The following is a 49,350-nucleotide window of genomic DNA, read 5'->3' on the forward strand; positions in this document are numbered from 1 at the left end:
CTCATCGTCCGACAACATCAACTCGGCCTTCGGCCGCCCCGTCCGCGCCACAAGCTCAGTCTACATTTATGAATGAAATTCCAGACTCAGGACACTAGGAGTTGTCTTCAAAGGGCACTCGGGAGGTCGATTCAGGGGCGCGGGGGGCACCTCCCGGCCGCCAGGCTGGGGGAGAACTGCGCAGTCCGGGATCGGTGCTCCTGACCAGTCCGGCTCACCCCTGGTCCGCACGGTGGCCCGCATCCGAATCGCGCAGTTCCCCGCGCCCCTGTGCGGCATCCGTCGCCTTTGAAGACACGCCTTAGCAACCGTCCCCGGCGGCGCTCGGGCGGTCACGTCAGCGGCGCGGAGGCACCTCCCGCATGCCGGCCGCGGACAACTCCCGGGCCCTGGCACGTGGACGCGGGCCCCGGTCGGCGCCGCCGTCCGGGCGCGGGCGCCTACCATCGCGGCATGGTCGCCTACCTGCTCGCCGCCGTCCTGCTGGTGCTGTTCGCGATCGGTGCCGCGCGGGACCTGCGGCGGCTGAGCAACGCGGTGCTGCTCGGGCTCGCCGTGGCGGCCGCGGCGGCGGGCCTGCTGGGCGAACTGGAACGGCTGCCGCCGGGCACGGCCCGCGCCGTCGCCGACGCCCTGCCGGTCGCGGCCCTGCTCGCCGCGCTGGCCGTCGCCGCGCTGCTGGTCGGCAACGGGGTGCTGATGGTCCGCCGGGCCGGCGGCAGCCCCGTCCACCTGCTGCCGCTGCTCGCCGGATCGGCCGGGCTCGTGCTCGTCGGGGTGCTGTGGACGGCGGCCCGGGTCGACTCCCGGCCGCTGCACGCGGCCGCCGCGGCCGCCCTGCTGATCGCCGGGTACCTCGCCTTCCTGCTGCTCTGCTGCCTCGGCTACTCGGCGCTGTACGGCCGGATCCCGCCGCCGCGGCAGGTCGACTTCGTGGTGGCGCTCGGCGCCGGGCTGGACGACGACCGGGTGTCGCCGTTGCTCGCCGCCCGGCTCGACCGCGCCCTCGGGCTCCGCTCCGAGCAGGAGCGCAACGGGCCGCCGGCGCCCGTGCTGGTGGTCTCCGGCGGCAAGGGCACCGACGAACAGCTCAGCGAGGCCGAGGCGATGGCCCGCTACGCCGCCGACCGGGGCGTGCCCGCCGCCGCGGTGCTGCGGGAGGACCGCTCCCGCAACACCGCGGAGAACCTGCGGTTCAGCGACCGGCTGATGCGCCAGCACCGGCCGGACTACCGCTGCACCGTGGTCACCAGCAACTTCCACGTGCTGCGCACCGCCGTCGAGGCCCGCCGGGCCGGCGTGCCCGGGCAGGTCGTCGGCGCCCCGACCGCCGGCGTGCTCTGGCCCGGCGCCGTGCTGCGCGAGTTCGGCGCCCTGCTGCTCTGCTACCCGCGGACGAACGCGGGCGCGGTGCTGCTGCTCGCCGTCCTCGGCGCCACCGCCGGCTGGCGGCCCTGACGCCGCGGCCGATCCGTGCTGGGACGATCGGCCGCACCGACGGCTCAGCGGCCGCCGACCGGCTCCAGCACGAAGACCGGGATCTCCCGCTCCGTCCGCTGCTGGTACGCCGCGTAGTCGGGGAAGGCCGCCACCGCGCGCTCCCACCACTCGGCCTTCTCCGCGCCGCCGAGCTCGCGGGCGGACATCTCCTGCCGGACGGGCCCGTCCTGCAGCTCGACCAGCGGGTTCGCCACCACGTTGTGGTACCAGACGGGGTGACGCGGGGCGCCGCCCATCGAGGCCACCACCGCGTAGCTGCCGTCGTGCTCGACCCGCATCAGCGGAGTCTTGCGGATCTTGCCGCTGCGCGCACCGAGGGTGGTGAGGACGACCACCGGCATGCCCCGCAGGGTGGTGCCCCGCGTGCCGCCGGAACTCTCGTACAGCTCCACCTGGTCCCGCACCCACTGCTCCGGACTCGGCTCGTACTCGCCCTCCATGGGCATGCCCGCCATCCCGTCTGCCGTCGGACCCGGGCCGCGCCGGACGCCGCCCGGCCGGGGAACGCCTCCCCGGACACCCCCCGGCCTACCATCCGCCGCGCCCCGAGTCACGCCCCGGCGGACCGGCCAGCGTGTCGCACCCGGCCGGCCCCCGCCCCGCCGCGGCGCGGGCGTGTCGGGCACCGGCGGCCCGGCGGCGGCCGGATACTGCGCTGGTGACGCACCCTCAGCAGCCGCTCCGGCGGCGGACGTTCCTCGCGGCGGGCGCCGCCCTCGCCCTCCCGCTCGGCAGTACGGCGGACTTCCGCCGCCCGGCCCGCCCCGGCCCGGACCGGTTCCGGCCCGCCGCGGGCCGCCGCGGACTGGCCGACCTGTTCGGCGAGGAGGTCCGGCTGATCCCCACCGGCGACCGGGTGGTGGCCCTCACCTTCAACGCCGCCTGGAACGACGACGGCATCGACGCCGTCCTCGACGAACTGCGCGGCCGCGGCGTCCCCGCGACCTTCTTCCTGACCGGGCAGTTCGCGGAGGCGAACCCGGAGGCGGCCGCGGCGCTCGCCGCCGAGCACGGCGTCGCCAGCCACTCCTACGACCACCCCGAGCTCGCCGACCTCGACGCGGCCGGGCTGCGCGAGCAGGTGGAGCGGGCCGACGAGGCGATCCGCGGGGCCACCGGCACCGAGCCGCTGCCCTTCTACCGCTTCCCGTACAGCGAGACCACCCCGTCGGCCATCGCCCAGGTCAACGCGCTCGGCTACGCCGACATCGAGTTCACCGACGACACCCTCGGCTACCTCGGCGAGGGCGGCGGCGTGGGCGTGGACGACGCGGTGGACCGGGCCGTCCGGGCGATCCGGCCCGGCACGATCCTGCAGATGCACCTCGGCTCCACCGAGACCTCGGGCCCGAACGTCGACTCCCGCGCCCTGCCCGCCGTCGTCGACGCCGTCGAGTCCCGCGGCTACACCGTCATCGACCTGGCGTCCCTGGTCTGACGGACCGCCGGCCCGGCCCCGTCCCGGCACGGGATCCGGCAGGTTGCCCGCCGCGGGCGGTCCGGCGTGGCAGGGTGGACGCATGTGCGGTCGCTTCGTCTCCACCACCACCCCGGTCGACCTGGTCGGACTGCTCGGCGAGATGCGCTGGGACCCGGCCGAGGCACTCGCCCCGAGCTGGAACGTGGCCCCCACCCACCCGGTGCCGGCGGTGCTGGAACGGCTCGACCGGGAGACCGGCGAGGTGGTGCGGCAGCTGCGGCCGCTGCGCTGGGGCCTCGTCCCGTCCTGGTCCAAGGACCCGGCCGGCGGGGCCCGGATGATCAACGCCAGGGCGGAGACCGTCCACGAGAAGCCGGCCTTCCGCAAGGCCTTCGCCGCCCGCCGCTGCGTGATCCCGGCCGACGGCTACTTCGAGTGGCGGCCGGTCGAGGCCGCCACCGGCCGCAAGGCGTTCAAGCAGCCCTACTACCTCAGCACCGGATCGGTGCTGCTGATGGCGGGCCTGTACGAGTTCTGGCGGGACCGCTCCGTCCCGGACGACGACCCCGCGGCCTGGCTCACCACGACCACGATCATCACCACCGACGCCACGGACAGCGCGGGCCGCATCCACGACCGGATGCCGCTCACCATCGCCCCCGCCGACCTGGACGTCTGGCTCGACCCGGACCGCTCCGACGCCGCCGACCTGCACCACCTGCTGCACACCCCGGCCGGCGGCGAGCTGACCGTCCGGGCGGTGTCCACTGCGGTGAACAGTGTGCGCTCCAACGGCCCCGAGCTGCTCGACCGGGTGGACGACCCGCTCGGACTCGCCGACCCGGCCGGCCCGCCCGCCGGCTGACGGCGGACGGACGGGCGCGGTCGGGGCCGGCCGGCGGCGTCAGGCGCCCACGTAGGCGGCTAGGTGCTCGCCGGTGAGGGTCGAGCGGGCGGCGACCAGGTCGGCCGGTGTGCCCTCGAAGACGATCCGGCCGCCGTCGTGGCCCGCGCCGGGGCCCAGGTCGATGATCCAGTCGGCGTGCGCCATCACCGCCTGGTGGTGCTCGATGACGACGACCGACTTGCCGGAGTCCACCAGCCGGTCGAGCAGGCCCAGCAGCTGCTGCACGTCGGCGAGGTGCAGACCCGTGGTCGGCTCGTCGAGGACGTAGACGCCGCCCTTCTCCGCCATGTGGGTGGCCAGCTTGAGCCGCTGCCGCTCGCCGCCGGACAGCGTGGTGAGCGGCTGGCCGATGGCGAGGTAGCCGAGCCCGACGTCGGCGAGCCGTTCGAGGATCCGGTGCGCGGCCGGGGTGCGCGCCTCGCCCGCGCCGAAGAACTCCGCGGCCTCGGTCACCGGCATCGCCAGCACCTCGCTGATGTCCCGGCCGCCGAGCCGGTACTCCAGCACCGAGGCGTCGAACCGCTTGCCCTCGCAGTCCTCGCAGGTGCTGGACACACCGGCCATCATCGCCAGGTCGGTGTACACCACCCCGGCGCCGTTGCAGGTCGGGCAGGCACCCTCCGAGTTGGCGCTGAACAGCGCCGGCTTCACGTCGTTCGCCTTGGCGAAGGCCTTGCGGATCGGGTCGAGCAGCCCGGTGTACGTCGCCGGGTTGCTCCGCCGCGAGCCGCGGATCGGCGCCTGGTCGACCGCGACCACACCGTCCGCCCCGGCCGTCCGCCCGGCGAACAGGGACCCGCGGACCAGCGAGCTCTTGCCCGAACCGGCGACACCGGTGATCACGGCCAGCACCCCGAGCGGCACGTCCACGTCGACGTCCTTCAGGTTGTGCGTCGACGCGCCGCGGATCTCCAGCCTGCCGCTGGGCTTGCGGAACTCCTCCTTGAGCGCGGCCCGGTCGTCGAAGTGCCGGCCGGTGACGGTGCCGCTGGCCCGCAGGCCGTCCAGGGTGCCCTCGAAGCAGACGCTGCCGCCCGCCGTGCCGGCGCCCGGACCCAGGTCGACGACGTGGTCGGCGATCGCGATCGTCTCCGGCTTGTGCTCCACGACGAGCACCGTGTTGCCCTTGTCCCGCAGCCGCAGCAGCAGTTCGTTCATCCGCTGGATGTCGTGCGGGTGCAGGCCCGCGGTGGGCTCGTCGAAGACGTAGGTGACGTCGGTGAGCGCCGAGCCGAGGTGGCGGATCATCTTGACCCGCTGCGCCTCGCCGCCGGAGAGCGTGCCGGCCGCCCGGTCGAGCGAGAGGTAGCCGAGCCCGATCTCCACGAAGGAGTCGAGCGTCTGCTGCAGCGAGGCGAGCAGCGGCGCCACCGAGCGCTCGGTGAGGCCGCGGACCCACTCGGCGAGGTCGCGGATCTCCATCGCGCAGGCGTCGGCGATGCTGATCCGCCCGATCTTCGACGCCCGGGCCCCCTCGCTGAGCCGCGTGCCCCCGCACTCGGGGCAGGTCGTGAAGGTGACCGCGCGGTCCACGAACTCCCGGATGTGCGGCTGCATGCCCTCGCGGTCCTTGGAGAGCATCGACTTCTGGATCCGCGGGATCAGGCCCTCGTAGGTCATGTTGATGCCCGCGATCTTCATCCTGACCGGCTCGTGGTGCAGGAAGTCGTGCAGCTCCTTCTCCGTGTAGTCGCGGATCGGCTTGTGCGGGTCGTAGAAGCCCGACTCGCTGTACAGCCGGTGGTTCCAGCCGCCGGACTTGTACCCGGGCACGGTGATCGCGCCGTCGGCGAGCGACCTGGCGTCGTCGTACAGCTCCGCGCGGTCGATGTCGGTGACCGAGCCGCGGCCCTCGCAGCGCGTGCACATGCCGCCGGTGCGGTTGAAGGTCGCCTTCACCGTCTTCCGGTCGCCGCGCTCGACGGTGATCGCCCCGCTCGCCCGGACGGACGGCACGTTGAAGGCGTAGGCACTGGCCGGGCCGATGTGCGGCTCGCCGAGCCGGCTGAAGAGGATGCGCAGCATCGCGTTGGCGTCCGTGGCGGTGCCGACCGTCGAACGGGGATCGGCACCCATCCGCTGCTGGTCGACGGTGATCACGGTGGTGAGCCCTTCGAGGACGTCGACCTCGGGCCGTGCCAGCGTCGGCATGAAGCCCTGCACGAAGGCGCTGTACGTCTCGTTGATCAGCCGTTGCGACTCCGCGGCGATGGTGTCGAACACCAGCGAGCTCTTGCCCGAGCCGGAGACGCCCGTGAACACCGTCAGCCGGCGCTTGGGGATCTCGATGCTGACGTCCTTGAGGTTGTTCTCGCGCGCACCGTGCACGCGGATCAGGTGGTGCCGGTCGGCACCGTGCACCTCGGGCGCCCGCCCGTCCGTCCCCGTGGCCCTGCTCATCGTCTCTCCGTCCGTCGGGCGGGCCGCGTCCGCGGCCCCGCCGGCCCTGCCTGATCCGATCCAACCAGTCCGGGCGCCGCACCCGGTGCACTTCCGCCGGGTCGGCCGCGGTCCGTCCGTCGCCCGGAGGGACGGACCGCGGCCGCCGGGCGGCTCAGCCGATCTGGTTGAGGCGCACCAGGTTGCCCGCGGGGTCGCGGAAGGCGCAGTCGCGCAGCCCGTACGGCTGGTCGGTCGGCTCCTGGACGAGCTCGGCGCCGCCCGCCGCCAGCTTGTCGTGGACGGCGTCCAGGTCGGCGGTGGCCAGGGTGATCCGGGCGTAGGTGCCCTTGGCCATCATCTCGGTGATGGTGCGGCGCTCGTCGTCGGTGATGCCCGGGTCCATGCCGGGGGGCTCCAGGACGATCGACATGCCGGGCTGTCCGACCGGGCCGACGGTGATCCAGCGCATCGTGCCGTTGCCGACGTCGTTGCGGACCTCGAAGCCGAGGAGGTCGCGGTAGAAGGCCAGCGAGGCCTCGGGGTCGGTGTGCGGGAGGAAGGTCCACTGAATGGTGATGTCCATGGCTGCAACGCTAGCCACGCGGCATCGACCGGGGCTTCTCCATTCCTGACCGGTCCGCGGCGCCCGCTCGGGCGGGTCCTCCGGGAAGCGGCCCGGTCCTCCGGGGAGCGCAGGGCCGGCGGCGACGGCCGGACGCGCATGGTGAATTCGCGTCAGTTCCGGTGCCGTGGGCGCCCGGTGGCCGGGACTCCCTTGACGCCGGACATTGGTCCAGTCCAATCTGTGGGGGATGCGACGTGTACGCCGTAGCCGACGGCGGACGCGTCCCTCCGGGCTCCCACCCGCACCCGGCTCCCCGCCGGTCCACCCGGACCGCTGCACCGCCGGCCCCCACTCCCGGAGGACACCCCCATACTCGAACGAGCCGTGCCCCCACGCCCGGCAGCACCCGCCGCCCGCCCCCGACGGCGGGCCGGTGCCCTGACCCTCGCCGCCGCCCTCACCGCGGGCAGCGCGGCGGCCCTCACCACCCTCGGCGGCGCCGCCTCCGCCGCGCCGGTGGAACTCCTCACCAACCCCGGCTTCGAGGCCGGCAGTACCACCGGCTGGACCTGCCCCGCCGGGTCGGTCGTCACCACCCCCGTGCACAGCGGCGGCCACGCCCTCGCCGGCGCCGTGACCGCCGCCGACACCGCCGAGTGCCGGCAGGCCGTGGCCGTCCAGCCGAACACCAGCTACACGCTCTCCGGCTGGGTGCAGGGCGGTTACGTCTACCTCGGCGCGACCGGCACCGGTGTCAACGCCAGCACCTGGGCTTCGTCCGCCGCCGACTGGACGAAGCTCACCACCACCTTCAAGACCGGGGCCTCGACCACCTCGGTCACCGTCTTCACCCACGGCTGGTACGGGCAGGGCACCTACCGGGCCGACGACCTCAGCCTGACCGGTCCCACCGGCGGCACCGGCAGCCCGACGCCGTCCTCCTCGTCCACCGGTCCGACCGGGTCCGCGAGCCCCACCGGCTCGGCCGGCCCGACCGGCTCGGCGAGTCCCACGGGTTCGGCCAGTCCCACGGGTTCGGCCGGCCCGACCGGTCCGGCGGGTGACGGGAAGGTGTCCACCCCGGTCGGGGTGACCGCAGGCCGCACCACCGCCCGTACCGCGGTGCTCTCCTGGCAACCGTCCACGGACTCCTCGCAGAACGGCGACGTGCCCGCCTACAAGGTGTGGTCCGACGGACAGCTGGTCGCCACCTCGATGGGCACCACCGTCGCCGTCAGCTCCCTGCTGCCCGGCACCACCCACACCTTCACCGTGCAGGGCTACGACCGGGCCGGCCACGCCTCCGGCCAGTCCGCCCCGGTGACGGTCACCACCGCCGCCGCACCGCCCGCGAAGCCGTACGCCTCGGCCTACTTCGACCAGTGGGGCATCTACGAGAACGCGTACTTCCCGAAGCAGATCGGCACCAGCGGCGCCGCCGGCAAACTCGACGTCGTCACCTACGCCTTCGCCAACATCCACCCCACGAGCCACACCTGCTTCGAGGCGGTCAAGGCCTCCGACGCCGCCCACGAGGACAACCCCAACGCCGGTGACGGCGCCGGCGACGCCTACGCCGACTACCAGGCCGACTACGCCGCGGCCGACAGCGTCGACGGCACCGCCGACACCTGGGAGCAGCCGCTCAAGGGCAACTTCAACCAGCTGCGCCAGCTCAAGGCCAAGTACCCCGACCTGCGGCTGACGATGTCCATCGGCGGCTGGACCTACTCCAAGTACTTCTCGGACGCGGCCGCCACCGACGCCTCCCGCAAGGCCTTCGTCTCCTCCTGCGTCGACATGTTCCTCAAGGGCAACCTGCCGACCGGGGTCGCCGGCGACCCCTCCGGCGGCCAGGGTGCCGCGGCGGGCCTCTTCGACGGCATCGACCTCGACTGGGAGTACCCGGGCTCGGCCGGCGGGCACACCGGCAACCACTACTCGGCCGCGGACAAGGCGAACTTCACCCTGCTGCTCAAGGAGTTCCGCACCCAGCTGGACGCCTACGGCGCGAGCGTCGGCAAGCGGTTCCTGCTCACCGCCGCGCTGCCCAGCGGCCAGGACAAGATCGCACTCCTGGAGACCGACCGGATCGGCAGCTACCTCGACTACGCCGACATCATGACCTACGACATGCACGGCGCCTGGGACGCCACCGGCCCCACCAACCACCAGGACCCGCTGCACGACAGCCCCGCCGACCCGACGACCCCGATCACCCCCGGCACCCGCAAGTACAACCTCGACACCACGCTCGCCGCCTACACCACCGGCCTCCCCGAGTACGGCATCCCCGGCGGCTTCCCGGCGGGCAAGCTCGTCCTCGGCATCCCGTTCTACTGGCGCGGCTGGACGGGCGTCCCGGCCGGGAACGCGTACGGCCTCTACCAGTCGGCCACCGGCCCGACCGCCGCCAAGCCGCTCAGCCAGGAGGCCGGCCTCGCCGCCTGGAAGGAACTCGCGCCGACCGCCGCCACCACCCACTGGGACCCGGTCACCGAGTCCTCCTGGGTCTACGACGGCACCAACTTCTGGACGGGCGACACCCCGCAGGCCGTCCAGGCCCGCGGCGCCTACGCCCGGTCCAAGGGCCTGGCCGGCATGTTCGCCTTCTCGCTGGAGAACGACGACAGCTCCGGCACCCTCCTCAACGCGATGGCCACCGCACTCGGCTGACCCCGCCCCCCGGTGCCCCGCCGCAACACACCGCGGCGGGGCACTGCCCGCTCCGCCGGCGTGCCCGGATGACCGACACGGAACCGGATCCGGCCCGGCGGGAGTTCCTGCGGTCCTTTCCGGTCAACAGCGGCCTGGTGGACGGCGGACGCCGCCCTGACCCGGCTCCGCGCCGACGGCTTCGACGTTCGGGACGAGGACGTCGCCCGGCTCTCGCCGTTCGTGCGCCACCACGTCAACATGCTGGGCAGGTACTCCTTCCAACTGCCGGAGTTGTCCGGGGACCTGCGTCCCCTGCGTGACCCGGGTGCCGTCGGCCAGTGGTGAGCGCCTTCCCCGCTAAAGTCATCGAAGGTGGTCGGAGCCAGCTCCAATGGCTCCGACCACCCTCATGTGCAGCCCAGGTCAGCTCGCGACGGCCTGCCCGGCCAGGGCCAGGGTCTGGGCCGCCAGGTGCCGCCAGTGTTCGGCGGCCTGCTGGAGGTTCGCCTGCAGCTGCTCAGCGATGGTCTCGGGGTCGATGGCCAGCGGCTCGATGGCCCGGTTGCCGGCTGTCTGCGCGGTTGACTCGTGTTGGAGTCTTTTCACTGCGCAGCTCGGCGCCGCCCAGCCTGCTGTATGGCCAGACGGCTCCGTGCTTTACCGGGCTGACGTGGCCGCTGTGTCGGGATTGTGGACGTGCTGGGTGAGGAAGAGGGCTGCCCGGTCCAGCGCCTGGTCGGCCTCGTCGAGAACGCCGGCGAAGGACTGGAACACGTGGGGTACGTCGGCGGTGATGTCGAGGATGACGTCCACTCCGGCTGCACGGGCGCGGGCGGCCACGCGGGTGGAGTCATCCAGGAGCACTTCGTTGGTGCCCGCCTGGAGGAGCATCGGCGGGAAGCCTGTCAGGTCGGCGAGGACGGCGGGGCTGAGCGTGGGCTGGTGCGGGTCGGCTCCCGCCAGGTACATGTCCCCGGTGTGTCCCAGGCTCTCGCGGGTGAAGAACGGGTCGATGCCCGCCTTGGTGTCCATGCTCTCGCCCGTCCGGGTGGCGTCGAGGCCGGGGGAGAAGGCCACGATGGCGGCGGGCACCGGGAGGCCGGCGTCGCGGGCGGCGAGGCAGGTGGTGACGGTGAGGCCGCCGCCGGCGGAGTCCCCGGCGAACGCGATGGTCGAAGGGTCCTCGCCGCTGTCGAGGAGGGCGCGGTAGGCGCTCAGTGTGTCTTCGATCGCGGCCGGGAACGGGTGCTCGGGGGCGAGCCGGTAGTCCAGCGAGTACGACCTGAAGCCGGTCTTGGCCGCGAGGTGACCCGTCAGTGACAGTGCGGTCTCGGGGGAGCCGAACACGTAGCCGCCGCCGTGGAAGTACAGGATCGTCCCGGTGTGCGGGCCGTTGTCCGGCTCGATGTGCAGTGAGGGCCGGCCGCCGAGCGTCGTCTGCGTGATGCGGATGCCGTCCGGGACGGCCATCTGGGCCATCATCGCCTTGAATCCGGCTCGGATCGCCTCGACCGACTGGGGACCCTCGGGTCGGGGCTGCCGCAGCATCGCGTTGACCTGCGCGCGCTGTTCCTTGCTCATGTGTGTGCTCCTGCTGTAAGTAACTTCCTAGGCACTATATGCCGCGGCATTTAATGTAGACTATATGCCGTGGCATCTAAAGCAGGCGATGAGACGGTCGATCTCCCGGGCTTCTTCGCCGACCTCGTCCGATGCGAGACGCGTCTGTACAACGCCCTCAGCGACCGTCTTCGAGAGCGGCACGGGATCGTCACATCGCAGTTCGAATTCCTGCGCTACCTCCGCGACCGTCCCGGATCCCGGGTGGCAGACCTGGCCGCCGAGTTCGCCGTCGGCATCGGGGCCACCAGCAAGGGCATCGACCGCCTGGAGAGACAGGGATGGGTTGCCCGTCGGCCGAATCCGTCCGATCGCCGGTCGTCGCTGCTGGCCCTGACCGGCGACGGCCTGCAGTTGGTCGACGCGGCAGAACGGACCTTCACCGAGCGGTTGGCCGAGTTGATCCCGGATGCGCTCAAGGCGTCGCCCTTCACGGCCGCAGCGCAGGCCCTCTCGGAGCTGCGTTCCCTCCTGGAACGCGACCAGATCGGCACACCCACAGGCTGACGCGTTTCACAACCCGGTCGAACCGGCCACGTCGTGGTCAACCCCGGGCATCATCAGGGTCCGCCCCGGACTGACGCCTCTTCGCTGTCCGCAGCTTCTGGCCGTAGGCCGGGACGCGCGCTCATGCTTTCCGGCCTGGCTTCCGGGGCAGCCCACCCGCCAAACCGTGACGACCAGCCGACCTCACACACCGTCACCCGCTACCCAATGGCCGATCACGAGAATGGCGAAACTCCAGTCGTACCCGCTGTCGCGTCATTCAGCGCCGGCTGTCGCCGGGGGCAAGCAGGCTGGTGACCTCGGCGATGGCCTCGGCGGACGGCTTGAAGTACCGGCGGACGTTCTCCGCCTTCTTGTGCCGGGACTTGGCCATCAGCATCAGCTCGGAGGCGCCCTGCTCGCCAAGGCGGGTCAGGGAGGAGTGGCGGTACTCGTGCAGGTCCCAACCGGTGCCCGGCCCGGCGAGGGCGGTGTGCCGGTCGAGCAGCGCGCGGGCCTGGCCGTACGAGAGGCGGGCCAGCCCGGTGTTCGGGCAGACGTCGCGCGGGGAAAGCACCTTGCCGGGGCCGGGGCGGCGGTGGGTGACGAACACCGGGCCGCGGGTACGGCCCTTGAGCAGGCGGGGCAGCAGCCGGGCGGTGCCGGCGTCCCAGAACACCGTCTCCAGCACGTAGTCGGCACACGGGGGGCGGCGGACCTTCGGCTGGGCGCCCTTGGACTTCACCGGGCAGCGGCGGCCGGCCAGGTCCAGCTCCTCGATGTTGACATCCAGGATCTCCTCGGAGCGGGCGCACGTCTCGTAGAGCATCCGCCACAGCGTCTTCTCCCGCAGGTGGACGTCCCGGCGGGCGATCAGCCGGTCGATCGCCATCTTCGAGCGCACCGGGGTGTCGGAGTCCGGCGGCGGCAGCCGCTTCGCCCAGGCGGGGACCACCGGCCCGTCGTAGCCGCGCTCGGCGCACCAGCCGGTCCAGGAGAGGACCGCGCCGCGGCGAGCGTTCCAGGTGTTCACCGCCGAGCTGCCCCAGAGCAGTTCCAGCGCGCCGCCGACCTCGTCGTCGGCGACCGCGGAGAGCTGGCGGGCCTCGCCCAGGTGCTCGGCGGTCTTCCCGACCGCGATGCCGTAGTTCCGGACAGTGTTCGGGTTGGTGAGCGAGTCGAGGAAGGCGTCGGCCGCCGTCCGGACCGTCAGCGCCTTCCCGGTCGGCAGCAACAGGATGGGCACCGGCTTCCCCTTGCCACAGATAACAGGTCCGCTTCGCGCAGCGGCCCGGCGGCGTCGCCGCAGGTCGCGATCGGCGATGCCGCAGATATTAGGGCGTTATCTATGGAACGACGTCACCACCGCTCCGGCGCCAACGACCCGTCAGGCGCCCACCAGCAGCGATCCGGGCCTAGCGCCGGTTTTCGCTCCGATGTTCCTCAGCCCCCGTTCTCCGCTCAGCCACCCACAGCGGCGGCCGCCGCGAGCAGGGTGTCCGCGGCCGCCGTGCGGGCGTACAGCACGGCGCGGCCGGCGCGGTGGGCCGTGGTCAGGCCGGCGGCGCGCAGCGCGGTCAGGTTCTCGGAGACCGCGGCCGGCGACAGGCCGGTGCGGCGGGCCAGTTCGGTGGTCGACGCGGGGGAGTCCAGCTCGGCCAGCAGCCGGGCGCGGGTACGGCCCAGCACGGCCGCCAGCGCCTCGCCCCCGCCACCGGACGGTGCCTCCCAGAGCGAGCCGATCCCCCGGGCGGGGTAGGCGAGTTGCGGCGGGTCCGGTGGCGTCACCCGGGTGAACGGGACGGGGCCGGTGAAGACCGACGGGATCAGCAGCAGCCCGTGACCGGCCGTCGGCCGGGAGAGCGAGCTCGACCGGCGCAGCAGCCGCAGGGTGTCCTCGTCCCACCGCACCGAGGCGTGCAGCCCGCCCAGCAGGTGCGCCGCGCCGCGCTCCGCGACCTGCCGGGCCCGGTGCGCCACGTCCGCGTCCAGCACGGCCCGGATCCGCGCCCAGTACGGGGCGAGCGCCAGCTCCCAGTACAGCCGGATCTCCTCGGCAACCCCCGCGAGCCGGGCCTCCGGCCGGGCGTACAGCGCCTCGGTGCGCGGCCCGAGCCCGCCCTGCTCGCGGCGCAGCCGGTCCAGGTCGCGGCGGACCCGCTCCGGCGGGGTGGCCAGGATGCCGTCCACCTCCTCGGCGAGCTCGGCGACCGGCGCCGCGGGCGTCGGATTGAGGAAGTCCGGCACGTACCCCGACGGCTGCACCAACTCGGCGAGCCGGCCCCGGTCCAGACCCGCCGCCGCCAGCCGCGGCCGCACCTGCTCGGCCCACCGCCGGTGCACCGGATGCACCACCCCCGACCGCAGCAGCCGCAGGCTCGGACCGACCTCCCACATCGGCGACACGGCGAACCGCATCTGCGCCAGGTCCCGCACCGAGAAGACCAGCTCCGCCACCCGCGCCCCCGCCCGGATTCGCCCCTGCCCGAATCACTGGCGGCCACTCTACGGCCCCGCCGATGATGCCGCGCATGACCTCACAGACCATCACCGCGGCGGCGGCCGGCACCTGGACGCTCGGCGACCTGACCGTCAACCGGCTCGGCTTCGGCGCCATGCGCCTGCCGCAGACCGGCCCGGCCCTGGTGCGCAGCGCCGTGCCCCGCGACCGCGGGCAGGCGATCGCCGTGCTGCGCCGCGCCGTCGACCTCGGCGTCGACCACATCGACACCGCCGCCTTCTACTTCTCCCCGCTGCGCTCCGCCAACGAGCTGATCAACCGCGCCCTGGCGCCCTACCCGGACGGGCTGGTCATCGCCACCAAGGTCGGCCCCGGCCGGGACCGCTCGGGCCGCTGGCTGCCGCACGCCACCCCCGAGCAGCTGCGCGGCCAGGTCGAGGAGAACCTGCGCCAGCTCGGCCGCGACCACCTCGACCTGGTCAACCTGCGGGTCGTCGGCACCGACCCGGTCGCCGACCGCTTCGGCGCCCTCGCCGAACTCCGCGAGGCCGGGCTGATCCGCCACCTCGGCCTCTCCAACGTCACCGCCGACCACCTCGCCGAGGCCTCGGCGATCGCCCCGGTGGTCTGCGTGCAGAACCCGTACGGCATCGGCGGCCCGCCCGAGCAGGACGCGCTGCTCCGCGCCTGCGGCGAGCGGGGCGCCGCCTTCGTCCCGTTCTACGCGATCGCCGGCCCCGGACGGCAGGCCGGCACCACCGGGGAGGAGCCGCCGGAGGTGCTCGCCGTCGCCCGCCGCCACGGCGCGAGCCCCGCCCAGGTCCGGATCGCCTGGACGCTGCACCGCGGCCCGCACGTGCTCGCCATCCCCGGCACCGGCGACCCGGACCACCTGACCGCCAACGTGGCCGCCGCCGCGCTCCGGCTCACCGCCGAGGACCTGGCCGTCCTCGGCGCCCTCCACCACCGGGAGGGCTGAGGCGTGCCGGGGCAAGGGCCCACCGCGGGTGGCAGGATGCTTGCGACAGTCGTCGTTCGGGCCACCCGCGGGGGAGCGGACGACCAGTGGCCGCGCCGTGCGCAGGAGGAGTACCGATGGGTCGCCGGAACCACCAGGTCGCGGTGCTGGTGCTGGAGGGCGCGAAGCCGCTCGACGTGGGCATCCCCGCCCAGGTCTTCTCCAACCGGCCGAGCATGCCCTACGACGTGCGGGTCTGTGGAGCCGCACCGGGGCTGGTGACCGGCGGCGACGGCCTCTCGTACCACGTGGCGGACGGACTGGAGGCCTTCGAGCAGGCCGACACCGTCTTCATCCCCGGCTACCGCGAGCCGGCCACCACCGAGCCGCCGGCCGCGGTCGTCGCCGCGCTGACCGCCGCCCACGCCCGCGGCACCAGGCTCGCCGCGATCTCGACCGGCGCCTTCGCCCTCGCCGCGACCGGCCTCCTCGACGGCAAGCGGGCCACCACCCACTGGCACTACACCCGGGCCCTCGCCGAGCGGCACCCGCTGGTGCGGGTGGACGCCAACGTGCTGTTCGTCGACGAGGGCGACGTGCTCACCTCGGCGGGCGCCGCCTCCGGCATCGACCTGTGCCTGCACCTGCTCCGCCGCGACCACGGCGTGGGCCTCTCCAACCACGTGGCACGGCGGCTGGTGGCGGCGCCCTACCGCAGCGGCGGGCAGGCGCAGTACGTGCCGCGGAGCGTCCCCGAACCGCTCGGCGACCTGTTCGCGGGCACCCGCGAGTGGGCCCTCGCCCACCTCGCCGAACCGCTGACCCTGGAGGACCTGGCCCGCAACGCCCAGGTATCGGCCCGCACCTTCTCCCGGCGCTTCGTGGAGGACACCGGCTACACGCCGATGCAGTGGGTGCTGCGGGCCCGCGTCGACCTGGCGCGCGAGCTGCTCGAACGCACCGACCTCGGGGTCGAGCAGATCGCCGACCGGGTCGGCCTCGGCACCGGCGCCAACCTGCGCCTGCACTTCCACCGGATCCTCGGCACCTCCCCGACGGAGTACCGCCACACCTTCTCGGCCTGACGGCTCCTCGGCCCGGCGGCCGGATCCGGGCACGACGGGCGCTGCCGCAGGTCCCGCCGGCCGGGGTGGCGAGATCCTTGCGAGCGTTGGCGAAGGATCTGGCGAGATCCTTGCGCACGCTGTCATCCGGGCCACTGTCCGGCGGTGGCCGCGACGCCGACCATGGTTGCGGGACGACTTCGAGAGGAACCTCCATGACCCGCATCGCCGTCAACGGATTCGGCCGCATCGGACGCAACACCCTGCGCGCCCTGCTGGAACGCGACAGCAAGCTGGAGGTCGTCGCCATCAACGACCTCACCGCCCCGGACGCGCTCGCCCACCTGCTCAAGTACGACAGTGCGCTCGGCCGGTTCGGCCGCTCCGTCGAGATCGACGGCACCGACCTGGTCGTCGACGGCCGCCGGATCAAGGTGCTCGCCGAGCGCGAGCCGGCCAACCTGCCGTGGGCCGAGCTCGGAGTCGACATCGTGCTGGAGGCCACCGGCCGCTTCACCGCCGCGGACGCCGCCCGCGCCCACATCACGGCCGGTGCCCGCCGCGTGCTGGTCAGCGCCCCCTCCGACGGCGCCGACGTCACCCTCGCCTACGGCGTGAACACCGACGCCTACGACCCGGCGCGGCACGTCATCGTCTCGAACGCCTCGTGCACCACCAACGCGCTGGCCCCGCTGGCCTCCGTCCTCGACGACCTGGCCGGCATCGAGCACGGCTTCATGACCACCGTGCACGCCTACACCCAGGAGCAGAACCTCCAGGACGGCCCGCACCGCGACCTGCGCCGCGCCCGCGCCGCCGGCGTGAACATCGTGCCGACCACCACCGGCGCCGCCAAGGCGATCGGCCTGGTGCTGCCGCAGCTCGACGGCAAGCTCTCCGGCGACTCGATCCGCGTGCCCGTCCCGGTCGGCTCGATCGTCGAGCTGAACACCACGGTCTCCCGCGAGGTCACCCGCGAGGAGGTGCTCGCCGCCTACCGCGCCGCCGCCGACGGCCCGCTCAAGGGCATCCTCGACTACGCCGACGAGCCGCTGGTCTCCGGCGACATCACCGGCCAGCCGGCCTCGTCCATCTTCGACGCCGCCCTCACCCGGGTCGACGGCAAGCACGTGAAGGTGGTCGCCTGGTACGACAACGAGTGGGGCTTCTCCAACCGCGTCATCGACACCCTCGAACTGCTCGCGGAGAACTGAGCACCCGCCACGTGCAGCTGCGCCCGACGGCGCGGCCGGGTCCGCCCGGCCGCGCCGTCGGGCGCTTCGCTCGGTGTCCCGCGGGGTCCCGCTCGGTGTCCCGCGGGTCGGGTCAGGTCAGGGTGATCCGGATGCCGACCGTGCCGCGGTCGCCGCGGCGGACCCGGCTGCCCAGCAGGGTGAGGACGCCGAGCAGGCCGTACTTCTGCCGCAGCAGGGTGCGGTAGGCGGCGGTCCGCTCCGGCGGACAGATCTCGGCGGTGCCCGGCACCTGCTCACCGGTCGGCCTGCCGCGGACGTCGCAGGGGCCGACCAGCACGTCCGCCCGGTTGCGGATCCGGCGGACCTTCCAGGAGTCGGCGACCGTCCAGACGCCCAGGGCGTCGCCGTCCCGCACCACCCACACCGGGGTGGGGACCGCCGTGCCGTCCTTCTTGAAGGTGGTGACCAGCAGGTAGCTGCCCGAGGCGAGACGGACGAGGCGTTCGAGCCGGTCATCCGGCGTGGCGTTCATGCCGCGCAGTCTAGGCCTTGGCCGGCCCGCGGTGGATCACGGTGCCTCGTGCGGCTCCCGGTCGCCGGCCTCCGGGCCCTCCTCGGGCAGGACGCCGGCGGTCGGCTCGGACCGGCGCGGGCCGGGCACCCGGCCGAGCGCGGAGCGCGTCGCACCGAAGCCGGTCTCGTGGTCCCACACGTGGGTGCAGCCGGGGCACTGCAGGTGGAGCAGGCTCCCGGTGTTGGAGATCAGGTAGCGCCAGTGCTCGGAACAGGAGCGGCGCTCCCCGCAGGGCACGCAGTCGCGGGCGTCGTCGCAGTTGGGGCAGGCGATCCACGCGCGGCGACCGATGTCGGCCTGCGGGTCAATGGGCAGCATCGGTCCACTCCTCCACGGGCAGCACGCCCGCCGTGACGAGGTCGTCGTAGAGCCGCTGCTGCTCGGCGTCCAGGCCGGAGTACAGCAGGGCGTGGGCCTCGGCCTCGCGGCGCTCCTCCTCGGCGATGTCCCGGGTGGGCCCGAGCGAGGCGGCGGCCAGCGACCGGCGGCGGATCTCGTCGGCGGTGATGTCGAAGACGAAGGTGGTCGACGACCCGGGGCGGTCGGCGTCCTCGGTGCGGTGGTGCGACTGCGGAGACATGCCAGCAGAACTTAGGTAACCCTTCCTTCGCTGTCAAGGTGATGTGAGCAACCCGTTCACCAGCTGAGATGCGCCCGATACAAGGGCCCTGCGTGGACGAAGTTGCCTCGCGCGGGCCACCGCGCACGGCGGCCCGTCAGGCCGTAGGCCGGGCGGCCGACCTGAGGACCCGTCGGCGCGCAGGGCACGGTCTGTCTTTCGGCGGAGGGGCGCCGGTCCCGGGTCCGTCCAGCGGCGTACACCTGGCGGACGATCCGGGCGAGGTGGGATTCCTCATCCGGGAGGACGGGCCGGTCGCGGACCGTACCTAGGGTGGTGAGCATGGCAGAACTCGGAGAACTCGTCCGGCGGACCGCCGACCGGCTGGCGGAGCAGCAGGTCGGCGCGGTCGTGGTCGGCATCGCGGACGGCGCTGCGGAGATCCGCGGCGCCGGGCGGGCCGGCGGCGCGGTGACCAGCCCGCCCGGCCCGGACACGCTCTTCGAGATCGGCTCGGTCACCAAGGTCTTCACCGCCCTCGTCCTGGCCCGGACGGTCCTCGCCGGCGACGCCGCCCTCGACGAGCCGCTCGCCGACCTGCTGCCCGGCAGTACCGTGCCCGAGCGCGACGGCCGCCGGATCACCCTCCAACAGCTGGCCACCCACACCTCCGGCCTGCCCCGACTGCCGAGGGGCATGCTGCTCACCGCCCTGCTCACCCTGCGCAGCGCCGATCCGTACGTCGGCTGCACCGCCGACCGGCTGCTCGCCGGGCTCGCCCGGACGCGGCTGCGCTCGGTGCCGGGCCAGACCTACCACTACTCCAACCTCGGCGCCGGGCTGCTCGGCCTCGCCCTCGCCCGGCGCGCCGGCACCGACTACGCGACGCTCGTCCGCCGCGAGGTCTGCCGGCCGCTCGGGCTCGCCGACACCGCGGTCGTGCCGGCACCGGAGGCCGCCGGGCGGCTCGCCGGCGGCCACAGCGCGCGCCGCCGGCCCGTCGCCCCGTGGCACCTCGCCGATCTGGCCGGCGCCGGCGGCCTGCGCTCCACCGGCCGCGACCTCGCCGCCTTCCTGCGCGCCCACCTCGGCGAGGCACCCGCGGGCCCGGCCGAGGCGATCGCCCTCACCCGGCAGGTCGAGCACCGCACCAGCCCGTTCTCCTGGATGCACCTCGGCTGGTCGGCGCACCGGCTGCACCCCGAGCACGGCGGCCACCTGCAGGTCTGGCACAACGGCCGCACCGGGGGCTTCGCCTCGTACACCGGATTCGACCCGGAGACCGGCACGGCCGTGGCCGTCCTCGGCAACACCGACCGCTCCGTGGACGCCCCCGGCGCAGCCCTGCTGCGCACCCTTCAGGACGGCGCTGCCGGGCGGGGGCGCCGTGGTCAGTAGCGGTCCGTCCTGACGGATCGCCAGGTGCCGCCCTGCACCGTGTAGACGGTGAGCTGCCGGTTCTTCGTGTCGCCGTACGTGTCGAAGGAGACCGGCCCGGTCATGCCGTCGAAGGAGACCCCGGCCATGGCGCTCGCCACCGCGGCCCGGGTGTCGGACGGCAGGGTGCCGCCGTTCGCGGACACCGCGGCCTTGACCGCCTCGATCAGCGCCCACGCGGCGTCGTAGGCGTAGGCGCCGTACTGTCCGGCCTCCTCGGCGTAGCCGGCGGCGCCGTAGTCGGTCAGGAAGGCGTTCCCGCCGCTGAGCTCGGTCGTCGGGGCGCCGACGGAGGTGGCCAGGTCGCCCTCGGCCCGGTCGTTCAGCCGGGTGTACTCGGTGTCGAAGATGCCGTCGCCGCCCACCAGCGGCACCGTCGCACCGCCCTCCTTGAGCTGCCGGGAGAGCGGCGCCGCGTCCGGGTACTCGCCGCCGTAGTAGACCGCCTCGGCGCCACTGGCGCGGACGGCCGCCGCCAGGGCGGCGTGGTCGTGGTCGCCCGGGGCGACGTGCTGCGTGCCGACGACCGTGCCGCCGAGGGCCGCGACCTCGCCGGTGAACCCGTCGGCGAGGCCGGCGCCGTAGGTCTTCCCGTCGTCGATCACGAAGAACTTCGTCTTCTTCGCGACCTCGACGAGGTACCGGGCGGCGAACGGACCCTGCAGGGCGTCCGTGGTGGTGGTGCGGTAGTAGACGCGGTACTGGCGCGCCTTGGCGCCCTTCTGCCAGTCGCTGCCCAGGGTGAGCACGGGGTTGGTGTTGGCCGGCGAGACGTCCACCAGGCCGGCCGCCGCGAAGCCGGGCAGCATCGACTGCGCGACGCCCGAGTTCAGCGGACCGACCACGCCGACCACCCGGCGGTCGGCGACGAACGTGTCGGCGTTCTGCCGGCCGACCTGCGGCTGGGCCTGGTCGTCCAGCGCCTTCACCTCGAAGGTGACGCCCGGCACGGACTTCCGCCGGTTCGCCGTCTTCACGGCGAGGTCGGTGGCGTTCCTGATGCCGGCACCGAAGCTCGCCAGGCCGCCGGTGAGCGGGGCGTCCACGCCGATCACCACGGTGGTGGTGGCCCCGACGCCCGAAGTGCGTCCGTCGGCGCTGTTGCCGCCGCTGCCGTGGCCGGTGGTCTCGACCGTCCAGGCGAGGACGCCGCCCGCGGCCAGGGTCGCCAGCGCCCCCGCCAGCACGGTCGCCCTGCGACCCACCGGCCGCCGCACCGGCCGATCGGCCGTCAACTCCTCGTACCGGCGGGTCTCCGGTGCCTCGGCAGGCATCCCGTCGGCGGGTGTCGGGTCGGCCGGCGTCCGGTCGGTCGGCTGCGGGCGCTCGGCGGCCGGGGGAGTGGCGTAGGGGTTGTCCGGCACCGGGCGGCCCTGCGGCAGGTGCGCGGGCACCGCCGGGGGCGTGGTCGGCGGTGCCGGGACGGGGACGGCGGGCCCGGACTCCTCGGCGGGAGCGTCTGCGGATTCCGCCTCGAACGCCTCCTGCGACGGGGGCGGCACCCGGCGGTCCGCCCTGTCGGGAACCCGGTCCGGTGCGGAATCGAGCGCGGTCGGCGTGTGCGGTACCGGCACGGGTACTGGCACCGGCACCGGCACGGGCGGCGCCGGATCGGGGGCGGGCCCGGCCGGCGCCGCGGGGTCGCCGCCCCGGAGTACCGCCGCCAGCAGCTCCTCGGCCTGCGCGACGGTCGCCCGGCCCGCCGGGTCCTTGGTGAGCAGCGCCTCCAGCACCGGGGCGAGCGGACCGGCCAGGACGGGCGGCCGGTGCGGCTGCGCGAAGATGGCGATCGCCAGCGCGTGCAGGCCCTCGGCGTCGAACGGTGTCCGGCCCTCCACCGCGTGGTACAGCGTGGCGCCGAGCGCCCACAGGTCGTTGGCGGCGGTCGGCCGCTTGCCCTCCAACTGCTCCGGCGGCATGTAGTGCGGGGTGCCGATGACGGTGCCGCTGTGGCTCAGCCTGGTGCCGGCGTCCGCGAGGTGCGCGATGCCGAAGTCGGTGAGGACCACCCGGTCCTTCGTCAGCAGCACGTTGTCCGGCTTGATGTCGCGGTGGACGATGCCGGCGCCGTGCGCCTCGGCGAGGGCGCCGAGCATGGTCGCGCCGATCTCGGCGACCCGGCGCACCGGCAGCGGCCCCAGCTCGCGGATCTCGGCGGCGAGCGACCGGCCGCGGACGAACTCCATCACGATGACGGGTGAGCCGTTGTGCTCGACCACGTCGTGGACGGTGATGATGCTGGGGTGGTTGAGGATCACCGCGGCCCGCGCCTCGGCGGTGAAACGGCGCAGCAGCACGGCGCGTTCGTCGTCCTCCAGCCCGGGCGGGAAGAGGATCTCCTTGACGGCGATCTCCCGGCCGAACAGGTGCCGGTCCGTCCCGCGCCAGACGCGGCCCATGCCGCCCTGCCCGATCCGTTCGACCAGCTCGTAGCGGCCGGCGATGAGTTCCGCGTCGTCCTGGGTCACGGCGGACACTCTAGGGGGCTCGGTGCCCGTCCCGGGAAGCGATCGCACGCCCTGTGATCGAACTGCGCCCGGGCGTACACGGACCGCCCGTGAACCCGCTGCCGCCCTGGTCAGGCCGGGTGTCGGCCCAACCGGGGCGGCAGCACGTCGTGGTGGCGGGGCCGCCGTCGCACCGACCCCGCGAGACCGTGCGGACCGGGCCGCTCCCGCTGAGCTCGCCCACTGCCCGCAGGCCGTCGGGGCGGCCGCCCCGACGATGCCTCTTCGACGAACGAGCGCCGGCGGAAGCGCCGTAGCGGCACGATCGAGGACCCGGTGCAGGAGCACTTGCACGCCCCGGGGCCCTGCAGGCCCGGTGCACGAGCAGCCCGACGGGTCGGACGACCGGCGTCGTCCGGACTCCCCTGAGCTGGGGGAATTGCGCGGAGGAGATCAAATGTCGTCACTGCCGCTGCCCTGCTTGGGCTAACCAGGCGGCGTGGAGTCGCTGCGCGGCCGAGCATGTCCAGTGGGTCGTCGACGGACCGCCTTCAAATGGACCGGCCGATTTCGCGGCTGAGGTGCCGGGCGACTCAACGGGGCGCGTCGAGCCATCGCTTCGCGCCGATCCGGTACTCGAATGCACCGGAAAACCTTCGATCTCCAGGGAGTCTCCATGCCTGTGCCCGATCTGAAAGAACTGCGGAATCTGATCAAGGGCTCGCACGCCAATTGGACCGTGTCCGAGAACAACATCACATCCCTCGACGACGAAGCCCGGAGCCAGCTGCTCGGTGTGGTGATCGACCGGCAGGCCCTGGCGGAGATCGCCGCGCGGCCACGTGCTGCCACGGTGATCGCGGGTGTTCCCGCTGCCTTCGACTGGCGCAATGTGGGCGGCCGGAACCACGTCTCCCCGGTGAAGGACCAGCTCAACTGCGGTTCGTGTGTGTCCTTCTGCGTATGTGCAACCACCGAGTCGATGGTATCCATCGCGGCAGGCGAAATGGTCGATCTGAGCGAGGCCGACCTTCATTTCTGTTCCTCGCACGGTTCCAGCTGCGGGGGCTGGTGGCCCTCGGACGCCATCGGTGAGGCGCAGCGTCGCGGCATCACGACAGAAGCGCTCTTCCCTTACGTCAGTGCGTTCGACAATGCAGGCAACCCGAGTTGCCGGGTGGATCCCCACCGTGACCAGCAGCTGTACCGGCCCAGCGGGCTCTCGACGCTGACGACCATGGCGGAGCGGAAGCAGTGGCTGGCGTCCCGTGGGCCTGTGTGCGGGGTTTTCCACGTGTACGACGACTTCTTCCCTCTCCACGGCGAAGTCTACCGGCACCTGACGGGCGGCCATGCCGGCTACCACTGCGTGGAGATCGTGGGATATTCGGACGCCGATCGTTGTTGGATCGCGAAGAACTCGTGGGGCCAGAACTGGGGGGACAACGGGTTCTTCCGGATCGGATACGGCGAGTGCGGCATCGATGAAACAAGCACCGACCGCGACCCGGACGGCTCGCTCAATCAATTCCCGATGTTCGGAATCGAGGGAGTCCTGGTTCCGGGAGGATGGAAGGGATTCGAGCTGGCGGGTGCCGGGTCGGCCTCGCTGACCGGTGGTATTTCGGCGGTGTCGCGCATTCCGGGCAGCATGGAGCTGTGGTGGGTCGGCGGGAACGGTGGTATTTCGGCGGTGTCGCGCATTCCGGGCAGCATGGAGCTGTGGTGGGTCGGGGCGAACGGTTCGGTGCAGGCCGCGTACTGGTACGAGGGCGGCCAGTGGCAGCGCTACGAGCTGGCTCCCGAGGGGAGCGCTTCGCTCACCGGTGGTATTTCGGCGGTGTCCCGGATCCCCAACAGCATGGAGCTGTGGTGGACCGGTGCGAACGGTTCGGTGCAGGCCGCGTACTGGTACGAGGGCGGCCAGTGGCAGCGCTACGAGCTGGCGGGTGCCGGGTCGGCCTCGCCGGCCGGTGGTATTTCGGCGGTGTCCCGGATCCCCAACAGCATGGAGCTGTGGTGGACCGGTGCGAACGGTTCGGTGCAGGCCGCGTACTGGTACGAGAGGGGAGCGCCTCGCTCACCGGCGGTGTCTCGGCGGTGTCGCGCATTCCGGGCAGCATGGAGCTGTGGTGGGTCGGCGGGAACGGTTCGGTGCAGGCCGCGTACTGGTACGACGGGGGCCAGTGGCAGCGTTACGAGCTGGCGGGTGCCGGGTCGGCCTCGCTGACCGGTGGTATTTCGGCGGTGTCGCGCATTCCGGGCAGCATGGAGCTGTGGTGGGTCGGCGGGAACGGGCATCCCCAACAGCATGGAGCTGTGGTGGACCGGCATCAACGGCACCGTCAGGGACAACTTCTGGTATCAGTGAACCGGCCTGGTGACCGGGTGTTCCACGGCTGTTGGATTCCGGTCCTGAGGCCTTGAAAAGAGTGAGGGCCTACCGGCCCGGTATGGATCGCGACATCCGTACCGGTGAGCGGTGGGCCCTCATGCCTGACCGCGACGCAACGCTGACCGAGTGCCACGCAGAAGGCCCGGCCTTTTCGCCGGCCGCGGCCCCGGTCCGGCGGATCCGGCGAGGTTCCCCTTTCGAAGTGCCCACGCAAGCATGCGTCGCAGTGCCGGATGTAGGCTTCCCTAAAGGACTGCGGTCCAGGAGCCATTCGGTGCAGGGAACGCCGTGTTCTCGGATGGCGCGACATCAGAGGTCCGGGGCGCCTGAAGTGACAGCGCAACAGCATGGTCACCTCGCGATGTCACTCAGTGATCGACCGGCCTCATGATGCGGAAACACGGCGAACCTCCCGGACGGAGGCGGGGTGCATGAGGCCTCGGATGGAGGCGGAAGATGACCCGCGAAGGTCCGACCTCTGAAGTGACTGCGCTCGACGGATCGGTCGACATCGTATTCCCGGAATCTCCGACGACCGGGTATCGCTGGGAGCTCGAGGGCGAGAACGATCGCGCCCGCGTGACCGGTTCGATCTTCGAAGAAATCCGCTCCTCCGAGCGGCTGGTAGGCGGTGCAGGAATGCGAATATTCCGCCTCGACCTGTCCGGTACGGAACCCCTCCGGCTCAGTTTCGGACTCCGACGCCAGTGGGATCCCGAACCGATCGAACGGCGAGCCGTCCTCGTCGTGTTCGCCTCCTGAATCCGGCGGCCGCCCACCGTGCCGGTCCGTGGCGCGGGCCGGCCGGCTGCGCCCGCCCCCGTTGATCTCCAGGTGGCAGCGACAGGAGCCCCGTGCCACGGCGTTCCGAGCCGGACGGGCGTCTCGGGGGGAACGGGCCGGTCGGTCAGCCGGGACCGGAACCGGGAGCGGTGTCCGGGGGGTCGGGGACCGTCTCCGGGCGGTCGGTGGCGGCGAGCAGGGCGTGGACGGCGGTGGCCATGGTGCGGCGGGCGGCGTCCACGTCGAGGCCGGCGCTGCGCCAGTGGTGCCAGGTGCTCCAGGTGGTCACGGCGTCCAGGGCGTTGAGCAGGTCCGTGCGGCGGGCCTCGGGCAGCCGGTCCAGCTCCGCGGCGAAGACCTCGGAGATCCTGGTCCGGCCGTAGTCCAGCATCATCCGCACCGCCTGCTGGACGCGCTCGGACGGGTTCTCCAGCCGCAGCATCGCCAGCCGGGTCGGGGTGAGCCACTCCAGGATCCGGCCGCGCTGCTCGGCGAGCGCGGCGACCCGGACGTCCCGCGGGCCGTCGGTGGGCAACGGCTTGATCTGGGCGAGCAGTTGGTCGATCCGCCGGGTGACGGCGGTGTCGGTCAGCTGCGCCATGTCCGCGAAGTGGTGGAACACCAGGCGCCGTGACACACCGGCCCGTTCGGCCACCCGTTCGGCGGGGAACTGCACCAGGCCCTCGTCGAGCAGCGAGAGCACCGCGTCGGCGATCTTCTCGCGGGTCAGCCGCCCGCGCTCGGTGCGGCCGTCCGCGGGGCCGTCGGCGCGGGTGTCCGCGGTCGGTCCGGTGCGGTCGTCCGCGGGCTGTGCGGGGCCGGGGTTGCGCGGCATGCCGGGGCCTCCTTCGGTCACGTTGACATTATTGCACCGCCAGTGCAACGTACTGATTGCACGGAGAGTGCAATGAGTTCGGCGGGGGGCCCGGTGCCACCCGTCCCCGTACGGAAGGCCGGTGTGCCGATGTTCACCGCCGTGGGGCGCTGGTGCGCCCGCAGACCGAAACGCGTGGTCGCCGCCTGGCTGCTGCTCCTGGCCGCGGCCCTCGCCGCCGTCGGCGCGCTGGGCAGCGTCACCACCGAGGCGGTGTCCATCCCCGGCAGCGACAGCCAGGCCGCCCGTGACCTCGGCGACACGGCCTTCACCGGCTCGGCCTCCGGCCGCCAGCCGCTCGTCCTGCACACCGCCGCCGACGGACCGCTGCTGACCTCGCCCGCGAGCACCGAGGCCGTGAAGCAGGCGGCCGCCGCGATCGCCCGGGTCGACCACGTCGTGGCCGTCACCACCCCGTACGACCCGGCCGGCGCCAAGGCGATCTCCGCCGACGGCCGTACCGGCTACCTCTCGGTCGAACTCGACGTCACCGGCCGCGAGATCACCCCCGGGATCACCGACCGGATCACCGCGGCCGCCGCGCCCGCCACCGCGGCCGGCATCGAGGTCACCCCCGGCGGCTTCCTCGCCGCGGCCGTCGACAAGGGCTCCACCGGCCACAGCGAGGCGATCGGCCTCGCCGCCGCCTTCGTCGTCCTCGCCCTCACCTTCAGCGGCCTGGTCGCGGCCGGCCTCCCGCTGCTCGCCGGCGGTCTCGGCCTCGGCATCTCGCTCTCGGTGCTCGGGCTGGTCGGCCACCTGGTCGACATGCCCTCCTCCGGCGAGACCATCGCCGCGATGATCGGCCTCGGCGTCGGCATCGACTACACGCTCTTCGGACTCACCCGCTTCCGCGAGCTCCTCGCCGCCGGGGTCGACCGCGTGGAGGCCGCCGTCCGCACCACGGCGGGATCCGGCAAGGCGGTCGCCTTCGCGGGCAGCGCCGTCGTGGCCGCACTCGCCGGCCTCGCCCTCGGCGGCATCCCGCTGCTGTACGCCCTGGCGCTCGCCCCCGGCATCGCCGTCCTGGTCGCCGTCGGCATCAACCTGACCCTGCTGCCCGCCGTCCTCGTCCTGCTCGGTCCCCGGCTCGCCGCGCGGCCCCGGCTCGCCGCGCGGCCCCGGCGCGCCGCGAAGGCGGAACAGGCCGGCCCGCGCGGCTGGGGACGGACAGCCGAGGTCGTCGCGGCCCGCCCCTGGCGCTGCCTGGTGGCCGCGACCCTCCTGGTCGGCGCCCTCGCGCTGCCCGCCGCCCAGCTCGCCTTCGGCCAGCTCGACGCGGGCTCGAACGCCACCGGCTCCGCGAGCCGCACCGCCTACGACCGGCTCGCCGCCGCCTTCGGCCCGGGCATCAACGGCGCCCTCCAGGTCACCGACACCCTCACCACCCCGGCCGAGGGCGTCGCCGACGACCGCATCGCCGCCGTGACCAAGGCCCTGCAGGGCACCCCGGGCGTGGCCGCCGCCGGGCAGCCGCAGCTCTCCACCGACCGGCGCTCCGTCCGCTGGCAGGTCACTCCGTCCACCGCGCCCTCCGACCCGGCCACCGCCCACCTCGTCGACCGGCTGCGCAGCGGGACCCTGCCCGCCGTCGCCGGTCCGGGCGACACCCTCCACGTCGGCGGCACGCCCGCCGCCCAGGCCGACCTCAACGACCGGCTGGCCCACCGGATGCCGCTGGTCGTCGGCTTCGTCCTCGCCATCGCCGGGGTCCTGCTGCTGCTCGCCTTCCGCGCCCCGGTCGTCGCCGTGAAGGCCGCCGTGATGAACCTGGTCTCCGTCGGCGCCGCCTACGGCGTGCTCACCGCCGTCTTCCAGCAGGGCCACGGCGCCGGACTGCTCGGCCTCGACGGCCCGGTGGCGATCCCCGGCTACGTGCCGCTGCTGATGTTCGCGGTGCTGTTCGGACTCTCCATGGACTACGAGGTCTTCCTGCTGACCGCCGTCCGTACCGCCTACCTCAGGCACCGCGACAACCGCCGCGCCGTCGTCGAGGGTCTCGGCGGCACCGGACGGATCATCAGCTCGGCCGCACTGATCATGGTCAGCGTCTTCCTGAGCTACCTGCTCTCGGACGACCCCGTGGTGAAGATGTTCGGCATCGGCCTGGCCACGGCCGTCGCCCTGGACGCCACGGTGGTGCGCGGCATCCTGGTGCCCTCCACGATGGTGCTGCTCGGCCGCGGCAACTGGTGGCTCCCGCGCCGCCTGGACGCGCTGCTGCCGCACATCGACATCGAGGGCGACGGTACGGAGGAACCCGCGGCAGCGGACGCGGGACCGACCGTACGCGCCGAACGGCCCGCCGACGCGGGGCCGGATTACCAGGACCGGTCGGACTCCCAGGACCGGCCGGTCGCGGCCGCGGAGGACGCCGTGCCCACTGCGGCGGGTGCACCGTGACGCCCCCGGCGGCGGTCGGGCGCCGCACCCCGGCACCGGCGCGGCGCCCGCGGCAGGCGGGCACGCGGGGCCTGATCCGTCCGCGGTGGGTGGCCCTCGCCGCCCTGGCGGGCCTCGCCGCCGCGGCCCTCGGCACCGACCGGGTCGCCGCCGGCGCCGCCGAGGACCGGCTCGCCCACCGGGTCGCCGCCCGGCAGCCAGCGGTGGTCGGCACGCCGGAGGTGACCGTCGAGGGCTTTCCCTTCCTGCTGGAGGCGGCCCGCGGAACCTTTCCCGCGGTGTCCGTCCGGGCCGACGCCCATGCCACCGGCGGTCTCCCGGTGACGGCCCGGGTCGACCTGCGGGACGTCTCGGAACGGTCCGGCCACTACACCGCGGCCGGGGCCGATGCACGGTTCACCGTCCCGTTCGACGCGCTGGCCTCGTCCCTCGGCCCGGGCTCCGAGGTGACCGCCGACCACGGCCGGCTTCACCTCGCCCGCAGCGTGCTCGGCCTGCCGCTGGACGTCACCGCCGACGTCGGGCTCAGCGGGCACACGGTGACCGTCCGGCCGGTCACCGCGACCCTGGCGGGCCGCCCGCTCGACCCGGCGGACACCCGCTTCGCCGCGGTCTTCCAGCAGCGCGACCGCACCCTGCCCCAGCTGCCGATCGGCCTGGCCGCGAGCAGCGTCTCGGTGGACGCAGACGGTCTCACCGTCCACGCCCGCGCGGACCGCACCACCCTCACCTGAACCGCCACCGGACGGACCCTTCGCCGGACGGACCTTTCGCCGGACGGACCTTTCGCCGGACGGACCCGCCGACCCCGGCCCGGTCCGTCCGGCGGCGGCCGGGTACGTCCGGTGGCGACACGTCCGGTGGCGGCCGGGTGTCCGGTTCGGCACCCGTCTCCCGACGCGGCCGCGTTCCGCGCGGGCCCGAGGGGTAGGGGCCTGGCAGCATGCCCTCCAGGCCCCTGCTCGCCGTCGCCGAAGGAGAACCGCCTCCGATGACCCCGCCGACACAGCCGACCCCGCCGACAGGTCCGACGCAGCCGGATGCGCCGCACCGGCCCGCTCCCGAGCCGCCCGGCCGCCGCACCCCGGCCTGGCTCGCCGACGCCGTGATCTACCAGATCTACCCGCAGACCTTCGCCGACTCCGACGGTGACGGCATCGGCGACTTCCCCGGCGTGCTGAGCCGCCTCGACCACCTGGCGCAGCTCGGCGTCGACGTGGTCTGGTTCAGCCCCTGCTTCACCTCGCCCTTCGGCGACGCCGGCTACGACGTCGCCGACTACCTCACCGTCGCCCCGCGCTACGGCACCAACGACGACCTCGTCCGCCTGGTCGCCGAGGCCCGGCGCCGCGGAATCCGCGTCATGCTCGACCTGGTGGCCGGTCACACCTCGCACCGGCACCCCTGGTTCACCGCCTCGGCCGCCGACCCCGACGACGACCGCTACATCTGGTCCGACCGGATCGGCACCCCCGTCTCGCACTGGATCCCCGCCCCCGGCGCCCGCGACGGCTACTACCTCGCCAACTTCTATCCCGTGCAGCCCGCCCTCAACTTCGGCTACGCCCGGCCCCACCCCGACGAGCCCTGGCGGCAGGGCGTGGACGCCCCCGGCCCGCAGGCCAACCGGGCCGCCCTGCGCGAGATCATGGCGTACTGGTTCGACCGCGGCATCTCCGGCTTCCGCGTCGACATGGCCTTCTCCCTGGTCAAGGACGACCCCGGGCTCGCCGAGACCGGCAAACTCTGGACCGAGATGCGCGAGTGGATCGACTCCAACCACCCCGACTGCGCGCTCATCGCCGAGTGGGGCGACCCGGCCGTCTCCGTGCCCGCCGGCTTCCACGCCGACTTCTTCCTGCACTTCGTCGGTGACGCGCTCCGCTCGCTCTGGGGCAATGCCCAGGGCAGCCACCGCGCCGACTGGGGCACCGCCCCGTGCTTCTTCGCCCCGGAGGGCGGCGGCAGCATGGAACCCTTCCTCGCCGCCTGGCAGGCCGCGTCCGCCGCCGTCGCTGGCACCGGCCACGTCGCCCTGCCCACCGCCAACCACGACTTCTCCCGGCTCGCCTGCGGCACCCGCACCCGCGACATGACCGCCCCCGCCTTCGCCTTCCAGCTCACCTGGCCCACGCTGCCGACCATCTACTACGGCGACGAGATCGGCATGCGGTACGTGCCCGGCACCCCCGACAAGGAGGGCGCGCAGCTCGGCGACGGCCAGGTCCGCCAGGGCTCCCGCACCCCCATGCAGTGGGACGACGGCCCCAACGCCGGCTTCTCCACCGCCCCCGCCGACCGCCTCTACCTGCCGGTCGACCCGGCCGAGGACCGCCCCACCGTCGCCGCGGCCCTGGCCGACCCGGGCTCCCTGTTCCACCGCGTCCGGCGCCTGGTCGCGCTGCGCCGCGCCCACCCCGCCCTGGGCACCGGCGCCGGAGTCGAAGTCCTGCACAGCGGCTATCCGTTCGTCTACCTCCGCGGCGGCACCCACCTGGTGGTGGTCAACCCGCGGCGCGATCCCGCCGAGGCCGACCTCGCACCCGGCACCGCCCCGGCCGGCGCCCACCCCCTGGAGGTCGACCGGGTCACCCTCGACGGCTCCCGGATCCGCGCCGAGGGCTTCTCCTACGGCGTCTTCGACCTCCGCACCTGACACCGCCGGGGAGCGGGGGCACCCTCCCGGCCGCATCGCGGTGAGGACCGCGTGGTCCGGGAGGGGCAGCCCCGGCGCGACCGAGCGGCCCTCGTCCGCACGGCGAACCCGACCCGAACCGCGCCCCCGCCGAGCCGTCTACGACCGTGCGGCGGCGTCGCCGGTGCTGTCCATCCGGCGCCAGACGGGGAAGACCAGCGGGCAGAGCGTGATCAGCAGGTACGTTCCGCCGAGGAGCACGAGGGCCGCCGTCAGCCCCGCCCGGTCCACCAGGTAGCCGCAGGCGAGGCCGCCGACCGGGGTCGCCAGCAGCACGCCGGCCGCCAGGACGCCCGTCACGCGGCTGCGCAGGGCGTCGGGCACCAGCTCGTACAGCACGGTGGAGACGATCGTGTTGAGGATCCCGGAGGCGACGCCGGCGACGGCCAGCGTGACGCCCAGGGGCAGCAGGCCGGGCGCGAACGCCGCGACCAGCATCCGCGGGCTGCCGCTCACGAGGAGACAGCCGGCGTACAGCGACCAGCGGGGGAGCCGCGGCCCCAGCACCGCGTGCAGCAGCGAGCCGCCGAGCGCGCCCGCCGCGAACAGCCCGGCGAGCAGGCCAAGGTCGACCGACCCGCCGAGGTCGCGTCCGGCGTGCACCGGCAGCAGGACCGACCGCCATCCCTGGTCCAGCCCGTTGGTGACCATGAGCACGGCGGTGAACGCGAGCAGCAGCCGCCGACGGAGCAGGAAGACCAGACCCTCGCGCAGGTCGTCGCGGTACCCGCGCAGACTCGCGGGCGGCCCGTCCCGTCGGGGAGCGGCGGCGGGGACGTGCCGGACACCGAGGGCGACCAGGAGCGCCGAGACGCCGAAGGTCGCCGTGTCCAGGAGCAGCACCGGCCCGGCCCCGAACAGGGCGATCAGCACACCGGCGGCCGTCGCTCCCACCAGCCGTGCCCCCCGGGACGCACCGGTGTACAGGCTCATGGCCCGGGCGAGCGGCACGCCGGCACGGTCGGCGAGGTCCGGCGTGAGCACCTGACGTGCCGTCTCGCCCGGTGCCTGGAACAGCCCGTTCAGCGCCATCAGCACGCACAGCTGCCAGAACCGCAGGGCCCCGGCCCACTGGAGGACCGGGACCAGCCCGACGGCCGTGCCGCACACCACGTCCGACAGCACCGACGCGCGCAGCCGTCCGATCCGGTCGATCACCGGTCCGCCGGCGAGCGCCGACACCGCCAGCGGCAGCATCTGGCAGAAGGCCACCAGGCCCGCCCGGGAGGCGCTGCCGGTGGTCTGCAGGACGAACCACGGCACGCCGATGCCGGCGAGGGCGTTGCCGGTGATCGAGACGAGGTTCGCGGTCAGCAGGGCGCCCAGGGGCCGCCGGTCCGGGACGGTACGGTCCTCGTCGGCCCGGGAGCGGGCGGCGACGGTCATGGGCGTCCTCCGGACGTTCGGCGGGGTCGGTTCCTCGGGCTCAGTGCTTGGGGGTCGGCTCGTCGACGTCGGCTCTCGGGAGGGGGAAGGCGTGCAGGTGGACGCGGGCCGCGACGGCCCCGTCCTCGTCGGCGGCCCGGTCGCGGAAGCTCTGCACGAGTTCGTGCGCCCGGGCGGCGAACTCCCGCGCGAGCTCGGGCGTCAGGTGCAGGGTGAAGTCGCTCATGTCCCAGCTGCGGCGCCACTCCTCGGGCCACTCAGCGGTACTGGCGAGCCACTCGCCCAGCTCCCGGGCGTGGACGGCTGCCACCTCCTTGAGGAACACGTCCATCGCGCCGCGCACCTCGGGGTCGGGGTTCTCCAGGAAGTCCTCCAGCCGGTCGAACCGGTGGCCGCGGTGCTCGGCCCGCCACCAGCGCTCACGGGCCGTGCCGAGTCCCGGGTCCTCCGCGATGAAGCCGTGCACGCCGAGCTGCCGCAGGTGGTAGCTGACCGAGGCGGACGACTCGCCGAGCCGGGCGGCCAGCTTCGTCGCCGTCGACGGGCCGCCCTGCCGCAGCGCGGCGAGCAGCTGCATCCGCAGCGGATGCGCGAGACCGCGCAGGGAACGGGCGTCGAGGCTGCGCACGGCGGGCTGAGGTTCCGTCATGAACGGCACCCTAGCGATTGCCACCATTTCTTTGCAACGAAGTCTTTGCATCTGTGGCGACCGCCGGCCACGACCGTGCGGCGGCCCCCGCCCGGTGTTCTGACTGCCTGTTAGGGTGCGGGGATGGGAGATCCCGGACCGGTGGCCTGGCCGCCCGCGCCGATCGGCACCGAGCGGCTCGTCCTGCGCGGGGCGGAGGCGCGGGACCGTGCGGCGTTCATCGAACTGCTCGCCTCACCGGAGGTGCACACCCACCTCGGCGGTCCCCGGGCGCGGGACGAGCTGGAGCGTGAGACGCCCGAGGTGCCGGAGCGCCGGCCCGGGAGCTTCGTCGTCGACCTCGACGGGGCGATGATCGGCCAGATCCTGCTCAGGAGGGCGACGGAGCACCGCCGCCCGGCCGCCGCGGGCAAGGCCGACCTCGGCTACCTCTTCCTGCCGCACGCGTGGGGACGCGGATACGCCACCGAGGCGTGCACGGCGGCACTCGGCTGGCTCGCCGACGCCCTCCCCGGCGAGCCCGTGGTGCTCACCACCCAGACCGCCAACCTCGGCTCGATGCGTCTCGCGGCCAAGCTGGGCTTCACCGAGGTCGAGCGGTTCGAGGCCTGGGGCGCCGAACAGTGGCTCGGCATGCGCACCCCGGGGACCACCGCTTGATCACAACCGAACACGCTCCCTAATAGGAGCCGTGGAACGGCACCAGCGAGAGCAGTGCGCCGGCGAGGGCGGCGAGCAGGCCGAGCCTGATGCCGCCCCGACCCCCGGCGCCGGACGGGGCGCTGCGCCGGGTCTCCACCGGGGCGGTGTCGATCTTGGCGAGGGCGATCCTGCCGGCGAACTCCGCGCCCGGCCGCCGGCGGACCCGTACGTCCCACGGCCGCTCCGGGTCGTGGTCGACCACGACCGTCCGGCCCGCCCGGTAGTCGTCCAGGTCCATCAGGTTCACCACCGCGGTGGCGTGCGCGCGGTACGCGGAGCTGCCCGTCGGCGCCACCGTCAGGTCCAGCTGCAGCGGGATCTCCGGACCTTCGCCGACTGCCCGGGACGACTCGATCCGGGCCATCGCAGCCTCCGTCCGCACCGGTCCCGCCGCGACCTCCTCCCGTCGCCGGCGGCCCGCGAGCAGCAACGCGAAACCGAGCATCGCCGTCCACGGCGCCAGGTTCGCGCTGATCACGATCATCGGCACACTGGTGTCCGCGATCCCCGCGGCCACCGCCCCCAACTCGCCACCGAACAGCACGCACAACGCCAACCCGGCCCAGTACACCGCGGCTCCCCCCAGTCGTCCGGCGTGCATCGTACCGGCCGCCCGCTGCACCGGATCCGGCCGTGGACGAAGGGCGGAGACACCGCCCGGGAGGCCCTCCGGGCGCGGGCGTCGCCCCTCAACGCCCACTACCACCGCTGGATACTGCGGCAGCTGCCGAGGCGCTTCGACCGCGCGCTTGACGTCGGCTCCGGCGCCGGCGACCTCGCGCGGCTGCTGGCGGGCCGGGCGGAGCAGGTGGTCGGGGTGGACGCGGATCCGGCGATCACCGAGCGGGCCCGGCAGCCGACTCCGCCGGCGGCGCGGGTGGTCTTCACCGTCGCCGATGCCACGACGGGGCTTCCGGCCGGCCCGTACGACGTCGTGACCTGCGTGGCCACCGTGCACCACCTGCCGTTCGCCGAGGCGCTCGCCGAGTTCCGCCGACGCCTCGCGCCCGGCGGGGCACTGGTGATCGTCGGCCTGTCCCGCGCCGACACCCCGGTGGACCACCTGCTCGGCCTCGCGGCCGTCCCGCTCAACGCCCTGACGGGCTACCTGAAGAACCGGGGACGGCCCGCCCCGCGCCCGGTGGCGATGACGGCTCCGACCCGGGCAGCGGAGACGACCTTCCACCGGATCGCCACCGAGGCCCGTACCGTCCTCCCCGGTGCCCGGCTGCGGCGGCGGCTCTTCTGGCGCTACACGCTCGTGTGGCGGAACGGCTGACGACGTGGATCCCCGCACGGACGCCGGCACCGCTGCGCCGGCAGAGGGGCGCTCGACCGGCGCCGTACCGGGGGGGCACTGGAGCAGGCCGTCCGCCGGGGCCACGCCGCCGAGGTGGCCCGGCTGTTGGCGGCCGGGGCCGACCCGGAGCAGCCGATCGGTGAGTACCGCGAGACGACCCCGCTCTGCTCGGCGGCGGCGTCCGGGCACACCGCCGTCGTCCGGGTGCTGCTGGAGGCCGGTGTCCACCCCGATGCCCGGAACCGGCTCGGCCACCTGCCCCTCGTCCTGGCCGCGACGGCGGGCCGGTACGGCCACCCGTCCACCGTCGACCTGCTGCTGGACGCAGGGGCCGACATCGAGGCCCGGACGAGGGGCCGGACGGCGCTCGAATGGGCCGAGGGCTTCGGTCTGGCGGAGACGGTCCGCCGTCTGCGCGGCCGCGAGGCCCAATGCGCCGGGGCTGGGAGCCCTCAGCCTGAGTGAAGGACCCGGAAGCGGTCGGGCGCCGCCGGGTCCCGGTCGACGACCTGGACCGGCGGCCAGGCCCACTGCCGTACGCCGATGCCCGGCACCCGGGAGAACCGGATCGTTCCGCGGGTGCCTTCGACGGCGACGTGCGGCCAGGATCCGGAGACGCCGGTCCGCCCGGTGCCGTGGGTGCGCAGCACCTCGGTCAGGACGGCGATCGTGTCGTAGCCCTCGAAGGCGACGAAGGAGGGTGCCTCGCCCAGTCGTTCGCGGAGGGCCGCCCCGACACGGGTGCCGAGCGGGCCGAGCCGTTCGGGCAGGTAGCGCAGGAACGGGATCGCGGCACCGTCATCGCCCAGCAGCGCCGCCCAGTCGGCGAACTCGGGCTGCCCGGCCGGAGCGCCGATCAGGAACCCGGCGAGGCGCGGGTCGCGGCGGACGGCCCGGACGATCGGCACCGCCGGTTCAGGACTGCCGACCAGGAGGAGGAGCGCCGTGGCGCCCGAGTCGGCGAGTTGCCCGCACAGGTCCGCGGGGGAGAGCGCCCGCATGTCGCACCCGACGACCGTCCCCCCGTGTGCGGCGAGATGGTCCCGGAGGATGCCGGTGCCGGTCGCCCAGTAGACGCTCGGTTCGGTGGCCACGGCGATCCTCCGGTGGCCGGCGCCGACGAGGAAGTCGGCGTAGATCCGCCAGCCGTGGGACTGCGCCGGGGCGAGTCGGGCGACGACGTCGGCCGGCTGCTCGGTGAGCGCGTCGAGGACGGCGGACGAGCAGAGGAACGGCAGGCCCAAGGCGTCGGCCCTGGCCGCGGCGGCGCGGGCGACGACGCTGTGGTACTCGCCCGCGAGGGCGGCCACGCCCAGGCGGCCCAGTTCGTCCACGGCCGCCGCGGCCCGCTGCGGGTCGGCGGCGGTGTTCCGGACGAGCAGTTCGAGCGGCCTTCCGGCGATCCCGCCGGAGTCGTTGGCCTCCTGCGCGGCCAGCTCCAGCCCGGCGAGCAGGTGCCGGCCCGCCTCGACCCAGCCGGGCCGGGTCAGCGGGACGAGGGCGCCGATCCGGACGGGCGGTCCGTCGGTCCGCTCCGGTTCACGTGACGATGCCGGCGTACTCATGCGTGGGCGTCTCCCGGGTGACGGTCCGTCATCCGGGCAGGCTACCCGCCGCCGGGACCGGGCGGTGGCCGGTGGGCCGGGTCGCCGGGTCGGCCTCAGACGGCCGTCGACACGCCGGCGGGCTCGGGCGGCACGTCCGCCGCGGCGAGCCGGAGCCGGCGGTCCCGGAGCCGGGCGAGCGGAAAGTAGAGCAGGAACGAGCCGGCGACGACGACCACGCCGTACGTCACCGCCTGGGTTCCGCTCTCCAGGTACTGCTGCCAGGCGGCCCAGACCGAGATGCCGAGCAGGCAGACCACGATGCCGGCGATGCCGAACATCCCGCCGGGGACGCGGTACGGGCGCTCCAGTTCGGGTTCGCGGACCCGCAGGGCGATCAGGGCGGCGACCTCCAGCAGGATGCCGATGTTGGTGAGGAAGACGTCGAAGATCACCAGGTTGGCGAAGCTGCTGAGGCAGAACAGCGCGTAGACGGCGGCGGAGCCGACGATGGAGACGACGGGCGCCCGGTAGCGCCGGCCCTCCTTGGCCATCCACTGGGGGAAGTAGCCGTCCTGCGCGAGGACCAGCGGCAGCCGCGAGTTGGAGGCCAGTAGGGCGGAGAACATCGCGACGGCGGCGAACATGCCGCCGACGGTGACCGACAACTGGAGCCAGGGCCCGGCGAGTTCGCGGGCGACCTCGGAGAACGAGCCGGCCTCCCAGCCCCGCCAGCCGGCCTCCCCGTCGGCGCCGGTGGCCAGGGCTGCGATCGACGGCAGCAGGTATCCGACCATGATGAGGACGACCGAGACCGCCAGCGCCCTGGGGAGGTGCTTGCGCGGATCCTCCATCTCCCCGGCGACGTTGGACACGCTGTCCCAGCCGGAGTAGTTCCACATCACGATGAACAGGCCGGCGCCGAAGGCCGTCCAGGCGGACTGGTCGGTCGTGGCCGTGGCGGTGGAGACCGGGTTGGTGCCGTCGCCGATCAGCCGGGCGGCGCCGACGACGGTGAGGATCAGCATGGGCGTCAGGCAGATGGCGGCGAAGGCCACCGAGGACTCGCCGACCCAGCCGGCGCCGAGCAGGTTGAGCAGGGTGAAGACGGCGATCACGGCGAGGCAGATGAACCAGTTCAGGTCGAACTGCAGGTGGCCCAGCCGGAACAGCACGTGCCGGCCCGGGGCGACGAAGCCCGCGACGCTCTGCAGGTAGCTGGTGAAGAGCACCGGGTACAGCGCCATGTCGACAAAGCTGCAGATCCACTGGAGCAGGCCCTGCTGGAAGCCCCAGAACCTGCCGAGGCCGCGCTTGACCCAGTGGTAGTACCCGCCCTCGACCGGTATCGCGGTGCCGAGTTCGGCGCAGACCAGCGCGTGCGGAACGCTGTAGATCAGCGGGGTCACCACGATCAGCAGGAGGGCGATGCCAGGCCCCGAGGTGGAGAACAGCTCCTCGATGCCGTACGCGCCGCCCGAGACGCTGAAGAAGATCAGAGCGACCAGCGGGAGCAGGCGCACCCGCCTGGGCTTGCTCAGGGACAGGGCGGTCATCGTCACCTCGGTGGGGGTCGGCCGGCGGATTCACGGTGCCCGGGTCGCCTGGGCGCGCGCCCCAGCCGGCCGTCGACGCGGTGTCGCCGGCGCGGTGGCCCCCCGGAAGATCGGCCGGGCCCTGGCGGCCCGCCGACGTCCCTAGAGTCTCGGGCCCCGGCCCGACCGGGGCAATCGCCCACCCTGGCAGGGAGAGTCGCCGACCTTTGACACTCTGCTGACACCCCGCCAGCGCCCTTGCCGCCGCTCCCCGTGCCGCGGGCCGTCGACGACCGCCCGCACCTCCCCTATCCACGCGTCGAGTTCGCCGCCGAGCGCGTCCCGGGCGGCGGGCCGGTGATGCGGCGGGCCGGTGATGCGGCGGGCGGGGGAGCGGCTCGGGCGGGCCGGCCGGTGACGCGGCAGGCGGGTCAGTGGCGCGCGGTTCGCCGGCCGGCGAGCAGGGCCGTACCGGCCACGGCCGCGACGGCGCCGGCGGCCATCAGCCCGCGGGAGGAGCGCCAGGACAGCACCGACCAGCACGACCGGGCGGAGAGCAGCGAGCCGGTGCTGAGCCAGGAGCCCACCGAGACGAGCGAGAGGGCGGAGCCGATCGAACCGGCCGAGAGAGCGCTGCCGACCGAGCCGACGGAGAGCACCGAGCCCACGGACCCGATCGAGAGCGCCGAACCGGTCGAGGCGATGGACAGTACGGAGTCCTTGGACCAGAGCGACAGCAGCGAGTCCGCGCGGGCGGGCGTGCGAGCGACCATGGCCCGATCGTAGTCCGGGGGAGGCCGTGGGGGCGGTGGAAACCGGTCGAACGAAGCGGACCGGCAGCGGACCGGCACGAGAACCGGACGAACATGTTCGTCACGTTCTTGTTCGTAACGAACATGTTCGTTACAGTGGAGGCATGACCGCACACCCCGATGCCCCGCGCAGCCGCCGCGAACGTCCCGCCAAGCCGGCGCTGAGCCGCTCCGGGATCGTCGCCACGGCCGTCGAGCTGATGCGATCCGAGGGCCTCCAGCGGGTCACCATGCGCCGCCTGGCGCAGGAGCTCGACACCGGCCCCGCCTCGCTGTACGTGTACGTCCGCAACACCGCCGAGCTGCACGCCGCCGTCCTCGACGACCTGCTCGGCTCCGTCGACCTCACGCCCGTCACCACCCCCGGTGACTGGCAGGACCGCCTGGTCCGGGTCCTCACCTCGTACACCGACCTGCTCTTCGCGCACCCCGGTCTCGCCCAGTCCGCGCTGGTCGCCCGCCCCTCAGGCGAGCGCTACCTCGACCTGGTGGAGGCGGTGCTCGCCCTGCTCGCCGAGGGCGGCGTCCCCGGTGACCGGGCAGCCTGGGTGCTCGACCTGCTGCTCCAGTTCGCCACCGCCACGGCCGCCGAGCACGCCCCCCGCGGCGGCGCCCCGAGCGGCGAGGGCGCACGCACCGAGGAGTGGGCCGCGCTCGCCACCGCCCTGAGCGGCGCCGGCGCCGACACCCGCCCGCACCTCGCCGTGCTCGGCACCGAACTGCTCGCCGGCCCCGGCGAGCAGCGGCTCGCCTGGGGGTTCCGCGTCCTGCTCAACGGCGCGCTGCACACCCCGCGCTGAACGACCGCGCGCCGAACCGCCGCGCGCCCTCGTCCGCCCTCGTCCGCCCTGCCCGGCCCCCGTCACCTCAGGAGTTCCGCCATGACCACCACCACCGCCACCCACCACCCGATCACCGTCGTCGGCGCCGGCCTCGGCGGCCTCACCCTCGCCCGGGTGCTGCACGTCCACGGCATCGACGCCCTCGTCCTCGACCTGGACGCCTCGCCGACCGCCCGCCACCAGGGCGGCATGCTCGACCTGCACGAGGACACGGCGCAGGTCGCGCTGCGCGCCGCCGGTCTGTACGAGGAGTTCCTCGCGATCGTCCACCCCGGCGGCCAGGCGATGCGCATCGTCGACCGGCACGGCTCCGTGCTGATGGCGGACGACGAGGGCGACGAGGGCGACCGGCCCGAGGTCAACCGCAACGACCTGCGCCGTATCCTGCTCGACTCGCTGCCCGCCGGCACCGTCCGCTGGGGCGCCAAGGTGACCGCCGCCCGGCCGCTCGGTGACGGGCGGCACGAACTGCGGCTCGCCGACGGCGGCGTCCTCACCACCGACCTGCTGGTCGGCGCGGACGGCGCGTGGTCCCGGATCCGCCCGCTGGTCTCCGCCGCCGTCCCCGCCTACGCCGGCATCTCCTTCGTCGAGACCGACCTCCCCGCGAGCGCCGCCGCCCACACCGCCACGCTCGGCCTCGCCGGCCGAGGCATGATGTTCGCGCTCGGCGACGACCGTGGCATGCTCACCCACCTCGAGAACGACGGCACCGTGCACAGCTACACCGCCCTGCGGGTGCCGGAGGACTGGGCCGCCGGCGTCGACTTCGCCGACACCGACGCCGCCCGGGCGGAGGTCCTGCAGCACTTCGACGGCTGGGACGCGCGGCTGCGCGCGCTGATCGCCGACGCCGAGGGCGCCCTCGTGCCGCGGCCGATCCACGCCCTGCCGATCGGGCACCGCTGGCCGCGCACCCCCGGCGTCACCCTGCTCGGCGACGCCGCCCACCTGATGTCCCCGTTCGCCGGCGAGGGCGCCAACCTCGCCATGCTGGACGGCGCGGAGCTCGCCGCCGCGATCGCCGCCCACCCCGGCGACCCGGAGGCCGCCCTCGCCGCGTACGAGCGGGAGCTCTTCCCGCGGAGCGAGTCCGCCGCCGCGGAGTCCGCCGCCAACCTCGACCTCTGCTTCGCCGCCGACGCCCCGCAGGGCCTGCTGGAGCGGATGGCCGGCTACCGCGCCTCGGCCTGACCCGCGGACGGTCCGCGACGGGGGAGTCCGACGTGATGCCTCGGGGCGGTCCGGCCACCGGAGCCGCGGCGTACGGATGCCTCGGAGGGGGCGCGCGGGGTCACCGCCCGCCCGAAGGCCGGGGGGAGAACCGCGCGCTCCTCCCGACCGCCCTCTCAAGCCGACGCCTGGTCGGCGAGTCGGAGGACCTGGCCGGGGACGATGAGGTCGGGGTCGTCGCCCACGACGTCGCGGTTCAGTTCGTGCAGGGCCTGCCAGCCGCCCGCGACACCGTGGGCCTCCGCGATGCCGGCCAGGTCCTCGCCCTCCTGGACGGTCCACCGGAGCTCGGGGCCGGCGTCGGCGGGCTCCGGTTCGGTGGCTTCCGGTCCGGTGCTCTCCGGTTCGGCGGCCGGTGCGGGCGCGGCCGTCTCCACCCGTGGCGCCCCGGCCGACGCCGCGCCCGGTGCCGCCCCGCGGCCGCCGCAGACCGGCCACGGCTTCAGCCCGCGGCGGGCCGCCAGCCGCTCGGCGACGGCGATCTGCTGCTCCCGGGTGGCGAGGTCGGCCCGCGGTGCGAAGGCCGTCCCGCCGTTGGCCTGCCAGGTGGTCCGGTCGAACTGCAGGCCGCCGAAGTAGCCGTTGCCGGTGGCGAGGTGCCAGCGGCCACCGCTCTCGCAGGCCGCGATCCGGTCCCAGTCGACGCCCCCGCTGCGGGCCGCGGCCGCGGCGTCGGCGTGGCCGACCCCCCCGGTGCAGGCCCAGACCCCTGCCGCACTCAGGACGGCCAGCAACAGGTGCAGCGCACGGCGGTGCAGCGACTCGGTGGACGGCACAGGGCACTCCGGACCTCGGGGACAGGACGGCGGCACCCGCGGGCGCCGCCCTTCCACCGAGACACGGCCCCCGCCCCGATCCGCGGCCGACACGGCGGCGGGATCACCCGCCCGGCCCCGCAGCGGCCCCCGCTCGGCCCACACGCCCACCCGTCCGGCCGCCCGCCGGGCGTGCCGGGTCCGGAACCGCCGACCCGCCGGGCCCCGCGGTCCCCACCCGCACCCCCGCCCACAGGCCGGGGTGCACAGGCGTTTACCCTGAGGGATGAACACGCGTACACCCCTCCCCGCCTGCCGATCAGGGAGCACGATGACCGAGACCGAACCACCCGGCGCCGGACCCTCCGCACCCCCGTACCTCGTCGCCGTCCTCGCCTTCTGCGGCGTCGTGGTGGCCGTCATGCAGACCCTGGTCGTCCCGCTGCTGCCGCACGTCCCGCAGCTGACCGGCAGCACCCCGACCGCCGCCAGCTGGCTGGTCACCGTCACCCTGCTCACCGGCGCCGTCTGCACGCCGCTGCTCGGCCGGATCGGTGACATGTACGGCAAGCGCCGCGTACTGCTCGCCTCGCTGGGCGTGCTGGTGCTCGGCTCGGCGCTGTGCGCGGTGAGCTCCCACATCGGCGTGCTGATCGCGGGCCGCGCCCTGCAGGGCGCCGCGCTGGCCGTCGTGCCGCTGGGCATCAGCATCATGCGCGACGAACTGCCGCCCGCCCGGGTGCTCCCGTCCGTCGCGCTGATGAGCTCCACGCTCGGCATCGGCGCCGCGGTCGGCCTGCCGGCCGCCGCGCTGGTCGTCGAACACGCCGACTGGCACACCATGTTCTGGGTGTCCGCCGGCCTGGGGCTGCTGGACATGGCACTGGTGCTGTGGAAGGTCCCCGAGTCGCCGGTGCGCACCGCCGGACGCTTCGACGTGCTGGGTGCGCTCGGCCTCTCCGCCGTGTTGGTGGCCCTGCTGCTCGCGGTGACCCAGGGCGCGCAGTGGGGCTGGACCTCCGGCCGCATCCTCGGCCTGATCGCCGTCGCCGTGGTGCTCGCCCCGCTCTGGCTGCGCCACGAACTGCGCCACTCCAGCCCGATGGTGGACGTGCGGGTCTCGGCCCGTCCCGCGGTGCTGCTCGCCAACGTGGCCGCCCTGCTGATCGGCTTCGCCTTCTACGCCAACTCGCTGGTCACCGCACAGATGGTGCAGGAGCCGAGGAGCACCGGGTACGGGCTGGGCGCGTCCATCGTGGTCAGCGGCCTGTGCCTGCTGCCCGGCGGCCTGTCGATGGTGGCGCTCTCGCCGGTCTCGGCCCGGATCTCCGCCGCCTTCGGCCCGAAGGTCACCCTCGCGGTGGCGGCGGGCGTGATGGCGGTGGGCTACGTCGTCCGGTTCTTCACCAGCCACCAGCTGTGGATGATCATCGCCGGGGCGACGGTGGTCTCCGCCGGCACCGCCATCGCCTACAGCGCACTGCCCGCCCTGGTGATCCGGGCCGTGCCGGCCTCCGAGACGGGTGCGGCGAACGGCCTCAACACCCTGATGCGCTCGCTCGGCCAGGCCGTCTGCAGCGCCGTGGTCGCCGCCGTGCTCGCCAACCTGACCTTCCAGGTCGGCGGCCGCACCGCCCCGACGCTCCACGCCTACCTGTTGGTCTTCCTGGTCGCCGCCGCGGCCGCGGTGCTGGCCCTGCTGGTGACCCTCGCCCTGCCAGGGCGGCAGCGCGCCGCGGCCACCGGCCCGGCGGACGGCGCGGCCGCGCCCGGCGGACGGGCGCCCGCGGCGGTCGGGGAGCAGCGGGCATGACCGACCCCGCAGCGACCGGCAGCCGGCGGACGATCCTGCGCGCCGCCCGCAGGGCCTTCGCCGTCCAGCCGTACGCGCAGGTCACCCTGCGCGGCATCGCCGCCGAGGCCGAGGTCAGCGCCTCGCTGATCGTCAAGCTGTTCGGCAGCAAGGAGGAACTCTTCGCGCAGACCGCGGACTTCTCCGCGGACCTCGACGAGCTGCTCGACGCCCCGCTCGACCGGCTGGGCCGCCACCTGGTGCTCACCCTGGTCCGCGTCCGTCGGGAGCGCCGCACTGACCCGCTGCTGCGGGTGGTCCTCTCGCTCGGCATGGCCGACGAGCGGACGCTGATCAGGGACCGGTTCCGGGACCAGGCCACCCGCCGCCTCGCGGCCCGACTCGAAGACCCGGAGGCGGAGTTGCGCGCCGAACTGATCCTCGGACAGCTGCTCGGGCTGGGCGCCACGCTGAGCATCCACCGGGACGGCGGCGCCGCTGAGCGGACCGCCCCCGAGCGGATCGCCGACCTCTGCGCCCCGGCCCTGCAACAGCTGATCGACGGCACCTGATCGACGGCACCTGAGCGACGGCGTCCGACCGCGGTGCCCGACCGAGGCACCCCACGCCAGGCCCCGGCGAACCCCCGCCGGGGCCCTCGTGTCGGCGCCGCAGCGCCGGCACGGCGACATCGGCGCCGCAGCGCCCGCACCGCAACCCCGGCACCGCAACGTCCGCACGGCAACGTCGGCACGGCAACGTCGGCAGACCCCACCGCAAGGTCCCCGGCGTGGCACGGCCCGGGCCGCCGGCGCGGCCTACGGTGGAGTGACGGGGGGCGGAGGGAGCATGCCGAGATGGTCCGGACACCGTCCCACCTCACGGTCGTGGTGCTGGCCCAGGCCGGCGGCCCGCTGGTGCGCGTCGCGGGGACGATCGACCGCGAGACCGCGCCGCGGCTGGCCGACGCGCTGCGGCAGCCGTGGGCCTCGCGCAGCTCGCCGCCGACCGTCCGGGTCGACCTCGCGGCCGTGGCGTTCTGCGACTCCAGCGGACTCAACGTGCTGCTGGACGCCGACCGGCAGGCCCGCGACCGGGGCAGCACCCTGCTGCTGGAGAACCTGCCGGACCAGCTGCGCAGGCTGCTGGCGGTGACCGGCACCGACGAGATCCTCACCCTGCGCCCCGCTCCGCCGTCCGGGGGGCCCGCCCGTCCGGCCCCGCCTACCGTGGAAGGCGGGTGACGGGTCCGTGGCCGGTCCGCCCGGCCGCCCGGTGCGCCCGCGAGGGGACGGTGAGGACATGTGCAGATGGCTGGCCTACTCCGGGTCGCCGATCGCGCTGGCGGAGCTGCTCTACAAGCCCCGGCACTCCCTGATCGACCAGAGCCGCCACGCCCGGATGGGCGTCGAGACCACCAACGGCGACGGCTGCGGCGTCGGCTGGTACCCGGACGTCGGCGGCGGCACGGACGACGCCGAGCCCGCGATCTTCCACGCCACCGGACCGGCCTGGAGCGACCGCAACCTGCTCGAACTCTCCCGCTGCGTCCGCTCCCCGCTCTTCCTGGCGCACATCCGGGCCTCCACCGGAACGGCCGTGCAGCAGAGCAACTGCCACCCCTTCCGGTACGGCCGCTGGCTGTGGATGCACAACGGTGCGATCAGCGGCTTCCCGGAGCTCAAGCGCGACCTGGCGCTCACCGTGGACCCGTCGCTGTACCCGTTCATCGAGGGGTCCACCGACTCGGAGCTGATGTTCTACGTGGCGCTGACCCTCGGCCTGCAGGACGACGTGCCGCGCGCCGTCGAGCGCATGATCGGCACGATCGAGGCGGTCGCGCAGCGCCACGGCGTCCCGGACCCGCTGCAGATGACCGTCGCGGTCTCCGACGGCCACCGGCTGTGGGCCTTCCGCTACTCCACCGAGCGCCACTCCCGCTCGCTGTTCTTCAGCACCGACGTCCGGACCCTGCGCACCCTCCACCCGGAGATCGAGGCCCTGCAGGAGGTCGCGGACGGTACGCGGATCGTGGTCTCCGAGCCGCTCGGTGACCTGGAGGGCGCCTGGCACGCGGTGCCCGAGTCCTCCTACGGCGTCGTCGAGGACGGGCACGGCGAGCTGCACACGTTCAGCCCGCTCGTGCCCTGACCCGTTCCTGACCGCGTTCCCGACCGCTCGTCCGTCAGAGCGCCGCGGCGAGGCGCGTGCCCTGGTCGATGGCGCGCTTGGCGTCGAGCTCGGCGGCGACGTCGGCCCCGCCGATCAGGTGCGCCTCGATGCCGAGCCCGCGCAGCTCCTCGTGCAGGTCGCGGCGCGGCTCCTGACCGGTGCAGAGCACCACGGTGTCGACCGGCAGCAGCTGCGGCTCGCCGTCGAGCTCGAAGTGCAGCCCCCGGTCGTCGATCAGCGTGTAGGTGGCGCCGGCGACGGTGGTGACGCCGCGGTGCTTCAGCTCGGTGCGGTGGATCCAGCCGGTGGTCTTGCCGAGGCCGGCGCCGACCTTGCCGGTCTTGCGCTGCAGCAGGTGGACGCGGCGCGGGGAGGCGCTGCGCACCGGCTCGGCGAGGCCGCCCGGGGTGGTGTGGTCGGTGTCCACGCCCCACTGGGCGAAGAAGACGTCGGCGTTGTGGGCGGCCTGCTCGCCCGGGTCGGTGAGGAACTCGGCGACGTCGAAGCCGATGCCGCCGGCGCCGAGGATCGCGACCCGCTCGCCGACCGGTGCCCCGTCGCGGAGCACGTCCAGGTAGCCGACGACGCTCGGGTGGTCGACGCCCTCGATCTCCGGGACGCGCGGGGTGACGCCGGTGGCGAGGACGATCTCGTCGTAGCCCTCGGAGGCGAGCGCCTCGGCGGTCGCCGTGGTGCCCAGGCGCAGCTCGACGCCGCGGGCGTCCAGCTGGTGGCGGTAGTAGCGGACGGTCTCGTCGAACTCCTGCTTGCCGGGCACCTTGCGGGCGACGTTCAGCTGGCCGCCGACGGTGTCGGCCGCGTCGTAGAGGGTCACGGCGTGGCCGCGCTCGGCGGCGGAGACGGCGAATGCGAGGCCGGCCGGGCCGGCGCCGACCACGCCGATCCGCTTGCGCAGCACGGTGGGGGAGAGGACGAGCTCGGTCTCGTGGCAGGCCCGCGGGTTGACCAGGCAGGAGGTGATCTTGAGGCTGAAGGTGTGGTCCAGGCAGGCCTGGTTGCAGCCGATGCAGGTGTTGACGGCCTCGGGGGTGCCGGCGGCGGCCTTGGCGACGAAGTCGGGGTCGGCGAGCAGCGGCCGGGCCATCGAGATCAGGTCGGCGTGGCCGTCGGCGAGGATCTGCTCGGCCAGCTCGGGGGTGTTGATGCGGTTGCTGGTGACCAGCGGGATGCCGACCGAGCCCATCACCTTGCGGGTCACCCAGGTGAAGGCGCCGCGCGGCACCGAGGTGGCGATGGTGGGGATGCGGGCCTCGTGCCAGCCGATGCCGGTGTTGATGATGGTGGCGCCGGCGGCCTCGACCGCCTTGGCGAGCTGCACCACCTCGGCGAGGGTCGAACCGCCGGGGACGAGGTCGAGCATGGAGAGCCGGTAGACGAGGATGAAGTCCTCGCCGACCCGCTCGCGGACCCGGCGGACGATCTCGACCGGGAAGCGCATCCGGTTCTCGTAGGAGCCGCCCCAGCGGTCGGTGCGGTGGTTGGTGGGGGCGGCGATGAACTCGTTGATCAGGTAGCCCTCGGAGCCCATGATCTCGACGCCGTCGTAGCCGGCCGCCCGGGCGAGCTCGGCGCAGCGGGCGAAGTCCTCGATCGTCCGCTCGATCTGCTCGTCGGTGAGCTCGTTCGGGGTGAAGGGGCTGATCGGCGCCTTGAGCGGGCTGGGCGCGACCAGGTCCTGGTGGTAGGCGTACCGGCCGAAGTGCAGGATCTGCATGGCGATCCGGCCGCCGGCCGCGTGCACCGCGTCGGTGACCACCCGGTGCCGGGCGGCCTCCTCCTCGGTGGCCAGCATGGCGCCGCCCTCCCACGGCCGGCCGGCCTCGTTGGGGGCGATGCCGCCGGTGACGATCAGGCCGACGCCGCCGCGGGCGCGCTCCGCGTAGAAGGCGGCCATCCGCTCGAAGCCGTCGGGCGCCTCCTCCAGGCCGACGTGCATCGAGCCCATGACCACCCGGTTGGGCAGCGTGGTGAAGCCCAGGTCGAGCGGGCTCAGCAGGCGGGGGTAGGCGGTCATCCGGGGCCTCCAGGGCGGGGTCGTCGTGCGCCCTTTGTAGACCGCCGGGGGCCACTTGTGCAACTGGGTGCAAAACGTGAGCGCTTTGGCACTGAGTACCTTTACGTGACGGCACCAAGTGCCATACGGTCGCGGGACCGAGCCACCGCCGGGTCCCACCCGGGCAACGGCGCGGCACGATCTCGAGAGGAACGGCATGGGAACAAGTCGAATCGGCGTCGTCGGCTGCGGCCTCATGGGCGCGGGCATCGCGGAGGTCTGCGCCCGTGCGGGCCTGGACGTGCTGATCGCCGAGCACAGCCTCGAGGCCGCCGACCGCGGCCGACAGCGGATCGCCGCATCCATGCAGCGCGCCGTCACCCGCGGCCGGCTCGACGCGGCGGACGCCGAGACCGCCCTCGCGCGACTCACCTTCACCACCCGCATCGAGGACTTCGCCGACCGGCAGCTGGTCGTGGAGGCCGTGGCCGAGGACGAAGCCCTCAAGACCGAACTCTTCGCCGCACTGGACCGCATCGTGGAGGCACCTGACGCCGTCCTCGCCTCCAACACCTCCTCCATCCCGATCATGAAACTCGGCACCGCCACCCGCCGCCCCGAGCGGGTGATCGGCATCCACTTCTTCAACCCCGTACCGGTGCTCCGCCTCGTCGAACTCGTCCCCTCCCTGCTCACCTCGGACGACACGCTCCGGCAGGCCGAACACCTCGCCACCGACCTGCTCGGCAAGACCGTCGTCCGGGCCTGCGACCGCGCCGGCTTCGTGGTGAACGCCCTGCTGATCCCCTACCTGCTGTCGGCCGTCCGGATGATGGAGTCCGGCCTCGCCTCGGCCGACGACATCGACACCGGCATGGTGCTCGGCTGCGCCCACCCGATGGGCCCGCTGCGCCTGGCCGACCTGGTCGGCCTGGACACCGTCCAGGCCGCCGCCGAGGCGATGTACGAGGAGTTCAAGGAGCCCCTGTACAGCCCGCCGCCGCTGCTGCTGCGCATGGTCGACGCCGGCCTGCTCGGCGAGAAGAGCGGCCGCGGCTTCTACGACCACACCGCATGACCCCGCACCGTCCCGCACCGCACCCACGAAATGGAGTGGCCACCATGCCCGAGGCCGTCATCGTCAGCGCCGCCCGTTCGCCGATCGGCCGGGCCTTCAAGGGCTCGCTGAAGGACGTCCGCCCGGACGACCTCACGTCCCAGATCATCGCC

At 73.9% G+C, this 49,350-nt stretch carries 43 protein-coding genes and 2 pseudogenes; 25 read left to right on the forward strand and 20 right to left on the reverse strand.

The genetic code is table 11. The features are described from left to right. Positions 1-453: 453 nt before the first annotated feature. Positions 454-1,458 (forward strand): YdcF family protein, encoded by a 1,005-nt coding sequence (locus IE98_RS0138320; RefSeq protein ID WP_030276922.1) that lies wholly within the window; start codon positions 454-456, stop codon positions 1,456-1,458. Between the two features lie 44 nt (positions 1,459-1,502). Here IE98_RS0138320 and IE98_RS0138325 read toward each other — a convergent pair whose 3' ends face one another. Continuing rightward, complete coding sequence (locus IE98_RS0138325; RefSeq protein WP_030276924.1) at positions 1,503-1,946, reverse strand: nitroreductase family deazaflavin-dependent oxidoreductase; 444 nt, start codon at positions 1,944-1,946, stop codon at positions 1,503-1,505. 212 nt (positions 1,947-2,158) lie between these two features. Between IE98_RS0138325 and IE98_RS0138330 the strand changes: the two genes are divergently transcribed. Further along, positions 2,159-2,938 (forward strand): polysaccharide deacetylase family protein, encoded by a 780-nt coding sequence (locus IE98_RS0138330; RefSeq protein WP_106976828.1) that lies wholly within the window; start codon positions 2,159-2,161, stop codon positions 2,936-2,938. Between the two features lie 82 nt (positions 2,939-3,020). Next, a complete protein-coding gene (locus IE98_RS0138335) occupies positions 3,021-3,785 on the forward strand; it encodes an SOS response-associated peptidase (protein WP_043176119.1) in 765 nt (254 codons plus the stop codon). Positions 3,786-3,824: 39 nt separating this feature from the next. Here the strand turns inward: IE98_RS0138335 and IE98_RS0138340 are convergent, their stop codons facing one another. Both IE98_RS0138340 and IE98_RS0138345 read right to left on the reverse strand, forming a co-directional pair. Then, complete coding sequence (locus IE98_RS0138340) at positions 3,825-6,227, reverse strand: ATP-binding cassette domain-containing protein (protein WP_030276930.1); 2,403 nt, start codon at positions 6,225-6,227, stop codon at positions 3,825-3,827. A 154-nt stretch (positions 6,228-6,381) separates the two neighbouring features. Further along, a complete protein-coding gene (locus IE98_RS0138345) occupies positions 6,382-6,792 on the reverse strand; it encodes a VOC family protein (RefSeq protein ID WP_030276932.1) in 411 nt (136 codons plus the stop codon). A gap of 366 nt (positions 6,793-7,158) precedes the next feature. Here IE98_RS0138345 and IE98_RS0138350 point away from each other — a divergent pair, with 366 nt between their 5' ends. Both IE98_RS0138350 and IE98_RS47330 read left to right on the forward strand, forming a co-directional pair. After that, complete coding sequence (locus IE98_RS0138350) at positions 7,159-9,450, forward strand: glycosyl hydrolase family 18 protein (RefSeq protein ID WP_030276934.1); 2,292 nt, start codon at positions 7,159-7,161, stop codon at positions 9,448-9,450. A gap of 147 nt (positions 9,451-9,597) precedes the next feature. Next, a pseudogene (locus IE98_RS47330) lies at positions 9,598-9,777 on the forward strand (Tn3 family transposase); the annotation flags it as partial. Positions 9,778-9,855: 78 nt separating this feature from the next. On the opposite strand, the gene IE98_RS0138355 reads toward IE98_RS47330, so the two are convergent. Continuing rightward, complete coding sequence (locus tag IE98_RS0138355) at positions 9,856-10,038, reverse strand: hypothetical protein (protein ID WP_030276936.1); 183 nt, start codon at positions 10,036-10,038, stop codon at positions 9,856-9,858. Between the two features lie 51 nt (positions 10,039-10,089). Beyond that, positions 10,090-11,013 (reverse strand): alpha/beta hydrolase, encoded by a 924-nt coding sequence (locus IE98_RS0138360; protein ID WP_030276938.1) that lies wholly within the window; start codon positions 11,011-11,013, stop codon positions 10,090-10,092. A 69-nt stretch (positions 11,014-11,082) separates the two neighbouring features. Between IE98_RS0138360 and IE98_RS0138365 the strand changes: the two genes are divergently transcribed. After that, positions 11,083-11,559: a MarR family winged helix-turn-helix transcriptional regulator gene (locus tag IE98_RS0138365; RefSeq protein ID WP_030276940.1), complete on the forward strand. Its 477-nt coding sequence runs from the start codon at positions 11,083-11,085 to the stop codon at positions 11,557-11,559. A 259-nt stretch (positions 11,560-11,818) separates the two neighbouring features. On the opposite strand, the gene IE98_RS0138370 is transcribed toward IE98_RS0138365, so the two are convergent. Together IE98_RS0138370 and IE98_RS0138375 are read right to left on the reverse strand one after the other, a co-directional pair. Next, positions 11,819-12,784 (reverse strand): tyrosine-type recombinase/integrase, encoded by a 966-nt coding sequence (locus IE98_RS0138370; RefSeq protein ID WP_030276941.1) that lies wholly within the window; start codon positions 12,782-12,784, stop codon positions 11,819-11,821. 215 nt (positions 12,785-12,999) lie between these two features. Beyond that, the gene (locus IE98_RS0138375) at positions 13,000-13,956 is read right to left on the reverse strand and encodes a helix-turn-helix domain-containing protein (RefSeq protein WP_199923043.1); all 957 of its coding nucleotides are present in this window, start codon (positions 13,954-13,956) and stop codon (positions 13,000-13,002) included. 113 nt (positions 13,957-14,069) lie between these two features. Between IE98_RS0138375 and IE98_RS0138380 the strand changes: the two genes are divergently transcribed. The 3 genes from IE98_RS0138380 to gap all read left to right on the forward strand — a co-directional run bounded on the left by IE98_RS0138380 (position 14,070) and on the right by gap (position 17,235). Further along, on the forward strand, positions 14,070-14,978 hold the full coding sequence (locus IE98_RS0138380; protein WP_030276945.1) for an aldo/keto reductase: 909 nt from the start codon (positions 14,070-14,072) through the stop codon (positions 14,976-14,978). A gap of 116 nt (positions 14,979-15,094) precedes the next feature. Next, positions 15,095-16,042, forward strand: a complete 948-nt coding sequence (locus IE98_RS0138385) for a GlxA family transcriptional regulator (RefSeq protein WP_030276948.1) — start codon at positions 15,095-15,097, stop codon at positions 16,040-16,042. 194 nt (positions 16,043-16,236) lie between these two features. Then, positions 16,237-17,235 carry a type I glyceraldehyde-3-phosphate dehydrogenase gene (gene gap / locus IE98_RS0138390; RefSeq protein ID WP_030276949.1) on the forward strand — a complete coding sequence of 333 codons (999 nt, stop codon included), beginning with the start codon at positions 16,237-16,239 and terminating at the stop codon, positions 17,233-17,235. A gap of 112 nt (positions 17,236-17,347) precedes the next feature. On the opposite strand, the gene IE98_RS0138395 is transcribed toward gap, so the two are convergent. The 3 genes and pseudogenes from IE98_RS0138395 to IE98_RS43765 form a co-directional block, all read right to left on the reverse strand. Beyond that, positions 17,348-17,749, reverse strand: a complete 402-nt coding sequence (locus IE98_RS0138395) for a PPOX class F420-dependent oxidoreductase (protein WP_030276951.1) — start codon at positions 17,747-17,749, stop codon at positions 17,348-17,350. A 126-nt stretch (positions 17,750-17,875) separates the two neighbouring features. Further along, positions 17,876-18,109 (reverse strand): annotated as a pseudogene (locus IE98_RS0138400) (hypothetical protein); the annotation flags it as partial. Beyond that, entirely contained in the window at positions 18,096-18,371 is a 276-nt protein-coding gene (locus IE98_RS43765; RefSeq protein ID WP_043176123.1) for a DUF6400 family protein, read from the reverse strand. The gene IE98_RS43765 and the pseudogene IE98_RS0138400, both read right to left, overlap by 14 nt. 321 nt (positions 18,372-18,692) lie before the next feature. Here IE98_RS43765 and IE98_RS0138410 point away from each other — a divergent pair, with 321 nt between their 5' ends. Beyond that, positions 18,693-19,748, forward strand: coding sequence for a serine hydrolase domain-containing protein (locus IE98_RS0138410; protein WP_052391510.1), 1,056 nt, complete (start codon positions 18,693-18,695; stop codon positions 19,746-19,748). Here IE98_RS0138410 and IE98_RS52415 read toward each other — a convergent pair. Then, positions 19,742-22,255, reverse strand: coding sequence for a bifunctional serine/threonine-protein kinase/ABC transporter substrate-binding protein (locus IE98_RS52415; RefSeq protein ID WP_159401187.1), 2,514 nt, complete (start codon positions 22,253-22,255; stop codon positions 19,742-19,744). The two genes, IE98_RS0138410 and IE98_RS52415, sit on opposite strands and share 7 nt — an antisense overlap. 655 nt (positions 22,256-22,910) lie before the next feature. On the opposite strand from IE98_RS52415, the gene IE98_RS51565 reads away from it, so the two are divergent. Together IE98_RS51565 and IE98_RS0138430 are read left to right on the forward strand one after the other, a co-directional pair. After that, positions 22,911-24,464 carry a C1 family peptidase gene (locus IE98_RS51565; protein ID WP_234443850.1) on the forward strand — a complete coding sequence of 518 codons (1,554 nt, stop codon included), beginning with the start codon at positions 22,911-22,913 and terminating at the stop codon, positions 24,462-24,464. 621 nt (positions 24,465-25,085) lie between these two features. Then, positions 25,086-25,391 carry a protease inhibitor I42 family protein gene (locus IE98_RS0138430; protein ID WP_078661643.1) on the forward strand — a complete coding sequence of 102 codons (306 nt, stop codon included), beginning with the start codon at positions 25,086-25,088 and terminating at the stop codon, positions 25,389-25,391. A 145-nt stretch (positions 25,392-25,536) separates the two neighbouring features. Here IE98_RS0138430 and IE98_RS0138435 read toward each other — a convergent pair whose 3' ends face one another. Then, on the reverse strand, positions 25,537-26,247 hold the full coding sequence (locus IE98_RS0138435; RefSeq protein WP_106976829.1) for a TetR/AcrR family transcriptional regulator: 711 nt from the start codon (positions 26,245-26,247) through the stop codon (positions 25,537-25,539). Between the two features lie 72 nt (positions 26,248-26,319). On the opposite strand from IE98_RS0138435, the gene IE98_RS0138440 reads away from it, so the two are divergent. The 3 genes from IE98_RS0138440 (at position 26,320) to IE98_RS0138450 (ending at position 31,345) form a co-directional block, all read left to right on the forward strand. Next, positions 26,320-28,689 (forward strand): MMPL family transporter, encoded by a 2,370-nt coding sequence (locus IE98_RS0138440; RefSeq protein ID WP_234443851.1) that lies wholly within the window; start codon positions 26,320-26,322, stop codon positions 28,687-28,689. A gap of 89 nt (positions 28,690-28,778) precedes the next feature. After that, positions 28,779-29,423 carry a DUF2993 domain-containing protein gene (locus IE98_RS0138445; protein WP_030276965.1) on the forward strand — a complete coding sequence of 215 codons (645 nt, stop codon included), beginning with the start codon at positions 28,779-28,781 and terminating at the stop codon, positions 29,421-29,423. A 257-nt stretch (positions 29,424-29,680) separates the two neighbouring features. Beyond that, positions 29,681-31,345: an alpha-amylase family glycosyl hydrolase gene (locus IE98_RS0138450; RefSeq protein ID WP_078661644.1), complete on the forward strand. Its 1,665-nt coding sequence runs from the start codon at positions 29,681-29,683 to the stop codon at positions 31,343-31,345. A gap of 138 nt (positions 31,346-31,483) precedes the next feature. Here the strand turns inward: IE98_RS0138450 and IE98_RS0138455 are convergent, their stop codons facing one another. Both IE98_RS0138455 and IE98_RS0138460 read right to left on the reverse strand, forming a co-directional pair. Next, positions 31,484-32,770 (reverse strand): MFS transporter, encoded by a 1,287-nt coding sequence (locus IE98_RS0138455; protein WP_052391513.1) that lies wholly within the window; start codon positions 32,768-32,770, stop codon positions 31,484-31,486. A 40-nt stretch (positions 32,771-32,810) separates the two neighbouring features. Continuing rightward, entirely contained in the window at positions 32,811-33,419 is a 609-nt protein-coding gene (locus IE98_RS0138460) for a winged helix-turn-helix domain-containing protein (protein WP_030276971.1), read from the reverse strand. A 123-nt stretch (positions 33,420-33,542) separates the two neighbouring features. On the opposite strand from IE98_RS0138460, the gene IE98_RS0138465 reads away from it, so the two are divergent. Beyond that, positions 33,543-34,079, forward strand: coding sequence for a GNAT family N-acetyltransferase (locus IE98_RS0138465; protein ID WP_030276972.1), 537 nt, complete (start codon positions 33,543-33,545; stop codon positions 34,077-34,079). Between the two features lie 19 nt (positions 34,080-34,098). Here the strand turns inward: IE98_RS0138465 and IE98_RS0138470 are convergent, their stop codons facing one another. Next, entirely contained in the window at positions 34,099-34,692 is a 594-nt protein-coding gene (locus tag IE98_RS0138470; protein ID WP_159401188.1) for a hypothetical protein, read from the reverse strand. A 24-nt stretch (positions 34,693-34,716) separates the two neighbouring features. On the opposite strand from IE98_RS0138470, the gene IE98_RS0138475 reads away from it, so the two are divergent. Together IE98_RS0138475 and IE98_RS43775 are read left to right on the forward strand one after the other, a co-directional pair. After that, on the forward strand, positions 34,717-35,400 hold the full coding sequence (locus IE98_RS0138475) for a class I SAM-dependent methyltransferase (RefSeq protein WP_234443852.1): 684 nt from the start codon (positions 34,717-34,719) through the stop codon (positions 35,398-35,400). A 78-nt stretch (positions 35,401-35,478) separates the two neighbouring features. Next, entirely contained in the window at positions 35,479-35,886 is a 408-nt protein-coding gene (locus IE98_RS43775; RefSeq protein WP_078661645.1) for an ankyrin repeat domain-containing protein, read from the forward strand. Here the strand turns inward: IE98_RS43775 and IE98_RS0138485 are convergent. From IE98_RS0138485 to IE98_RS0138495, 3 genes are all read right to left on the reverse strand, one after another. Then, positions 35,874-36,986, reverse strand: a complete 1,113-nt coding sequence (locus IE98_RS0138485; protein WP_030276980.1) for an ABC transporter substrate-binding protein — start codon at positions 36,984-36,986, stop codon at positions 35,874-35,876. The two genes, IE98_RS43775 and IE98_RS0138485, sit on opposite strands and share 13 nt — an antisense overlap. A 95-nt stretch (positions 36,987-37,081) precedes the next feature. Next, positions 37,082-38,521, reverse strand: coding sequence for an APC family permease (locus IE98_RS0138490; protein WP_052391516.1), 1,440 nt, complete (start codon positions 38,519-38,521; stop codon positions 37,082-37,084). A gap of 410 nt (positions 38,522-38,931) precedes the next feature. Beyond that, entirely contained in the window at positions 38,932-39,273 is a 342-nt protein-coding gene (locus IE98_RS0138495; protein ID WP_030276984.1) for a hypothetical protein, read from the reverse strand. A gap of 143 nt (positions 39,274-39,416) precedes the next feature. Here IE98_RS0138495 and IE98_RS0138500 point away from each other — a divergent pair, with 143 nt between their 5' ends. Together IE98_RS0138500 and IE98_RS0138505 are read left to right on the forward strand one after the other, a co-directional pair. After that, the gene (locus IE98_RS0138500; RefSeq protein ID WP_030276986.1) at positions 39,417-40,112 is read left to right on the forward strand and encodes a TetR/AcrR family transcriptional regulator; all 696 of its coding nucleotides are present in this window, start codon (positions 39,417-39,419) and stop codon (positions 40,110-40,112) included. An 81-nt stretch (positions 40,113-40,193) separates the two neighbouring features. Then, the gene (locus tag IE98_RS0138505; RefSeq protein WP_030276988.1) at positions 40,194-41,348 is read left to right on the forward strand and encodes an FAD-dependent oxidoreductase; all 1,155 of its coding nucleotides are present in this window, start codon (positions 40,194-40,196) and stop codon (positions 41,346-41,348) included. A 155-nt stretch (positions 41,349-41,503) separates the two neighbouring features. Here the strand turns inward: IE98_RS0138505 and IE98_RS52420 are convergent, their stop codons facing one another. Then, positions 41,504-42,163, reverse strand: coding sequence for a transglycosylase family protein (locus tag IE98_RS52420; RefSeq protein WP_030276990.1), 660 nt, complete (start codon positions 42,161-42,163; stop codon positions 41,504-41,506). Between the two features lie 310 nt (positions 42,164-42,473). Here IE98_RS52420 and IE98_RS0138515 point away from each other — a divergent pair, with 310 nt between their 5' ends. The 4 genes from IE98_RS0138515 to IE98_RS0138530 all read left to right on the forward strand — a co-directional run bounded on the left by IE98_RS0138515 (position 42,474) and on the right by IE98_RS0138530 (position 46,085). Next, a complete protein-coding gene (locus IE98_RS0138515) occupies positions 42,474-43,955 on the forward strand; it encodes an MFS transporter (protein ID WP_052391517.1) in 1,482 nt (493 codons plus the stop codon). Next, entirely contained in the window at positions 43,952-44,506 is a 555-nt protein-coding gene (locus IE98_RS0138520) for a TetR/AcrR family transcriptional regulator (RefSeq protein ID WP_030276994.1), read from the forward strand. Before IE98_RS0138515 ends, IE98_RS0138520 begins: the two co-directional genes overlap by 4 nt. 285 nt (positions 44,507-44,791) lie before the next feature. Then, a complete protein-coding gene (locus IE98_RS0138525; protein WP_052391518.1) occupies positions 44,792-45,178 on the forward strand; it encodes an STAS domain-containing protein in 387 nt (128 codons plus the stop codon). Between the two features lie 58 nt (positions 45,179-45,236). Continuing rightward, a complete protein-coding gene (locus IE98_RS0138530; RefSeq protein ID WP_030276999.1) occupies positions 45,237-46,085 on the forward strand; it encodes a class II glutamine amidotransferase in 849 nt (282 codons plus the stop codon). Positions 46,086-46,119: 34 nt separating this feature from the next. Here IE98_RS0138530 and IE98_RS0138535 read toward each other — a convergent pair whose 3' ends face one another. Next, positions 46,120-48,141, reverse strand: a complete 2,022-nt coding sequence (locus IE98_RS0138535; RefSeq protein ID WP_030277001.1) for an NADPH-dependent 2,4-dienoyl-CoA reductase — start codon at positions 48,139-48,141, stop codon at positions 46,120-46,122. A gap of 196 nt (positions 48,142-48,337) precedes the next feature. Between IE98_RS0138535 and IE98_RS0138540 the strand changes: the two genes are divergently transcribed. Continuing rightward, positions 48,338-49,198, forward strand: a complete 861-nt coding sequence (locus IE98_RS0138540; RefSeq protein ID WP_052391519.1) for a 3-hydroxybutyryl-CoA dehydrogenase — start codon at positions 48,338-48,340, stop codon at positions 49,196-49,198. Positions 49,199-49,350: the final 152 nt, after the last annotated feature.

Source organism: Streptomyces sp. NRRL B-24484 (assembly GCF_000717715.1).
Lineage (GTDB): Bacteria > Actinomycetota > Actinomycetes > Streptomycetales > Streptomycetaceae > Kitasatospora.

Coding starts and splice junctions, on each gene's coding strand:
- IE98_RS0138320 (WP_030276922.1), top strand. CDS start 454: ATGGTCGCCTACCTGCTCGCCGCCGTCCTGCTGGTGCTGTTCGCGATC.
- IE98_RS0138325 (WP_030276924.1), bottom strand. CDS start 1,946: ATGCCCATGGAGGGCGAGTACGAGCCGAGTCCGGAGCAGTGGGTGCGG.
- IE98_RS0138335 (WP_043176119.1), top strand. CDS start 3,021: ATGTGCGGTCGCTTCGTCTCCACCACCACCCCGGTCGACCTGGTCGGA.
- IE98_RS0138340 (WP_030276930.1), bottom strand. CDS start 6,227: ATGAGCAGGGCCACGGGGACGGACGGGCGGGCGCCCGAGGTGCACGGT.
- IE98_RS0138345 (WP_030276932.1), bottom strand. CDS start 6,792: ATGGACATCACCATTCAGTGGACCTTCCTCCCGCACACCGACCCCGAG.
- IE98_RS0138360 (WP_030276938.1), bottom strand. CDS start 11,013: ATGAGCAAGGAACAGCGCGCGCAGGTCAACGCGATGCTGCGGCAGCCC.
- IE98_RS0138375 (WP_199923043.1), bottom strand. CDS start 13,956: ATGCGGTTCGCCGTGTCGCCGATGTGGGAGGTCGGTCCGAGCCTGCGG.
- IE98_RS0138380 (WP_030276945.1), top strand. CDS start 14,070: ATGACCTCACAGACCATCACCGCGGCGGCGGCCGGCACCTGGACGCTC.
- IE98_RS0138385 (WP_030276948.1), top strand. CDS start 15,095: ATGGGTCGCCGGAACCACCAGGTCGCGGTGCTGGTGCTGGAGGGCGCG.
- gap (WP_030276949.1), top strand. CDS start 16,237: ATGACCCGCATCGCCGTCAACGGATTCGGCCGCATCGGACGCAACACC.
- IE98_RS0138395 (WP_030276951.1), bottom strand. CDS start 17,749: ATGAACGCCACGCCGGATGACCGGCTCGAACGCCTCGTCCGTCTCGCC.
- IE98_RS43765 (WP_043176123.1), bottom strand. CDS start 18,371: ATGTCTCCGCAGTCGCACCACCGCACCGAGGACGCCGACCGCCCCGGG.
- IE98_RS0138410 (WP_052391510.1), top strand. CDS start 18,693: ATGGCAGAACTCGGAGAACTCGTCCGGCGGACCGCCGACCGGCTGGCG.
- IE98_RS51565 (WP_234443850.1), top strand. CDS start 22,911: ATGCCTGTGCCCGATCTGAAAGAACTGCGGAATCTGATCAAGGGCTCG.
- IE98_RS0138430 (WP_078661643.1), top strand. CDS start 25,086: ATGACCCGCGAAGGTCCGACCTCTGAAGTGACTGCGCTCGACGGATCG.
- IE98_RS0138435 (WP_106976829.1), bottom strand. CDS start 26,247: ATGCCGCGCAACCCCGGCCCCGCACAGCCCGCGGACGACCGCACCGGA.
- IE98_RS0138440 (WP_234443851.1), top strand. CDS start 26,320: ATGAGTTCGGCGGGGGGCCCGGTGCCACCCGTCCCCGTACGGAAGGCC.
- IE98_RS0138450 (WP_078661644.1), top strand. CDS start 29,681: ATGACCCCGCCGACACAGCCGACCCCGCCGACAGGTCCGACGCAGCCG.
- IE98_RS0138455 (WP_052391513.1), bottom strand. CDS start 32,770: ATGACCGTCGCCGCCCGCTCCCGGGCCGACGAGGACCGTACCGTCCCG.
- IE98_RS0138460 (WP_030276971.1), bottom strand. CDS start 33,419: ATGACGGAACCTCAGCCCGCCGTGCGCAGCCTCGACGCCCGTTCCCTG.
- IE98_RS0138465 (WP_030276972.1), top strand. CDS start 33,543: ATGGGAGATCCCGGACCGGTGGCCTGGCCGCCCGCGCCGATCGGCACC.
- IE98_RS0138485 (WP_030276980.1), bottom strand. CDS start 36,986: ATGAGTACGCCGGCATCGTCACGTGAACCGGAGCGGACCGACGGACCG.
- IE98_RS0138490 (WP_052391516.1), bottom strand. CDS start 38,521: ATGACCGCCCTGTCCCTGAGCAAGCCCAGGCGGGTGCGCCTGCTCCCG.
- IE98_RS0138495 (WP_030276984.1), bottom strand. CDS start 39,273: ATGGTCGCTCGCACGCCCGCCCGCGCGGACTCGCTGCTGTCGCTCTGG.
- IE98_RS0138500 (WP_030276986.1), top strand. CDS start 39,417: ATGACCGCACACCCCGATGCCCCGCGCAGCCGCCGCGAACGTCCCGCC.
- IE98_RS0138505 (WP_030276988.1), top strand. CDS start 40,194: ATGACCACCACCACCGCCACCCACCACCCGATCACCGTCGTCGGCGCC.
- IE98_RS0138515 (WP_052391517.1), top strand. CDS start 42,474: ATGACCGAGACCGAACCACCCGGCGCCGGACCCTCCGCACCCCCGTAC.
- IE98_RS0138520 (WP_030276994.1), top strand. CDS start 43,952: ATGACCGACCCCGCAGCGACCGGCAGCCGGCGGACGATCCTGCGCGCC.
- IE98_RS0138525 (WP_052391518.1), top strand. CDS start 44,792: ATGGTCCGGACACCGTCCCACCTCACGGTCGTGGTGCTGGCCCAGGCC.
- IE98_RS0138530 (WP_030276999.1), top strand. CDS start 45,237: ATGTGCAGATGGCTGGCCTACTCCGGGTCGCCGATCGCGCTGGCGGAG.
- IE98_RS0138535 (WP_030277001.1), bottom strand. CDS start 48,141: ATGACCGCCTACCCCCGCCTGCTGAGCCCGCTCGACCTGGGCTTCACC.
- IE98_RS0138540 (WP_052391519.1), top strand. CDS start 48,338: ATGGGAACAAGTCGAATCGGCGTCGTCGGCTGCGGCCTCATGGGCGCG.